General features: G+C 52.7%; 60 protein-coding genes and 2 pseudogenes (1 of these 62 cut by a window edge). 41 read left to right on the top strand and 21 right to left on the bottom strand.

Annotated elements, in window-relative coordinates:
• The 3 genes in view from OWK27_RS20490 to OWK27_RS20480 are tightly spaced (at most 7 nt apart) and all read left to right on the top strand, a layout consistent with a single transcriptional unit that may run on beyond the window.
• Positions 1 to 672, top strand: the 3' portion of a protein-coding gene (locus OWK27_RS20490; protein ID WP_267591101.1) for a PP2C family protein-serine/threonine phosphatase. Its footprint begins 543 nt before the window's first position; only the last 672 of its 1215 coding nucleotides appear in the window; its start codon lies off the left edge, out of view; its stop codon occupies positions 670 to 672.
• A complete protein-coding gene (locus tag OWK27_RS20485; RefSeq protein ID WP_148421458.1) occupies positions 662 to 1000 on the top strand; it encodes an STAS domain-containing protein in 339 nt (112 codons plus the stop codon). Before OWK27_RS20490 ends, OWK27_RS20485 begins: the two co-directional genes overlap by 11 nt.
• Before the next feature lie 7 nt (positions 1001 to 1007).
• Entirely contained in the window at positions 1008 to 1427 is a 420-nt protein-coding gene (locus OWK27_RS20480) for an ATP-binding protein (protein WP_267591100.1), read from the top strand.
• A gap of 90 nt (positions 1428 to 1517) precedes the next feature.
• On the opposite strand, the gene OWK27_RS20475 is transcribed toward OWK27_RS20480, so the two are convergent.
• The 6 genes from OWK27_RS20475 to OWK27_RS20450 form a co-directional block, all read right to left on the bottom strand.
• Positions 1518 to 2693 (bottom strand): cupin, encoded by a 1176-nt coding sequence (locus tag OWK27_RS20475; protein ID WP_267591099.1) that lies wholly within the window; start codon positions 2691 to 2693, stop codon positions 1518 to 1520.
• Positions 2694 to 2704: 11 nt separating this feature from the next.
• Positions 2705 to 3496, bottom strand: a complete 792-nt coding sequence (locus OWK27_RS20470; RefSeq protein WP_193356657.1) for an HpcH/HpaI aldolase family protein — start codon at positions 3494 to 3496, stop codon at positions 2705 to 2707.
• The gene (locus OWK27_RS20465) at positions 3478 to 4221 is read right to left on the bottom strand and encodes an alpha/beta fold hydrolase (RefSeq protein WP_267591098.1); all 744 of its coding nucleotides are present in this window, start codon (positions 4219 to 4221) and stop codon (positions 3478 to 3480) included. The genes OWK27_RS20470 and OWK27_RS20465 overlap by 19 nt, the downstream gene beginning before the upstream one ends.
• An 8-nt stretch (positions 4222 to 4229) precedes the next feature.
• Positions 4230 to 4994: an SDR family NAD(P)-dependent oxidoreductase gene (locus OWK27_RS20460; RefSeq protein WP_242171404.1), complete on the bottom strand. Its 765-nt coding sequence runs from the start codon at positions 4992 to 4994 to the stop codon at positions 4230 to 4232.
• A gap of 3 nt (positions 4995 to 4997) precedes the next feature.
• Complete coding sequence (gene hisD, locus OWK27_RS20455) at positions 4998 to 6320, bottom strand: histidinol dehydrogenase (RefSeq protein ID WP_267591097.1); 1323 nt, start codon at positions 6318 to 6320, stop codon at positions 4998 to 5000.
• 76 nt (positions 6321 to 6396) lie between these two features.
• Entirely contained in the window at positions 6397 to 7635 is a 1239-nt protein-coding gene (locus OWK27_RS20450; RefSeq protein WP_193356654.1) for an MFS transporter, read from the bottom strand.
• Positions 7636 to 7941: 306 nt separating this feature from the next.
• Here OWK27_RS20450 and OWK27_RS20445 point away from each other — a divergent pair, with 306 nt between their 5' ends.
• The 5 genes from OWK27_RS20445 to OWK27_RS20425 all read left to right on the top strand — a co-directional run bounded on the left by OWK27_RS20445 (position 7942) and on the right by OWK27_RS20425 (position 13894).
• Positions 7942 to 9012: a LacI family DNA-binding transcriptional regulator gene (locus tag OWK27_RS20445; protein ID WP_242171418.1), complete on the top strand. Its 1071-nt coding sequence runs from the start codon at positions 7942 to 7944 to the stop codon at positions 9010 to 9012.
• Complete coding sequence (locus OWK27_RS20440) at positions 9009 to 9980, top strand: nuclear transport factor 2 family protein (protein ID WP_148421474.1); 972 nt, start codon at positions 9009 to 9011, stop codon at positions 9978 to 9980. Before OWK27_RS20445 ends, OWK27_RS20440 begins: the two co-directional genes overlap by 4 nt.
• Positions 9981 to 10086: 106 nt before the next feature.
• On the top strand, positions 10087 to 11229 hold the full coding sequence (locus tag OWK27_RS20435; protein WP_148421476.1) for an ester cyclase: 1143 nt from the start codon (positions 10087 to 10089) through the stop codon (positions 11227 to 11229).
• Positions 11230 to 12525, top strand: a complete 1296-nt coding sequence (gene hisD, locus OWK27_RS20430; RefSeq protein WP_267591096.1) for a histidinol dehydrogenase — start codon at positions 11230 to 11232, stop codon at positions 12523 to 12525.
• 52 nt (positions 12526 to 12577) lie between these two features.
• A complete protein-coding gene (locus OWK27_RS20425) occupies positions 12578 to 13894 on the top strand; it encodes an amidase family protein (protein WP_267591095.1) in 1317 nt (438 codons plus the stop codon).
• Positions 13895 to 13957: 63 nt separating this feature from the next.
• Here OWK27_RS20425 and OWK27_RS20420 read toward each other — a convergent pair whose 3' ends face one another.
• From OWK27_RS20420 to OWK27_RS20410, 3 genes and pseudogenes are all read right to left on the bottom strand, one after another.
• Entirely contained in the window at positions 13958 to 14422 is a 465-nt protein-coding gene (locus tag OWK27_RS20420) for a hypothetical protein (protein ID WP_267591094.1), read from the bottom strand.
• Positions 14423 to 14424: 2 nt separating this feature from the next.
• On the bottom strand, positions 14425 to 15147 hold the full coding sequence (locus tag OWK27_RS20415) for a hypothetical protein (protein ID WP_267591093.1): 723 nt from the start codon (positions 15145 to 15147) through the stop codon (positions 14425 to 14427).
• A 389-nt stretch (positions 15148 to 15536) separates the two neighbouring features.
• Positions 15537 to 15886: pseudogene (locus tag OWK27_RS20410) on the bottom strand (transposase); the annotation flags it as partial.
• 416 nt (positions 15887 to 16302) lie between these two features.
• On the opposite strand from OWK27_RS20410, the gene OWK27_RS20405 reads away from it, so the two are divergent.
• The 3 genes from OWK27_RS20405 to OWK27_RS20395 are packed head-to-tail and all read left to right on the top strand — an operon-like array spanning position 16303 to position 22127.
• A complete protein-coding gene (locus tag OWK27_RS20405; RefSeq protein ID WP_267591092.1) occupies positions 16303 to 18612 on the top strand; it encodes a TerB N-terminal domain-containing protein in 2310 nt (769 codons plus the stop codon).
• Positions 18613 to 18615: 3 nt separating this feature from the next.
• A complete protein-coding gene (locus tag OWK27_RS20400) occupies positions 18616 to 19932 on the top strand; it encodes an ATP-binding protein (RefSeq protein ID WP_267591091.1) in 1317 nt (438 codons plus the stop codon).
• On the top strand, positions 19929 to 22127 hold the full coding sequence (locus OWK27_RS20395) for a DEAD/DEAH box helicase (RefSeq protein ID WP_267591090.1): 2199 nt from the start codon (positions 19929 to 19931) through the stop codon (positions 22125 to 22127). The genes OWK27_RS20400 and OWK27_RS20395 overlap by 4 nt, the downstream gene beginning before the upstream one ends.
• A gap of 177 nt (positions 22128 to 22304) precedes the next feature.
• On the opposite strand, the gene OWK27_RS20390 is transcribed toward OWK27_RS20395, so the two are convergent.
• The 7 genes and pseudogenes from OWK27_RS20390 to OWK27_RS20360 all read right to left on the bottom strand — a co-directional run bounded on the left by OWK27_RS20390 (position 22305) and on the right by OWK27_RS20360 (position 32293).
• Positions 22305 to 23354, bottom strand: a complete 1050-nt coding sequence (locus tag OWK27_RS20390; protein WP_267591089.1) for a hypothetical protein — start codon at positions 23352 to 23354, stop codon at positions 22305 to 22307.
• Between the two features lie 77 nt (positions 23355 to 23431).
• Positions 23432 to 24115: a hypothetical protein gene (locus OWK27_RS20385; protein ID WP_193356645.1), complete on the bottom strand. Its 684-nt coding sequence runs from the start codon at positions 24113 to 24115 to the stop codon at positions 23432 to 23434.
• Between the two features lie 70 nt (positions 24116 to 24185).
• Complete coding sequence (locus OWK27_RS20380) at positions 24186 to 27794, bottom strand: DEAD/DEAH box helicase (protein ID WP_267591088.1); 3609 nt, start codon at positions 27792 to 27794, stop codon at positions 24186 to 24188.
• A 138-nt stretch (positions 27795 to 27932) separates the two neighbouring features.
• Positions 27933 to 29138: pseudogene (locus OWK27_RS20375) on the bottom strand (integrase domain-containing protein).
• 323 nt (positions 29139 to 29461) lie between these two features.
• Complete coding sequence (locus OWK27_RS20370) at positions 29462 to 30643, bottom strand: hypothetical protein (protein WP_267591087.1); 1182 nt, start codon at positions 30641 to 30643, stop codon at positions 29462 to 29464.
• Complete coding sequence (locus OWK27_RS20365) at positions 30640 to 31659, bottom strand: site-specific integrase (RefSeq protein WP_222169178.1); 1020 nt, start codon at positions 31657 to 31659, stop codon at positions 30640 to 30642. The genes OWK27_RS20370 and OWK27_RS20365 overlap by 4 nt, the downstream gene beginning before the upstream one ends.
• Position 31660: 1 nt before the next feature.
• Positions 31661 to 32293, bottom strand: coding sequence for a phage repressor protein CI (locus tag OWK27_RS20360; protein WP_222169177.1), 633 nt, complete (start codon positions 32291 to 32293; stop codon positions 31661 to 31663).
• Positions 32294 to 32412: 119 nt separating this feature from the next.
• Here OWK27_RS20360 and OWK27_RS20355 point away from each other — a divergent pair, with 119 nt between their 5' ends.
• From OWK27_RS20355 to OWK27_RS20290, 13 genes are all read left to right on the top strand, one after another.
• Positions 32413 to 32655, top strand: a complete 243-nt coding sequence (locus OWK27_RS20355; RefSeq protein ID WP_029463825.1) for a hypothetical protein — start codon at positions 32413 to 32415, stop codon at positions 32653 to 32655.
• 32 nt (positions 32656 to 32687) lie between these two features.
• Positions 32688 to 33197, top strand: a complete 510-nt coding sequence (locus OWK27_RS20350; RefSeq protein WP_085017198.1) for a phage regulatory CII family protein — start codon at positions 32688 to 32690, stop codon at positions 33195 to 33197.
• 7 nt (positions 33198 to 33204) lie between these two features.
• The gene (locus OWK27_RS20345; RefSeq protein ID WP_267591086.1) at positions 33205 to 33405 is read left to right on the top strand and encodes a phage filamentation protein Fil family protein; all 201 of its coding nucleotides are present in this window, start codon (positions 33205 to 33207) and stop codon (positions 33403 to 33405) included.
• Positions 33369 to 33710 carry a DUF5347 family protein gene (locus OWK27_RS20340; protein ID WP_267591085.1) on the top strand — a complete coding sequence of 114 codons (342 nt, stop codon included), beginning with the start codon at positions 33369 to 33371 and terminating at the stop codon, positions 33708 to 33710. The genes OWK27_RS20345 and OWK27_RS20340 overlap by 37 nt, the downstream gene beginning before the upstream one ends.
• Positions 33711 to 33777: 67 nt before the next feature.
• Positions 33778 to 34005, top strand: a complete 228-nt coding sequence (locus OWK27_RS20335; RefSeq protein ID WP_029463822.1) for a DUF2732 family protein — start codon at positions 33778 to 33780, stop codon at positions 34003 to 34005.
• Entirely contained in the window at positions 34005 to 34232 is a 228-nt protein-coding gene (locus OWK27_RS20330) for a TraR/DksA family transcriptional regulator (RefSeq protein ID WP_048987514.1), read from the top strand. Before OWK27_RS20335 ends, OWK27_RS20330 begins: the two co-directional genes overlap by 1 nt.
• Positions 34229 to 35086: a DNA adenine methylase gene (locus OWK27_RS20325; protein WP_267591084.1), complete on the top strand. Its 858-nt coding sequence runs from the start codon at positions 34229 to 34231 to the stop codon at positions 35084 to 35086. The genes OWK27_RS20330 and OWK27_RS20325 overlap by 4 nt, the downstream gene beginning before the upstream one ends.
• Entirely contained in the window at positions 35083 to 36093 is a 1011-nt protein-coding gene (locus OWK27_RS20320; protein ID WP_222169174.1) for a phosphoadenosine phosphosulfate reductase family protein, read from the top strand. The genes OWK27_RS20325 and OWK27_RS20320 overlap by 4 nt, the downstream gene beginning before the upstream one ends.
• Complete coding sequence (locus OWK27_RS20315; protein ID WP_267591083.1) at positions 36090 to 38501, top strand: replication endonuclease; 2412 nt, start codon at positions 36090 to 36092, stop codon at positions 38499 to 38501. The genes OWK27_RS20320 and OWK27_RS20315 overlap by 4 nt, the downstream gene beginning before the upstream one ends.
• Before the next feature lie 156 nt (positions 38502 to 38657).
• Positions 38658 to 38846, top strand: coding sequence for a hypothetical protein (locus tag OWK27_RS20310; protein ID WP_054628681.1), 189 nt, complete (start codon positions 38658 to 38660; stop codon positions 38844 to 38846).
• A 9-nt stretch (positions 38847 to 38855) separates the two neighbouring features.
• Positions 38856 to 39089 (top strand): DinI-like family protein, encoded by a 234-nt coding sequence (locus tag OWK27_RS20305; protein ID WP_267591082.1) that lies wholly within the window; start codon positions 38856 to 38858, stop codon positions 39087 to 39089.
• Positions 39090 to 39538: 449 nt separating this feature from the next.
• Positions 39539 to 40267: a DUF2971 domain-containing protein gene (locus tag OWK27_RS20300; RefSeq protein ID WP_267591081.1), complete on the top strand. Its 729-nt coding sequence runs from the start codon at positions 39539 to 39541 to the stop codon at positions 40265 to 40267.
• 498 nt (positions 40268 to 40765) lie between these two features.
• On the top strand, positions 40766 to 41965 hold the full coding sequence (locus tag OWK27_RS20290; protein ID WP_267591080.1) for an ATP-binding protein: 1200 nt from the start codon (positions 40766 to 40768) through the stop codon (positions 41963 to 41965).
• A gap of 35 nt (positions 41966 to 42000) precedes the next feature.
• Here OWK27_RS20290 and OWK27_RS20285 read toward each other — a convergent pair whose 3' ends face one another.
• The 3 genes from OWK27_RS20285 to OWK27_RS20275 are packed head-to-tail and all read right to left on the bottom strand — an operon-like array spanning position 42001 to position 45508.
• Positions 42001 to 43038 (bottom strand): phage portal protein, encoded by a 1038-nt coding sequence (locus OWK27_RS20285; RefSeq protein WP_267591079.1) that lies wholly within the window; start codon positions 43036 to 43038, stop codon positions 42001 to 42003.
• Positions 43035 to 43742 (bottom strand): terminase large subunit domain-containing protein, encoded by a 708-nt coding sequence (locus OWK27_RS20280; RefSeq protein ID WP_267591078.1) that lies wholly within the window; start codon positions 43740 to 43742, stop codon positions 43035 to 43037. Before OWK27_RS20280 ends, OWK27_RS20285 begins: the two co-directional genes overlap by 4 nt.
• The gene (locus tag OWK27_RS20275) at positions 43742 to 45508 is read right to left on the bottom strand and encodes a terminase ATPase subunit family protein (protein ID WP_267591077.1); all 1767 of its coding nucleotides are present in this window, start codon (positions 45506 to 45508) and stop codon (positions 43742 to 43744) included. Before OWK27_RS20275 ends, OWK27_RS20280 begins: the two co-directional genes overlap by 1 nt.
• A 142-nt stretch (positions 45509 to 45650) precedes the next feature.
• Here OWK27_RS20275 and OWK27_RS20270 point away from each other — a divergent pair, with 142 nt between their 5' ends.
• The 17 genes from OWK27_RS20270 (at position 45651) to OWK27_RS20190 (ending at position 55274) form a co-directional block, all read left to right on the top strand.
• Positions 45651 to 46484: a GPO family capsid scaffolding protein gene (locus tag OWK27_RS20270; RefSeq protein WP_267591076.1), complete on the top strand. Its 834-nt coding sequence runs from the start codon at positions 45651 to 45653 to the stop codon at positions 46482 to 46484.
• 16 nt (positions 46485 to 46500) lie between these two features.
• The gene (locus OWK27_RS20265) at positions 46501 to 47562 is read left to right on the top strand and encodes a phage major capsid protein, P2 family (protein ID WP_045325544.1); all 1062 of its coding nucleotides are present in this window, start codon (positions 46501 to 46503) and stop codon (positions 47560 to 47562) included.
• Positions 47563 to 47565: 3 nt separating this feature from the next.
• Positions 47566 to 48216 carry a phage terminase small subunit gene (gene gpM, locus OWK27_RS20260; RefSeq protein ID WP_045325543.1) on the top strand — a complete coding sequence of 217 codons (651 nt, stop codon included), beginning with the start codon at positions 47566 to 47568 and terminating at the stop codon, positions 48214 to 48216.
• A gap of 93 nt (positions 48217 to 48309) precedes the next feature.
• Positions 48310 to 48774 carry a head completion/stabilization protein gene (locus tag OWK27_RS20255; protein ID WP_063160898.1) on the top strand — a complete coding sequence of 155 codons (465 nt, stop codon included), beginning with the start codon at positions 48310 to 48312 and terminating at the stop codon, positions 48772 to 48774.
• The gene (locus OWK27_RS20250) at positions 48774 to 48977 is read left to right on the top strand and encodes a tail protein X (protein WP_039029574.1); all 204 of its coding nucleotides are present in this window, start codon (positions 48774 to 48776) and stop codon (positions 48975 to 48977) included. The genes OWK27_RS20255 and OWK27_RS20250 overlap by 1 nt, the downstream gene beginning before the upstream one ends.
• Before the next feature lie 3 nt (positions 48978 to 48980).
• Positions 48981 to 49196, top strand: coding sequence for an HP1 family phage holin (locus OWK27_RS20245; RefSeq protein WP_039029573.1), 216 nt, complete (start codon positions 48981 to 48983; stop codon positions 49194 to 49196).
• On the top strand, positions 49177 to 49686 hold the full coding sequence (locus tag OWK27_RS20240) for a lysozyme (RefSeq protein ID WP_085036898.1): 510 nt from the start codon (positions 49177 to 49179) through the stop codon (positions 49684 to 49686). The genes OWK27_RS20245 and OWK27_RS20240 overlap by 20 nt, the downstream gene beginning before the upstream one ends.
• A gap of 4 nt (positions 49687 to 49690) precedes the next feature.
• A complete protein-coding gene (locus OWK27_RS20235) occupies positions 49691 to 50068 on the top strand; it encodes a DNZ54_00345 family protein (RefSeq protein WP_063945551.1) in 378 nt (125 codons plus the stop codon).
• Positions 50065 to 50493 carry an Rz-like lysis system protein LysB gene (lysB, locus tag OWK27_RS20230; RefSeq protein ID WP_267591119.1) on the top strand — a complete coding sequence of 143 codons (429 nt, stop codon included), beginning with the start codon at positions 50065 to 50067 and terminating at the stop codon, positions 50491 to 50493. The genes OWK27_RS20235 and lysB overlap by 4 nt, the downstream gene beginning before the upstream one ends.
• The gene (lysC, locus tag OWK27_RS20225; protein WP_229692540.1) at positions 50378 to 50626 is read left to right on the top strand and encodes an Rz1-like lysis system protein LysC; all 249 of its coding nucleotides are present in this window, start codon (positions 50378 to 50380) and stop codon (positions 50624 to 50626) included. Before lysB ends, lysC begins: the two co-directional genes overlap by 116 nt.
• Complete coding sequence (locus OWK27_RS20220; RefSeq protein ID WP_085036896.1) at positions 50589 to 51020, top strand: phage tail protein; 432 nt, start codon at positions 50589 to 50591, stop codon at positions 51018 to 51020. The genes lysC and OWK27_RS20220 overlap by 38 nt, the downstream gene beginning before the upstream one ends.
• On the top strand, positions 51013 to 51459 hold the full coding sequence (locus OWK27_RS20215) for a phage virion morphogenesis protein (RefSeq protein WP_267591075.1): 447 nt from the start codon (positions 51013 to 51015) through the stop codon (positions 51457 to 51459). Before OWK27_RS20220 ends, OWK27_RS20215 begins: the two co-directional genes overlap by 8 nt.
• A gap of 68 nt (positions 51460 to 51527) precedes the next feature.
• Positions 51528 to 52106 (top strand): phage baseplate assembly protein V, encoded by a 579-nt coding sequence (locus OWK27_RS20210; RefSeq protein ID WP_267591074.1) that lies wholly within the window; start codon positions 51528 to 51530, stop codon positions 52104 to 52106.
• Positions 52103 to 52462: a GPW/gp25 family protein gene (locus OWK27_RS20205; protein WP_267591073.1), complete on the top strand. Its 360-nt coding sequence runs from the start codon at positions 52103 to 52105 to the stop codon at positions 52460 to 52462. The genes OWK27_RS20210 and OWK27_RS20205 overlap by 4 nt, the downstream gene beginning before the upstream one ends.
• Positions 52449 to 53357 (top strand): baseplate assembly protein, encoded by a 909-nt coding sequence (locus OWK27_RS20200; RefSeq protein ID WP_105535776.1) that lies wholly within the window; start codon positions 52449 to 52451, stop codon positions 53355 to 53357. Before OWK27_RS20205 ends, OWK27_RS20200 begins: the two co-directional genes overlap by 14 nt.
• The gene (locus OWK27_RS20195; RefSeq protein ID WP_045325525.1) at positions 53350 to 53955 is read left to right on the top strand and encodes a phage tail protein I; all 606 of its coding nucleotides are present in this window, start codon (positions 53350 to 53352) and stop codon (positions 53953 to 53955) included. The genes OWK27_RS20200 and OWK27_RS20195 overlap by 8 nt, the downstream gene beginning before the upstream one ends.
• On the top strand, positions 53952 to 55274 hold the full coding sequence (locus tag OWK27_RS20190) for a phage tail protein (protein ID WP_267591072.1): 1323 nt from the start codon (positions 53952 to 53954) through the stop codon (positions 55272 to 55274). Before OWK27_RS20195 ends, OWK27_RS20190 begins: the two co-directional genes overlap by 4 nt.
• A gap of 27 nt (positions 55275 to 55301) precedes the next feature.
• On the opposite strand, the gene OWK27_RS20185 is transcribed toward OWK27_RS20190, so the two are convergent.
• Positions 55302 to 55775: a tail fiber assembly protein gene (locus tag OWK27_RS20185; RefSeq protein WP_047367118.1), complete on the bottom strand. Its 474-nt coding sequence runs from the start codon at positions 55773 to 55775 to the stop codon at positions 55302 to 55304.
• A 95-nt stretch (positions 55776 to 55870) separates the two neighbouring features.
• The coding region (locus tag OWK27_RS20180) for a gp53-like domain-containing protein (RefSeq protein WP_420713006.1) at positions 55871 to 56215 on the bottom strand (345 nt) is incomplete at its 5' end.

Raw genomic sequence — 56215 nt, 5'->3', positions numbered from 1 at the left:
TCGGGCGATATTTTCAATGTGTTCCCGCTGGACAACCATCTGGGATTCTACTGTGTTGATGTCTCAGGGCACGGCGTGGGGGCGGCGATGATGTCTCTTGCCGTAGCCCGTCAGTTTCTGCACGGCAGGGCGGTAGAGCGTTTCCTTTTTGCGGGCGAGAGCGATGTTGCGTCTCCCGCGGAAGTGGTTCGCATCCTAAACGGTCGCTTTTGCAGCGAAGAGGCCGAGATAGTGAGCTATTTCACTATGATCTACGGCGTTATCGACCTGGCGACGGGTGAAGGTAAGCTCTGTCAGGCCGGGCATCCTACCCCCTTCATTGTGAGCCCCGGCGGCGAGGTCAGGACGGTCGGTGAAGGCGGTGCGCCGGTAGGATTGATGCCGGATCTCTGCTGGACGGACGTGAGCTTCTCGCTGGCGGCGGGAGAGCGCCTCTGCCTGTTTAGCGATGGCATTACCGAGTGTGAAAATCCTGACAACGAACAGTTCGGTCAGGCTCGTTTGCAGCGTTGGCTCCAGAATGACGCCACGCTCGCGCTGGATCGGCTTTTACCGCAGTTTGCGCAGCATCTTATCCGCTGGCGCAGCGGAGAATGCCGTGAACAACAGGCCATGGCCGACGATGTTTCCTTATTAGTGATTGAGCGTACAGGAGTAAACGATGAACATTGATACAGACCGGCTGAGCGACGTAAACATTATGACGCCGTCGGTGCGCCGGCTGGACGCCTCGGTGGCGGCAGGGTTTAAGGAAGCCATTGCCAGGGAGATTGGGGAAGATCGTAAAGCCCTGATTGTCGATTTCAGCAAAATCGATTTTATCGACAGTAGCGGCCTTGGCGCGCTAGTTTCCCTGCTGAAGATGATGAACGGTAAAGGTGAAATGATGCTGTGCGCCCTGAACCCCGGCATACGCAACATGTTTACCCTGACCCGGATGGATAGAATATTTCGCATTTGCCCCGATCGTGCGGCGGCACTCGCGCAGCTGGGTCGGTGAGCTGACCGTGGCTAACGACATCTCGCTTCCGGCCACGTTAACGTCGGTCTCGCCGCTTGCGGCGTGGCTGGCGCATCAGATGGCGCCGCTGCCCGTCAGCGACGAATGGCGCTTTGCGTTCGATCTCGCCGCCTGTGAAACGGCAACCAACATTATTCGCCATGGGCTACGCGAGGATCCGAAACGTTGCTTCACCGTGGAGTTCATCGCTACCGCCACGGGCGCGACGCTGCGTTTTACCGACGACGGTGATGCCTTTCCCGCTGAACGCCTTGAGGCGGCACGTAACGACGCGTCGTTCGACGCCTGCCTTCTGGCTGAAAGCGGCAGAGGGCTGAAACTCATTTTGTTGTATGTGGATAATTTCACGGTGGAAAACGTTGCGGGAAGAAATATCACCGTTCTGGAGAAGGGGATGGCCGGATAATTTTTGACGTATGGGAAGGGACGGTGCGTGGATAACCACGGTGGCGCAGCCAGGCCTGCGCCACTATCGTGATTGCGGGCATAGGCCCGGTCAGGCATCCGCCTGCCATTTTTCCAGTATCGCACCGGCCCGACGGGCCGTGGCCGGCAGAATGTCGGCATCGGCCACGTAGCCATCAGGATCGAGACAGCGGTTATACTTTCTGGCCTGGTGCAGGATCTCCTCGTCCCAGTAAAGGCGCTTCCGCTGGTCACCGCGGGTGGTGAGAATAAATTCGGCGTCGCTGCCCGTCGCGCGATAGCGACGCCAGCTGTTTGCCGGAACAGAGATCACCGAGCGCTCCGGGGCGATGACGCTCACCTCTTCGCCCGCCTCGTTCCAGGTCACCTCCAGCTGGCCTTTAAAGACCATGATCACCTGAATATCCGGGCACAAGTGTCGGCCCACAACGTGATTATCGGCAAGGCGCAGCCATTCGACGGAAAAGCCGTGCGGGCTGGTGATGGCGGGAGCGGCATTCCGATCCTGTGAAATGCCGAAACCGATGACCGGCGCGATTTCGCCGCCGTGCCCGGGCAGCGCGGAGTCCAGCAGCCCGCGCGCTGACCAGCAGCGGTCTTCCCCGGTTACCGCCCGCTGGCGCATCTCCTTAACGCTGTAATCGCGAAGCCCGGCGACGTAGTCTGCTGACAGCGGCGTCAGCAGCGTGGCGGGTTCGGGCGGCGGGTCGCCTGCCTCCTGCGCAATCAGCATGTTATCTTTGCTCAAATACATACCGTACTCGCTGGCGGCCGCGAGCACTGAAGGGTGCCATATGATGCCGCCCGTGTTGTCCCCGCCGAGCACGGTAAACACCATTCCGCTGGTGTCTTCTTTACTGACGTTGGTGAAGCCGCGGAAGATCCAGGTCGGGATGGAGAGGATGGCAGGCGCGCTAAATTCCGCTTCATGTTCACCGCTGGCGCCCCAGCGAAAGCGCCACGTCCCTTCGTGGATCAAAAATACTTCCGCCGTAAAATGCAGATGCAGGTTATTGGTCACCCCTTTCGGCATCGCCGCCGCGCCGATGTTAAATCCGTGCGGCTCGGGAATATTCACCACCTGCTCGCTGGACTGCGTGACGCCGGGGCCGATGAACGAATAGTTCTGCTTGAGGTGCGAACCGGGCAGCCTGCAATCAATAAACGCAAGGTTGCAGGAAACCATATCCTCGGGGGCAATTAACCGGCTTCTCGCCTGGCTCTGGGTAAGCGTAATGGTTTTCATCTTTTCTCCTTTTAATAACCGGACGCGCCGGTGGCGGGGATAGCGTTGCCGCGCGCGAGGGCAATGGCCTCACGCGAGGCGCGGCCCAGCTGCATGACGTCGTTTGCGGGCGTGACAAACCGGAACCCCTGCGCAATACGCGCCGCGGCGGCGGTGCCGGAAGTACAGAAGATCCCGGCAATTTTTTGCTGCCGGCGGCAGCGGTCAACCACCCGCTCAACGGCGGCAACCATTTCAGGGTGCCGGGATTCAGCGCTGGCGCTGCCCGTCAGCGTCAGGGAGAGATCGTTGGGGCCAATAAACACGCCGTCCAGCCCGTCGGTGTCGAGGATCGCGTCAAGGTTTGCCAGCCCCTCGCGGGTTTCGATCATCGCCAGGGTCAGGATCTCGTCGTTGGCGTGCCGGGGATAATCGCTTCCGCCGTAAAGCAGCCCTCGCGCCGGGCCAAAAGAGCGAACGCCCAGCGGCGGATAGCGGCACGCGGCGACGAAGCGACGGGCCTCCTCGGCGCTGGAGATCATCGGGCAGATCACGCCGTAGGCTCCTGCGTCCAGCACGCGCATAATTTGCGCCGGATCGTTATCCGCAACGCGCACCAGCGGCACGGCTGGGGTGGCTGAAAGCGCCTGAAGCATCGTCAGCGCGCTGGCAAAATCGATCATGCCGTGCTGCAAATCGACGGTGACGGCGTCGTATCCCTGGTGGCCGATTATTTCCGCGCTATAGCCGGAGGGGATCGCCAGCCAGCCGTTAACGATCGGGATATTTTCCCGTACTGCGGTCTTTAGTCTGTTGTTGCGCACTGTATGCACTCCGTTATCCACTGACGCAGCGGCGGGGCGACCTCGTCCGGGGTTTCCAGCGGTATAAAATGCCCGCCGGTCTCCACCGTGTACCACGTCGCGTCCGCGTTGCCTGCCGCCAGTAACTGGTGATGTTGGGGCGTGCAGATCGCGTCCTGCGCCCCGTTGATAAGTAGGGTGGGGCAGGAGAGGGCGTTAAACGCTGCCCTGTTATCCTGCCGGTGAATGGCTATTTCCGTCTGCTGTGCGAAGGTGGCGATGCCGCACTCCTCCGCCATTCGGCAGATAACCTCCCGCAGAGCGCGGTCGTGCAGGCGTGACGGGGCGACGTAGCTTCGCCACAGGGACGACGCCAGCCAGTCAGCCACGCCCTGCGACCGGGCGGCGCGTACCGCTTCCCGCCGCCGCGCGGCATTTTCCGGCGGATCGGCGAGGGGATTGGCGGACATCAATGCCAGCCCCTTTAGCCTTTCTGGCGCGTCGGCGGCAATTTGCAGCGCGACAATCGCGCCGAGAGAAAACCCGGCCAGCAGGAAGCGCGGCGGCAGCACGGTTAACAGCCGCCGTGACGCCTGCCGCGCGGACTCTGCTCCCGTCAGCGTGACGCACAGCACCGCCGGAACGTTCAGCCGCTCAATGACGGGCTGCCAGAGGCGGGCGTTACAGAGCGTGCCGCCCAGCAGCACCAGCGGCAGGTCGGTGTTATCGAGAAGCGGAAGTGCCATCGTATCCCTCACGTTGCCGTCCAGCCGCCGTCAACCATCAGCGCGCTGCCGGTGATCAGCGCGGCGGCATCAGAGGCGAGAAAGACCACCGGGCCCATAATGTCCTCAAGCCTGCCCAGCCGGCGCAGCTTGATGTTCTCCAGCACGTAGTGGCGAAACGCCGGATCGGCCAGCGACGAACGGGAAAGGTCGGTTTCAATAAAGGTCGGGCAGAGCGTATTTACCCGAATCCCCGCCTCACCCAGCTCCAGCGCCATGGTTCGGGTTAGCCCTTCAAGGGCGAACTTGGAGGCGCAATACACGCTGCGCCCGGGGCCGCCCACGTGCCCCATTTGCGAAGAGACGTGAACGATCGACCCGCCTTTATTGCCCGCCCGCATTCGCCCGGCGACGCGCTGGCTGACAAAAAAGGTGGCGCGCAGATTGAGCGCCATCACCGCATCAAAATTTTCCTCGCTGACCTCAAGAAATGGCTGGTGACGCGCCAGCCCGGCGCTGTTCACCAGAATGTCGAGATCCGGCAGGTTTGCCAGCGCGCGCTCCACGTCATGGGGTTGGGTGATATCCAGCGCTACCGTCTGAAGCGTGAGCCGGTGTCCGGCGGCCAGGCCGGCGGCGCTCGCCAGCGCGTCACGATCCCGGGCGGCAATCCATACCTCTGCGCCCGCCTGCGCGAGCGCAACGGCGGCGGCAAAGCCAATTCCTCTGGAGCCGCCGGTGACCAGCGCGCGTTTGCCGTGCAGGTAAAAAGAAGGCGTTTGCGGTAGCGTCATGAATTACACCTTTTCCCGCACCGGGGCAGGCGTGGCGTAGGGCACCTCGGTCTGGCCGTAACGGCGCACGCGAATGTTGGCCTGCTCGGCATGACCGGCGAACCCTTCCAGCAGCGACAGGCGTGAGCAATAGCTGCCGATTTCGGCGGTCGCTTCGTCGCTAAGGACTTTCTGGAAGGTGCAGGTTTTCATGAACTTGCCGACCCACAGCCCCCCGGTGTAGCGCGCGGCTTTTTGCGTCGGCAGCGTGTGGTTGGTGCCGATCACCTTATCGCCATAGGCAACGTTGGTGCGCGGGCCGAGGAACAGCGCGCCGTAGTTGGTCAGGCTGGCAAGGAACCAGTCGTCCCGGTCGGTCATGACCTGAACGTGTTCGGAAGCAATACGATCCGCCTCCAGCAGCATCTCGTCGTAGCTCTCGCACACGATAATTTCGCCATAGTCCCGCCACGACTGGCGGGCGATGTCGGCGGTAGGGAGTTTTTCCAGCAGCCGTTCCACTTCGCCGAGCGTCTCTTTCGCAAGCTGAAGCGAGTTCGTCAGCAGGATGGCGGGCGTGGTGACGCCGTGTTCCGCCTGGCCCAGCAGGTCCGTGGCGCACATTTCCGCATCAACGGTTTCATCGGCGATCACCAGCGTTTCCGTGGGACCGGCAAACAGATCGATACCTACCCGGCCAAACAGCTGGCGCTTGGCCTCCGCGACGAAGGCGTTGCCGGGGCCGACCAGCATGTCGACCGGTGCCAGCGAGCCGGTGCCCAGCGCCATTGCGCCAATCGCCTGAATGCCCCCCAGGGCATAAATTTCCGTTGCTCCGGCCATTTTTTGTGCCGCGACGATGGCGGGAGCAGGCTCGCCGTTAAACGGCGGGGCACAGCTGACGATCCGTGAGCATCCCGCCACGCTGGCGGTGATGATCGACATGTGGGCGGAGGCGAGCAGAGGATATTTTCCGCCGGGCACATAGCACCCTACGGCGTTAATCGGAATATTTTTATGCCCGAGAATAACGCCGGGGCGCGTTTCAATTTCCAGATCCCGCAAACACGCTTTCTGCGCGCGGGCAAAATTCGCCACCTGCTGCTGGGCAAATTCAATATCCTGAATATCCTGGCGGCTTAGCTGCTTAATGCAGCGGTCAATCTCCGCTGGCGTCAGGCGATAATCCTGACGGTCATAGCGATCGAATTTAATTGATAATTCGCGGATGGCTTTATTCCCGCGCTTTTCTATATCTGCAAGTATGTGTTCAACCGTTTCTCTTATTTGCTGGCTGGCCTGCTGGCGTTCTTCGGTAGATTTACCGCTTTTTAATTTCCACGACACGCGTAACTCCTTACCTTTTTCAGATGACAGATGCCCTCCCGGCGAGCCGGGATAGGTTTTTTATATTCAGAATGCGTTATCGATCCGGTGCGGCTGCGTACGCGCCGTTTTTTAATAACCGGGACGATCTCTGTGCCTTGCGGGTATATACCCAGCGGGCGGACAGCGGGGTGGCAATGGCGGCAATAACGGAAAGGGCGGCAATTAATATATAACCGGACGACAGGTTTATATGCTGCATCATGACGCCCATCATCACCGGCCCGACAAACATGCCGCAGGAATAGATGGTCTGGAATAACCCCATCCGCGTGGATTGCTCGTCGGAGGTCGTATTCACCACGCTAAGCGACATAAAGGCGGCGAAGGCCATGCCGAACGAAAAGCCTGCCAGCGCCTGCCACAGGTAAATGACGTACATATTGCTGGTGAAGGGGATGCCGAAGGTGGAGACCACCTGTAAGACGATGCCGAGTACGGCGGTTTTAACCAGGCCAAGGCGCTGATAAAAGACCGAGCTGCACAGGGCGATAGCCAGCCCGTAAAACAGAAGGTGGATATTTCCGAGCACCGCGAGGATCCCCGCCCGGGCGCCGAGCTGTTCGGCGTAGACCGGCGTCAGCGTGTCGCGGGTGGCGAAGGGAACCAGAATCACGACGGTTGCAAGAATGCCGAGTAGCCAGACGGAACGGTCGGCCAGCTGCTGGCGCGCGCCGGTGATGCAGGCCTTAAGCGTGGGGGCCTGCACCGGGTCGTGCACGTCCTGGATACGGGTCGTCAGGATCAGCGCGACCAGGGCAGAAATGCAGGAGACGAAGAAGGCGATATTGTTCGCAAAGTAGTGAATCAGCACCGCGCCAATGCAGTTGCCGAGAAACACGCCGACGGGGCCGGCCAGCGCCAGCAGCGCGACGGCGGCAGGGGCTTCGTCGCGTTCGAAATAGCGCATAAACAGGATGTTGTACAGCACCCAGGTCGCCGCGGTGACGCCGTCGGCCGCTTTCGCTATATACAGCGTGATGGCGTTGGGCTCAAGCCATGCAATTGGCCAGGCGATAATCGGCAGCACCAGACCAATCTGGATAAATATCCTGCGGCTCTTTACCACGTCGGAAATAATGCCGAGCGGGAAGCGTATAAGCAGGGTTGCCAGCCCGGAGGCGCCCATGACGATCCCCATGATCTGTGGCTCTATACCCTGGTTGATCATCATGGGTGCCAGAAAGGCATCAATGCTGTGAATACAGATGAAGAACAGAATGCTGATAATGAAAAAGAGCCGGGCTTCCCGACGGCGTAACAGTGCTCGCAACATGGTTCTGAACCTCTTAAAAAGTAATGGGTTATCACCAGCCAAGTACGACGTTTACCGGTTCAGTCCTTTGGGCGACTCCTGTTCTCTCCGGTACCATGACGGTATGAAAACGCTTTGCATACGTATTCAAGAATTGAAGTTACGAGAAGGTTTCATTTTTGTAAAGTGATCTCGATCTTGTTGTGAGAATTTTAATTTTTTGTGTTGCATACGCATGCAAAGGTGGTGTAAGTATAAAAAACACCCACTCGCTGAGGCGTTTGAACAGGCCGGAAAGGGTGGGGCGTTGATAAGGAATCAGGGGTAATGAAACGTAAGACTTTTGCAGCAGTCACATCCCAGCAGGTCGCGCAGCTGGCGGGCGTATCGCAATCCGCAGTGTCGCGAACGTTTACGCCGGGAGCCAGTATTTCGCCGGCGACGCGTGAAAAAGTGCTGAAGGCGGCGCGGGAGCTAGGCTATCGCCCGAATGCGATAGCCCGTTCGCTCAATACGGCGCGTTCGCGCATTATCGGCGTGGTGATCTCCTACTTTGACAACCCCTTTTACTCGCAGGTGCTGGAGGCGCTGGCACAAAAACTGGACACGCTGAACTATCACCTGCTGCTGTTTGTCGGCGACCGTGAAGGCAACGTCGACCGTATTTTTGACCAGATCATGCAGTACCGGGTGGATGGCATTGTGCTGGCCTCGGTGACGCTGTCGCTGGAGCTGTCCGAAGAGTGTCTGGCTGCCGGAATACCGGTGGTGCTGTTTAACCGCAGCGAAGAGAGCGGAATGGCCTCCAGCGTAAACAGCAATAACGAAGCGGCGGCGCGGCAGATTGCCGAGTTTTTGCTGGCGGGGGAGCATCAGCGTTTTGCCTATGTGGGCGGCGTCGCGGATTCCCCGGTCAATATTGCCCGCCAGCGCGGGTTTATCACCACGCTGGAAGAACACGGCATTACCGACGTGCGGGTAGTGCACGGCAATTACGATGTCCAACAGACGACCCGCGCGGCCTACGCCCTGTTTTCGGCGTCGCCTGCGCCCGATGCCGTCTTCGTTGCTAACGACCATATGGCCGTCACGGTGATGGACGTGGCGCGCTATGAGTTTGGGCTGCGCGTTCCGGAGGAGGTCTCCGTTGTCGGATATGACGATATCGGCCCTTCCGGCTGGCCCTCCTATGCGCTCACCTCGGCATCACAGCCGGTAGGCGCGATGGTGGACGCCACGGTGGACCTGTTAATGAAGCAAATTGACAGCGGAACCATCGAGCCTGAACAGATTACGGTGCCCGGCACGCTGGTGATACGCCACTCGGCGCGCCGTCCGCGCAGCGGCGTTATCGAAACCAATGGGGTTACGCTTTACCAGTTAAAGGAGCGCAAATGACCAGATTGCGGGGCTTCAGCCCACAGTTCGACACTCTCCAGCAGTTCATTTTGACGCTCACGCATGTGGTGTGGGAGCAGAAGGATATCGGACAGCTGGCGGATTTTTACGCCACCCCGGTGGTCTTTACCACCCCTGAAAAACAGCTGCACGAGCTTTCCCAGTTTATGCGCCTTACGCTTGAGGCGATGCACAGCTTCCCGCAGCGCACGGTGCTGACCGAGGATATCCTGTGCAGTCAGAATCCGGGCGAGGAGCACTACGCCGCGCAGCGTACCGTTGCCCGGATCCAGCATCAGGGCGAGGGGTTTTTTGGCCCCCCGACCGGTAAAAACGTCTGGGTACGCACGTGGGCCGATCGCCTTTGCGTCGACGGGGCCGTGCGCCAGGAGTGGTTGCTCCAGGATCGCGCGGCAATCGTGGCGCAGCTGGGGCTGGATATCCGCGAGTTTGCCTTTAACCTCGCGAGCATGCGTCAGCAGCTTGGGGTGGAGTCGGTGTCTGCCGAGACGCTGGACGCCCGCTGGGCGGGCGGGCCTGACGGCGATGATGTGGAAGGGGCGCTGGCAGGCGTGGTGGAGCGCTATCTGACGATGTGGGCGGGCGGCAACAGCGGCGTGGTGCCCGGTTTATATCATCCTGCGGCGACGCTGTACGCGCCCGGCCACTGCATCTGTACCGGGGAACAGGACATTGGCGCACAGCTTTCCGGCTACCGCGCCTCATTTGCCGACAGCGAGACGCAGCTTCATCACCTGATCGTGCGTAAGGATCCCAACGAGCCAGTCCGGCTTTCCTTGCGCTGGTCGTTATTAACCTGGCATGACGGTTACGGCAAATTTGGCGCACCAACCCGTAAACCCGTTTCCGTAACCGGCATCAGCCAGCTTGAATTACGCGATGGATTAATTTTCCGGGAATATCTGGGTATTGATGAATTAGCGATTTGGTCGCAACTCTTTAATTAACAGGGGCGGCAGCGCCCTTATTCTGGCTGCCACTACTTTTCGCGTTTAATTCACCCACACTTACGGGTGCGGGTTTTTATTGTCTGAAAACAGAGCAGGAGTTTATATGTCTTCAACTGAAGCAACAAATAAAGCACCAGCCGTACCCGAAAAAAACAGTGTGAAAGCGTTAAAAGACGAGCCGGTATTACAGGTTGAACGTCGTGATTTTGTCGACCTGGTACCGGAAAAACGCCCGCGCGTACAGTCGTTACGCGGCTTTGATGACTGCTACACCGATATTGTCGATTATATCGTTCGCTGCACCCATAAAATATGGGACGAGCGCGACGTCGGCTTAATTTATTCCCACTATACCCATAACTGCGTGCTGTATAACGCGCTGGGCACATTATATAACCGCGAGCAGGTCGTTCAGGATACGCTGCAACGCTTAATTGCCTTCCCGGAGCGGCGCGGCATGGCCACCCAGGTTATCTGGAACGGGAATGATGTGGACGGTTTTTATACCTCGCACCTGGTGACGGGGAGCGGGCGGCATACCCAGCACAGCCATTTAGGCAAGCCGACAAACCGCACCTTCGTAACCCGTACCGTGGCGGATTGTATGATCCACGAAAACAAAATTTACCGGGAGTGGGTGGTCAGCGACAACATGTCGTTGATGAAGCAGCTCGGCCTGGATACCGATCGCATCGCGTTTGATATGGCGAAAGAGCAGTTCGATAAAGGCTTCCGCGTTATGGACATCGGCGAAAATGGCCGCATGCTGGGGCAGTATCCGCCAGAGATGGAGTGTGATGTTTCGCTTGCGCACACCGATACGGAAGAGCAGTGCCTGCGCTGGCTGCACGAAATTTATAATCGCCGCATGTTCGGCAAGATCAAAGAGGTTTACGCGCCGAACGTGCAGTGGCACGGGCCGCTGATGAAGGAGCTGTACGGTACGGCGGCGGTGACGCACCAGACGCTGGCGCTGGTGGGGATGATCCCTGACGGCGCGTGGCTGCCGCAGCATATCTGCTCTAACCCCTGCGACGAAGGCGGCGTGAAGGTGGCGGTTCGCTGGATTATCGAGGGCCATCATCTGGGCTACGGGGAGCTGGGCAAGCCTACCGGGGAACGCCTGTTCGTGATGGGCATGTCGCACTACCACATCGTTAACGGAAAAATTGTCGACGAGTGGATCGTTTATGACCACCTTGCGCTGCTGGCGCAAATCAAACTCGGCCAGATGGAGGACGCGTAGATGAGCAATCAGGTGAGCTGGATTAAGCGCCCGCAGGGGCAGGATGCACAGGCCGACCGTTCGCTGACCGATAAGGTCAGCGCCATTATCGAACGCGTCAAAACCGAGGGCGACGCGGCGCTGAGAGACTTTTCGCAGCAGTTTGATAACGTCGTGCCGGCGCAGTTTGAGGTGAGCGAGCGGGAGATCGCCGAAGCGCTGGAAGGGATGGATGACCGGACGCGTCGCGACAGCGAGTTCGCCATTAGTCAGGTGCGTCGTTTTGCACAGGCGCAGCTGGCGACCATGCAGCCGCTGGAGGTAGAGACGCTGCCCGGCGTGCATCTTGGTCACCGGATCATCCCGGTGCAGACGGTGGGCTGCTACGTGCCGGGGGGGCGTTATCCGATTCTCTCCGCGCCGGTGATGTCGATCGTTCCTGCGACGGTCGCGGGCTGCGAGCAGATTATCGCCTGCCTGCCGCCGGGCGCGCATCCGGCGATGATCGCGGTCTGCCACCTGGCGGGGGCGCATCGCATTTTCAAAGTGGGCGGCGCGCAGGCTATTGCGGCGATGGCCTGGGGAACGGACAGTATTCCGTCGGTGGACAAAATTGTTGGGCCCGGCAACGCCTTCGTTAACGAGGCGAAGCGCCAGGTGTTTGGTAAAGTCGGCATTGACGCGCTCGCCGGGCCGAGCGAGATTTTCACCATCGCTGACGACAGCGCCGACCCGCGTATTCTTGCCGCCGATATGCTGGCGCAGGCGGAGCACGATATTCACACCCGCGTTGGGCTGGCGACCACCAGCAGGGATATTGCAACGCACACCCTGGCGGAAGTTGAGCGTCAGCTCGCCAGCCTGCCAACGGCGGCAACGGCTGGCGAAGCGTGGCGCCGGCAGGGGGAGATTGTGCTTTGCGAAGATGAAGCGCAGCTGATTGCCTTTGCCGACCGGATGGCGACGGAGCATTTGCAGGTTCATACCCGCGATCCGCACGCCACGGCTGCGAAGATCCGCAACTATGGTTCGTTGTTTATCGGCCAGAACGCCAGCGTGGTGTTCTCCGATAAATGTTGCGGCACCAACCATACGCTACCGACGATGGCGGCGGCACGTTATACCGGCGGGCTGTGGGTGGGGGCGTACGTCAAAATCTGTACCCATCAGTGGATTGACGAGCAGGGCATCCCGGCGATTGCGGAGCCGGCGATCCGCCAGAGCCGTACGGAAGGCATGCAGGGGCACCGACGGGCGGCAGAAATCCGCCTGCGTCCGCAGGACATCGACGCCATTACCAGCGGCATGCGGGACTAAACGATACGCCGGGCAGCTTTCTGCCCGGTTTTAGCTGGGAGAACCTGAGGCTATGAAGCGCCTGCTACCGCCAGACGACGTTCCGGAAGAGATCGCCCGCCGTCTTGAAATCATCCAGCGACACCGTGCGCTCAACGCGATCCTCGGCGTTAACCCTGACGCCATCTCTCAGGCGCAACGGTATCAGCAGCTGCGTCGGCGCGGCGTGCAGGTTGGCCCTTTGCACGGCGTTCCGCTGATCGTTAAAGATAATATCGCCTGCGCGCCGATGCCGGTTACCCTTGGCTGCCGCGCGCTGGCCTCGCTCGGTGCGACATCGGATGCGCTTGTCGTACAGCGGCTTCGCCGGGCCGGGGCGATTATTCTCGCCAGGGCCAATATGTCCGAGTTTGCCTTTGACGTGCGATCGCGAAGCTCGCTGGGTGGAGACGTAGCGAATCCGCTTTGGCCGTCGGTGACGGCCGGAGGCTCCAGCGGAGGCTGTGCCGCCGCGGTCGCGGCCGGAATGGCCGATGGCGCGCTGGGCACCGATACCGGCGGCTCCATCCGCATTCCCTGTAGCTATACCGGGCTGGTAGGGCTTCGGCCCGCATTTCGCCGGGCGCAGCTAGACGGCGTTGCGCCGCTGTCGCCGAGCAAGGACACCGTCGGGCCAATGGTACATAGCGTTGAAGATGCCGCGTTGCTGCATGCGGTCATCCACGGATTTTCTCCGGTAACCCTTCCGGCGCGCCCGCTGAACGGCGCCCGGTTCGGTGTGGTTACCGCGCTACAGGGAGAGGATGAAGCACAGCTGGCGGTGTGGCAGGCGGCGCTTCACGCGCTGAGCCGCGCCGGGGCGACGCTGGTGGAGGTATCACTGCCTTTGCTGGACGACGTAAGGCAGGCGACGTGCCTGAGCCTGTATGAATTTCGCGTTGCGTTTGACCGCTGGCTCGCTAAACAGCCGGGTGCGCCATCAGGGCTCGCGGAAATTGTGGCCTCCGGCGCTTTCCTGCCCGAGTTCGCACCGTTTCTGAAGCAGATGCTGGCCTGCGATACGCTGAAAACCCCGCTCTGGCTGGCGGGACGGCGCCTTCAGCGCCTGTTGCGCCAGAGCCTGTGCCAGGTAGCGGCGGAGCAGCGCATCGATGGTTTTTTATATCCCACCGTACAGCGATTACCGGACAGCATGGCGAAGATGCCGCCCGGGTGTGCGCCGGAGCTTGCCGCCATCAGCGGTCTGCCCGCAATAACGTTGCCGTGCGGCGTGAACGGTAATGGGCTGCCGGTGGGGATGGAGATTCTATCGCCGCAGGAGGACGAGACGGCGCTGATGGTGCTGGCGCTGGCGTGCGAGCGGGCGTTTGGCAGAAAGGAGCTGATATAAAAAAGCCCGCAGGGCCTGTGCCAGTCGGGCTTTCGTGAGATCCCCTCATGGCTCAGGCCATCATCAATCGCTCGCTGGTACAGGAGTGGCCGAGATCGTTATGTATTTTTTTAGTCCTGCCTCTCGCTTTACACCTTTGGGATCTGATCCAAAAGGAAGCCTCAGGCGCGGTGTATCCGAGATTTTAATCTCCCACGCATAATCACCAATGAATCTGAATTTGATGCTGTCCGCCGTAACGGATAATCCCTCAAAGCTTCCCGTCGAGTACTCATTACCCAGACGAACGATCTCCTTAACGCCATCGTTAACATCGATAAGCGCAATAGTCAGTGATTCCTCAAAAATAACGTCATCCGTCAAAAAAAGGATATAGCGCCGGTCATTAACCTGAACTGCTGCTTCCAGTATTTGCCCTGGTACAATAATGCCTGTTCTGCTACCACCGAGCACAACCTCAGACTGAGCCTGAGATAAGCTGGTAGCATCGTGAACTTTTACCAGCGATAGTGAATTAACCTGTTGCATAATCAATTCCACAAACGTCCCATTTCCCATGCGGCAAGAGCACCGCCAACAAAACCTCCGATGAGTACGCAAACAGGTGCACCGGGCCCACACATCAACCCCGCCATCGCGCCACCTGCGGCAGCACCGGCAATACCAGCGCTATTTATCGCTATTTGCCGCCCAGATTCTGAGACCTTATCGTCTGCGGTATAAACTTCGTAGACAGAAATCGCAATCGAGAGAACGACGAGCCCTTTTCCTAAACGGGAGAGCTGCATCATTTTCATGTTCACTTGCGGATTAGATTTACCCGCGGATTCCACAATACCTGCATAAATTTGGTTTTTTTGTACTTCAGAGAGGCTATTAAAATTTGCCTGAGAGCCAAACAAGGATTTCGCTTTTTTAGCTACTAGCTCATTGAGCGTTTTCCCTTCTGATTTCAATTGTTCGGCCATTGCGCGGCCAAGCGGTGTACTGCGCGCTCTCACCATTTCCATTATCAAATTACGGGTTTGCTGAGCTTCCTGGGCAGCTTTTTCCCATGAAATCACACCAGCCGTCGCTTTTGCTCTTAAGTCTGCTGACATTTCTTTGATGCGCCGTGAGTATTCAAGGCGCAGGCGGGGATCGATAGTTAACCTTGCCGCTACCGCTGAAACATCGCCTTGCAGGGCATTTATTGCGCTATCAAATTTATCGTGTTCGCTGGCGTCTAACGCATTGAGTAACGTCGTATCCATATCCTCATTAGTCCTTTTATTATGAGTGGAAAGCGCTGCACAAATATCTAGCACATTTTTCTTAAAAGATCTCATTTACGGTTGGTGGGTATAGCGTTCACTGATTGCTGTTCACCCAGATGAAACAGGCATGCGGAAAAGTTGGCTGAGAAGGGCGGTACAAAGGTGGCGGTATAAGCATGTTTCATTGTTCGTTCTGCAAAAACAGGGCGCATTCAGCATGCTTCAATCCATAGGCGAGAGTAAGCGTTCACCGGTGTCTGAGCCGTTATCATTGTCTACCCTTAACCGTGCTCAGGCAGCCACCAGGAGACTTACGTGACGATATTGTGTCGACAGAAAAACTTTTGGGCCTGTAAGGTAAATCAATCAACCTGGCTATTATGCAGCAATAAAGGGTCATCACGCGTAATATTGGGACGACAATGATAAACCGTTTCGCTAATGTTAAGACTCCGGTAGGCGTGGGTGAACTTGAGTCCGAATGTCGTTATCGGATGAGTGAACAGCTCACGCTAAAAAGCTGGTTTTAAAGCTTTTTTATCAATAACGCCTTTCAGCGCCCGATTTTCCAGCTCAGGTCGGCAAACAACTGTTTTAGACGGCAGTTCTCGTCTTCAATATCCATGTCCTTTTTAAAATTAGAAGCTTCCATGCCGTCGTATCTGGACTTCATGTTGTAGCAGGTGGCTTCAGAGACACAGGCTTCCCGGCAGACGTCTTTTACGGTTCGTCCGATTTAAACAGATTTAATCCCGGCGATAATTTGATGCTTAGGAAAATGAGTTTTACACATAGCGATCTCCTTCATTGGTAGATTGATTATGCCGGACGATCTCTAAATGTTAATGGCACGATTATGCGGGATACTTACACTATTGGCAGATTCATACCTAATGGGTAAAGGAGGGTACTGCCGTTTGTTAACATGTCTGATGTACTTTTATAACAGTCACTAGTTCACTACATCTTGAATAACTTACTGGTAAAATATTTAACTAGCTGTTTTAAAAATTAAAACAGCTAGCAAGCTTTGGCTATGTTTTGGTTTTAGCCCTCGCAATATAGTTGTATTATTTTCAGATCAATCCCCTTCACTGTTTCCCATTGCCATCCTTTGGCGTGTGCGAAAAGTCATGTTTAAGGTTACTACCCATGGAGTTATGGATATTTTTAGCGGTGATTTATGTTGTTTATCTATTGTTTTTCAGAAAGAAAAAACATAGACCTCCAGTAATTTATTCACCAAAACCAGCTAAAGCTCCCCCCAAAGAATGGCTTGCTGACATCAGAAAACAAGAGGCTATTGTGCAAGATGATGAACGTGAAGATGACAATCTGGCCACTTTTACACTCAGCAGTGGCCAGGGGATCGAGGTCAGCATAACGCCTGCTGTATATCCGCAAACTTCAAAAAAGAACAGAACCGCAGCGCGATGGGTGCAGATGGGGGAGAAGATTGCTGTAGGAGGTGTAGATATTTTCGGTGGTCAATTCTACTTTGGTCAGCGTATGAAGCCCGCAGGCAATAATTTAAATGGCTATTATGACGATGGAAGTGAGGCATCATTAATTGATGACACATGTAAGATACAACCCACTTCGTATCTTTACGAAGACAGTTCATTAGGATACTGGCCCAGTTTTTCCTCTCTTTCCCCAGAAGCACGCGGTGCGTATGTCAGTTGGCTCGCCAGCGATAGGTCTGATCCATCGTGTCCTATCGGCTATGTTTTTATCTATCTCTACGGCCTGGAAAGAAAAGCGCTCGTAGATTCCACTGACCCAAAATCCCCTGATGCTGAGTTCCGTAATCTATTTAATGAAGTCGCTCGGTTGAGATCGGTATTCATCGAGAACCGCTCATTCCGTGGATATTCGACCCAATTACTCGAAGCCATGTCTATTCTGCGCCCGAACATGGGCTTAGCCACTGAGCTCGATAGCAATTCAGGTTTCAGCAACAGCATGCAATTTAAGCTGGCTCTGGCAAAAACTGTACATGAAGGAGTTCCTGTATCAGCTGAACTGGCGTTGAACTGGGTAATAAACCACACCGAGTATTCGCTGCGTACCCCGGCTCGCCGCTGTGCTAAAGAGTTTGCTGCGCTTTTCAAACGGCGTTACACCCTCAAATATGGTGAAGGGATGGTCGTTAAGGCGAATAAAACGCGCCTAAGGTTAGATTACACACCAGCAAGTCCTAGTTTGCGAGGTGTCCGACTTCCTGTTCCCGACCTGCCTGATCCAAGTGCATTGAAGGGGCCTGTCCAAAAAATTATGGCCCTTGCCGACATATGTACAGATGAACTTGATGCTTACAGTCGCTACCTTGGCCGGAAAGGTACGTCAGTCAATGATACGGCTGCAATTATGTTGCTCCCTTCAGAGATCGTTAATGAAAGCGCAGAAAAAATATTAAGCTCATTCAAACGCTGGGCTGATGAGGCGATCCTCGTCAAGGAGGGGTTAGTCTCAATTGCTGACTTTTGGGCACATATGAATGCCAGTTGCCCCAATAAGATCAATAAAAAAGAGGCCGATTTGATGCAGGCCTTTGCTCTGATGATGGGTTACGGTCTGGCTCCTGACCCGTATTATCACCATGTGAAGGCGGATGTTGATGGGACACTTGTTCTATTCCCTGCCGCCGAAGGTGGACGCTTTTCACCTTCTCCTGAATTTATCTCAGCAGTAATGACGCTCAGATTAGGGGCGATGGTCGCCTTGATTGACGATTCTCTTGATCAAGCTGAACAGAAAGTGCTTGAGAATGCCATCAACAACAATACTGGCTTCACCGATGATGAAAAGCGCTCTCTACACGCGTATTTAACGTGGCAGCTTCATACCCCAGCCAATATGACGGGAATGAAAAGCAGGATTGAAATGATGGGGGCTACGGAAAAAGCAGCAGTGGGTAAAGTTATCGTTAGCGTTGCCTGCTCGGATGGAATAATAGCGCCTGCCGAAATCAAACAGCTTGAGAAGATTTATTCAAGTTTGGGTCTGGATCCCTCCTCTGTCTCGAGCGATATCCATCAGCATTCCTCAACTGAACATGATCTCGTCTCGTCTGTACCAACTGATCAGCCAACGGCAGGGTTCACACTGGATGCTAATGTACTTGCACGGCACGAATCTGCCACGGATGATGTTCGTAAATTACTGAACACAATATTCACCGAAGAAGAACCGGAAGAACCAGAAAGCGCTCCAGCCGCATTAACGGAGGCGGGGGGCCTTGACTCCGCACATAGCCAGCTTTATCGCAGTTTGCTGGAGAAAGAACAGTGGTCCCGGAAAGAGGCGACAGAATTGTGCGGAAATTTGAATTTGATGCTCGGCGGTGCGATTGAGGTGATTAATGACTGGTCCTATGCGGTGGTTGATGCTCCAGTACTGGACGATGCCGATGATGATATTTGGGTTGACCTGGAAATTGCCAAAGAATTAGAGGGATAGTGAATGTCTGTAACACGTATAAGAGTTAAAGAACGCGACGCTATTATTCAGTCACTTAAGTCAGGTGTAACACCAAGGATAGGCATTCAGCATATCCAGGTTGGCCGCGTGAATGAGATCACCGCTCTCCACCAGGATATTGAGAGGATTGCTGACGGTGGTGCAAGCTTCAGACTTATCATCGGTGAATATGGTTCTGGTAAAACGTTCTTTCTGAGTGTTGTGCGCTCTATTGCGCTAGAGAAGAAGCTGGTGTCAGTCAGTGCAGACCTTTCTCCTGACAGACGCATTCACTCATCGGGAGGTCAGGCTCGTAATCTCTATTCTGAGCTTATGAAAAACATGTCCACCAGAAACAAGCCGGATGGTAATGCGTTACTTAGCGTTGTTGAAAGGTTCGTTACGGAGGCAAGAAAGGAAGCGGACACGGACGGCTCCGAGGTTTCATCAGTTATTCATAAACGCCTGGCAGCTCTGTCTGATATGGTGGGTGGATATGACTTTGCAAAGGTCATTGATGCATTCTGGCGCGGGCATGAGCAGGATAACGAAACGCTAAAATCCAATGCTATTCGCTGGTTGCGGGGAGAGTACACCACTAAAACTGATGCCCGTAACGATCTCGACGTTCGGACTATTATCTCAGACGCTTCATTCTATGATTCTCTGAAGCTGATGAGCCTTTTTGTCCGCCAGGCAGGCTATGCCGGTCTTTTGGTCAGCCTCGACGAAATGGTGAACCTCTTTAAGCTGAATAATACGCAAGCAAGAACAGCGAACTACGAACAGATTTTGCGGATCCTCAATGACTGCCTGCAAGGCTCAGCCGAGAACATCGGTTTTATCCTTGGGGGTACGCCAGAGTTTCTTTTCGATCCGCGTAAAGGTCTTTACAGCTATGAGGCGCTCCAGTCGCGTCTGGCGGAAAATCGGTTCGCGCAAAAAGCAGGAGTGATTGACTACTCATCCCCCACTATGCATCTTGCCAGCCTCACCCCTGAGGAACTGTATATTTTGCTGAGAAATCTTCGTCATGTTTATGCAGGTGGAGATCCAGAGAATTATCTGGTACCAGATGAGGCACTGACTGGATTCCTGCATCACTGCAGTAAAACCATTGGAGACGCTTACTTCCGTACCCCCCGTAATACCATAAAAGGTTTCCTGGACATGCTGGCCGTGCTGGAACAAAACAGAACGATGAACTGGCAAACACTAATCGAGGGTGTGGCGATTGAAGTGGACAGACCTAGCGATATGGATGACGCCATTATGGAGGAAAACGATGACGACGACGGACTGGCGAACTTCAAACTATGAGCAGTGCCTACGATAGCCTCGATCCCCGCGTCCGTAAGTGGGTTTACAAGCAGGGGTGGTCTACATTAAGGCCCTTGCAGGAGAGTTCTATCCCGGCAATTTTAGCCCGTGATCGAGACGTGCTAATCAGTGCAGGTACAGCAGCGGGTAAAACAGAGGCTTTCTTTCTTCCTGCCTGTTCGGCAGTTGCAGATCTCACGAATGGATTTGGCATCGTCTATATCAGTCCGTTGAAGGCATTGATTAACGATCAGTACCGTCGTCTTGGGAGCCTTGGAGATGCATTGGAAATGCCAGTGACTCCCTGGCACGGGGATGTACCACAAAGCAAAAAGAAGAAGGCTCGGACGAACCCTGCTGGCATTTTACTGATTACACCTGAGTCACTTGAGTCTTTGCTCATAAATTCAATGGGCTGGCTCAAACAGGCGTTTTCTTCAGTCGCATACATCGTTATTGATGAGTTTCACGCTTTTATTGGCTCAGAGCGTGGTGTACAGCTGCTTTCTCTGCTTAATAGAATTGACCATGTGCTAGGACGCCAGGTAAATCCAATCCCCCGCGTTGCGTTGAGTGCCACGCTGGGGGAACTGGAGAAAGTGCCAGAACTGTTGCGCCCGGACAAACGACTCCCCTGCGTAACTGTTACAGATAGTAATAGCAAGGCCACTCTTCAGGTACAGGTCAAAGGGTACCTGGAGCGAGTGATCCAAAAAGGGGAAGAACTTCGGAGTTCAGCTGAACATGACGTTTGCGCTGACATTTTTAGACTTTGCCGTGGCGATTCTCATTTGGTCTTTGCAAACAGCCGAAAGCGCACTGAAAGCATTGCGGCAACGCTGAGCGACATGTGTGAGGAACAAATTGTTCCGAATGAATTTTTCCCCCACCATGGTTCCCTTGCCAAGGAATTACGTGAGGCGCTTGAATCTCGTCTTCAGAAAGGAAATTTGCCCACAACAGCTGTTTGTACAATGACGCTCGAGTTGGGCATTGATATCGGTAAGGTTAAGTCGGTTATACAAGTTACGCCTCCGCATTCTGTTTCCAGTCTACGTCAGCGTATGGGACGTTCTGGGCGACGCGATTCCCCATCAGTTCTAAGAATGCTAATTACAGAAAATGAGCTTACTGTAACAAGCAGTATCGTTGACCACCTACGGCTGCAGTTGGTGCAGTCGATGGCAATGCTCAGGTTGATGATCTCTAAACAATGGTTTGAACCGGCTGATGCTCGACAGATGCATTACTCCACGCTCCTACACCAAATTCTTGCTATTACCGCACAATGGGGAGGAGTTCGTGCCGATCAGCTCTGGTCACGACTATGCCACACAGGGCCGTTCAGAAATGTTGATTTAAACGATTTCAAAATTCTGCTTAAACATATGGGAACGTGTGGCCTGCTCACTCAACTTGCTAGCGGCGAAATGGTTGTTGGGGCAGAAGGGGAGAAACTGACCAACCATTACACTTTTTATGCCGTGTTCAATACACCAGAAGAGTTCCGCATTGTCACCGGAAACAGAACCCTTGGAACAGTGCCTGTGGACTCCCCACTGCTACCAGACCAACACATCATCTTCGGTGGGCGGCGCTGGAAAGTGACAGAGATCGAGACAGAGAAAAAAGTTATCTATGTAGAGGCAACCAAAGGCGGTCAGCCACCACAATTTAGTGGGGGAGGAATGTCTGTTCATGATGCCGTTCGTCAGGAAATGCTCGCTATCTATAGGGAAGGTGATTACCGCATACCAATAGGTAACAAGAAAGTAGATTATGCCGATACTGCCGCCAGAAACCTATTTTCGGAAGGTTGTAGTAACTTTCAGCGTTATAACCTGCAAAGTGAGTATTTTATTTCGAGTGGGCAACACTGTTACGTAATTCCCTGGATGGGAGATAAAGTTGTGAATACGATTACAGCTTTGCTCATACGCTGTGGTTTTAAAGCTAATTCATTCGTAGGTGTTATAGAGATTGATGATGCAAGTGTCACAATGGTTCAACAGGCGCTTAAAAAAATGCTGTTGTCAGGCTTACCATCTGCATTTGATCTTGCCGAAGATGTTCCAGAAAAGTTCTTGGATAAATACGACGAGTATTTACCAGAGTCCCTGCTTGCGAAAGGATTTGGGGAAAAAGCGTATGACATTGAAGGCACGAGTATTTGGTTGAAGCAGCACCTTCAGTAAACTGGTTACATAATAAGGGGGAGATGCTCCCCCTAAGATTGAGGCCGATTGATGTTATCCATGTCCACTCTTGGGATCTGGCAGAAATCGAGGTCATAAGGTCTGCTTTGAGCGAGAAGCGGACACATGAGATTATAAAATCTCAATCGCCATCTGGCACATTAAACGCTCATAAGTTTAATTTCGGCTACCTTGATACTCGACAACATTAGCAAGTAAATGCGGATGCGCATCCTTCAATTCAAGCAGTTTTCCATAGAATTGATCTTCCTTTATATTTGGGAACATATAACTAGGTTCTCTTTTACCCTCATAGTCAAAATCTTTATCGAGATGTATTATAAAATCTAAATCAGTGATTGCAATATTACGTTCATAATCACTAAATAATGGTAAGGCACAATTTTGCCTTAGAATCCTCTCAGGTCTGTATGTTTTAAATAAATCAAATTTTTCAATTAGAAATTCAGTTTTTTTTACTGGAGGGTCTCTAAAACGAAATCCATAAATAACACCCTCATGTTCACCTTTTTTAATCTTGCTATGATATGCATTACCATGCGAATTAAAAAGAAGCTTATAGGTGGCAAAAAATATAGCTGTTTCAATATCAAATGATATGTCTAAACCAGCTGTTTGAGCGGCATAATGCTGTTCCACCCGCGTAATATCCTGTGAATAAGAACTATCAAAGAACACGTTCGGATTGTTGGGCTCGAGCTCTTGAAGGAAACTGAGGGAACTCCTTTGTTCATCTTGAATAAGATTGAAAGAGTACAGTTCCTCACTTTGTCTATATAAACTAGGAAATATAGATAGTTCTCTTCCGTTTTGATCAGCCCTTACTGGGTTCGGGATTTTTCGCTTATAAGTATATTGAGATACTTGACCACGAAATGAAAGTGTGCCTTCATTAATATAGTGCTGCCTTCTTGGTTCAGATAAAATTTCCTCTATATCCTTATAGTTTTTCGCTGTGACTTCAGTGAAGTTAGGTAATTTTTCGAAAACATTATCTCCTTGGATGTATTTAACAAAATCATCAATGTCAAATAAACTGGAATGCTGTTTGTTGCCATACATCTTATCACTAACACTCAACCATTTATAACCTGAGAATGGGTCATGAAATTTTCTGAGTATATAGCCTGAATCTATTACATCATTTATCAATTTTTCCGGGATTTTTTTATCTCGTAGTATTTCAATAAGTCCATCGCTTAGCATTTACTTCCCCCTTTTTATTGAAAATAGAATTCCACGCCTTAGTAAATAGATTTTATGGTCATTATTTACTCATAATATTAGTTTTTGTAAAAAACATTTCTTCTATACATTTTTATTGGTCTTGAACCAAAACGACCTCTGCCATGACCAAATATCATCGAAAAAACAACGAGTAATGACATGATTGTGCTTGTAACAACAAACCAGTTTACAGATTTAGTCTCTCCAAGAGAACGAATTAGGTTTTGGTCAAATAAATATTTTACGCCAAGAAGAAGCCAAATAAAAACAAAAACAAAACTTACAATTTCATTTATTTTAGAAACAGAGTATGTTATTTGGGAATGAACGGTTTTATACAATGGGCCTGTAAAGGCATCTTCAAGTAAATCAACATGAACCTCCCAATGCCTCTGCCACGACTTACTGCCTATATTAGTAAAATGCCAGGCTAACGAAAGCACAAAGCCAATACATATCAAAAAATACACTTCAACATGATTAAACCTATCATACTTGACGTAATTTTCTGATGAAATTAAAGCAAAGTAACCTACAAATATACTTGCAATGAATGCCCAAAAGTATGTTGCTCTTTTCCAATACATTTCAATTTCAAAATTTCTTGTTGCCCATGCCTTCTCGAAGGCTTTTTCTGCCTTATCGGGACATATATTCACTAACATGTCCATGTACTCTTTCTCGGTAAGTTCAGTCAGTCCAGATGTCTTACTGGAATAAATGTATTTAATAAAACTCATTTAAACACCTCATGCAGGTTGTAGATTATCCGCGATGCGCCCTCAGCAATGAGGGCCACCGCGGAGATTGTCAGGCTGAATGTGCCAATTGCCGCTGCAAGACCTGCAGACTAGTTCCCGCTCCTGCCCATGCAGCAGCCGAGCCGACTACATACAGGTTTTGCTTGGCGCGTGAGACGGCCACATTGATTATGTTTGGCGGGCTTGCCGCCCACTGACGCGCCCTTTGCTGACTCGCTTTCGGCGCACCCAGCAACAGGATTACCGTGTCCGCCTCTCGGCCCTGGAACGTGTGGATTGTGCCTACACGATCACGGCACCATTCATCCAACTTTACGCCGAACGTTCGCAGCAGGTCGGTTTCTCTGTCGAGACGCCGACGCATGTTCTGCTCTACGATCTTGAATGGTGTGATGATAAATACGTCCGGATTTGTAATGCCCGATGCTGCCAGCTCTTTGAGCATTCGCACAACCGCTTCGCCCTCGTCGGGACACCACTTCGTCTCAGTATCGCCATTGATATCCACCCAGTGAGATCTCCCCAAAGCCGAGCCGATAGATCCGGGTTTTTTAGGCCCGACAGCATGGACCATCTGCCCGGCATAGGCGATGGAGTTAGAAACATCAAACATTGGGTTCTGGCAACGCCTGTGAACGAGCAATGGCAGCCCGACTTCTCGATCACCTACGTCCATGACGAAGGTGGATTTGAAGCGCGATGCCTGATCAGCAAGGGTCTGCGTAGATGCTGCGGGGGCAGACCATTCGACTTGGTCAATGTCAAAGAACTTGCAGATTTCGGCGTTCAGCTTTTCAGGAAGTGAAACTACAGGTGGGATTTGCAACGGGTCACCTACCACGATGGAGCGCTTTGCCCGCATGATAGCTCCAACTGCTGCCTGAGGAACGGCTTGGCCCGCTTCATCTACCAGAAGCCAGCCAATGCTCTCTGGTGGCAGATCCCCGAACATCGTCCGAACAGAGGCGAATGTCGTGGACACGGTCGGCACAACCATGAAAAGGCTCGACCAAAGGTCGGGGAGAAGTTCACGGTGAGCGGAAGACTGGAAGGCACCAGCCACCATGCCCGACATCAATAGCCCAAGATTGTGTTGCAAGCGGCTGGCCGAAGCATCGATGAACGTTTTATGCACAGTCAGGGCAGCGGCGAAAAGATCCTCCCGCAGGCGATGAACCTCATCGGGAAGCCATGGCGCAGTCAGGTGGATAGCCTCGTGCTCGCGCTCGAAGAATCTCTCATCAACGACCCTGTCTCCCATGCGGTTTCGTGCCTCTGCCTCGGTTGCCTTCAACTTCGAGACAGCCTGACGTTTGCTGGAAATTTCCTGGTCGAGGTGCTGTAACTGGGACTCAGTATTTCTCCACTCTGTCCTTGCAAGCTCCAGGGCGCCGTCTGTCTCCTGCGCCCGTAAGACTGATTGCTGCAGGGTTGCCGAGAGCTTCTGCAGTGTCGATCTCCATGACTTCCAGGCCGCAGTCGTGAACAAACGGGAGAAGAAACCTGGACGGCAAGCAAGATGGCTGTCGAGCATGATCTTGTCCTGCTCGATCTGCGATTTTGCCTTCTCATGCTCCCGTTGGCAGGATTCAGCAGTCTGGTGTGCCTCTTCGACGGCTTCATTCAGACTCGGACGACGCTGTTCCACCCTTTGAAGTTCGGTGGTCGCTCCCTTGAGCGCCTGGATATCCCGTCGCATTTCTTCGATGCTGGCGATTTCGGCGTCTACCGTCTCCTTGAGTTTAAGGAAAACGGTTCGTGCTTTCTGCCAGGCCGCTAAAGCGTCCGCTTCGTTGGTGCTGGGCCGCTCATTGACGACCACGCTGGGCATCACGCGATCGATGATTTCGCCAGTTTGTTCGTCCTTGATCTCACGCAAGACGTTTAAGCCGCGAGCTGCTTTCAGGTAGGTAAGGAAACCACCGTCTTCATTCCACCAGAAACTTTGCTGGAAAGCGCCTCGGTTGCTGCTCTTGCCGAGAGCCGCAGCGATCAATCCCCAGGTTTCGACAGGATCGGAGGGGATGCCCCCCTCGGCCTCGGCTTCGAAATAACCCGCGCGTTTGGGATTCGCAATCAGGTCGCTGATGGACCGGAAGTAGGCGATCTGTTCATGGCGACCATTGGCTTCCTTGAGAGGAAGCTCTTTACTGACGTTTTCGACCGCTTTGTTATTGGAGGAGGCTACGACGATCTCATGGCCCCTCAAGGATGCATGTAACTTGTAGAAGTGCAGGAATGCATTGGAACCGAATGCCAGCTTCTCGCCTGTTGTGGAAAAGGCATCCTGCGGTTTATTGAAGCCGCACATCGCCGTGGCCCGATCAAGAATGCACCCAACGACAATATCTCGCAGAAGAGTGGTCTTTCCAGTACCCGGTGGCCCATTGACACCTATGATACCTGGAGCATCATTCAGCTCAGCACGCGCCGCATTCACGGCAGCCTGTTGAAGCAGTACCAATGGATGGCCGCCTTTCGAAGGCCAACGAGCCTGCGGTATGAGCGACGGTGCGACGAAAGGCTCAACTGCGGAAATGGGCGATAGCACGTCGATTTTTTGGTCAGGCCTGCCAATTCCCATATAGCGGCGCAAACCGGTTCCGGCTTTGCCCGTCTCGAGCAATTTGGTCGCTTCTCCGAGATCTTCGAGATAGAAGGAATTCAGTAACGAAGGTTCAGGCTGCGCCTTAGCCTTGAAATGATGAAACACCTTAATCGCAAATGTGGGTGGCTCAACCAAATGCTCGGGTACATCGAACTGAGACACAAGCCATTTATAAGTGTTGAGAACGACATCCAAATCGATCGGTATGGGTTCTCCATCCTCGTTGTGGCGGCGAACCATTCGATCCAGATGCTCGATAATGCGCGGCTCAATATTCGGCCAATTCCCTAAGCTTCCAAGCTTCAGCTCGAGAGCCGGTTTGAGTGCCCAGGCAAAACTGGAAACGGCGACGCCTTTATCCTCGAGCACATAACCTTCCTTGTCGATCAGGATAGAGCCGATGGCTGCTTTCTTACCGTCCGGGCGTGAACGCTCCTCATCCTCGCCAAAAATCTTGACCAGCTCGTCCGTCGCCTTATCGAGAGCGATGGCGCCAAGGATGACCTCGAAATAAAGCTTATAACTGGGCTTGCTGCGGGCATTTGGACCCCATGGAACACCTCGCTCCAATAGAGCAACACGGGAGCGATCGCCGGTTGCCATATCCTCTGGGCGTTTATAACCTTGAGGCGACAGTGCTTCGAGGGCTGTCCATGCTGCCAGTATTGCTCGCGCATCATTTGCCTTATTTGGCGGAGAAAAAGACGGGTGCGGACCTGGATCGATTTGGTCTTTATCGAATTGCTCTCGCATGGCAGAGTCTGGGATGGCCTTCGGTTGCAGTTTCTCTTCCGCTGCAGGCGAATTGTGGGACGACACCAAATCGGGATGGCCTGTTGATGGGCTGGAAGCCGACATGGCGACCACGCTGTTGCCGCTAAGTGCAAATAGAGATTGCTCGATTTTAGCCGTCAGCGTCCGAGCCCTGGCAGTGTTGCGAAAGGTCAGCTCGCTCAACAACTGTTCAAGTTCACTAACATTGTTGTTGGACTGCTCGAAGATTGCTTCCAGATCGAAGATTGATTTTTGCGCATACTGCCGTGTCTTCATTTATTTCTGCGGCTCCATATCCCTTCAATTGAGAGATATTATGCTAATTAGCTTGATTTCTAAAACTATTAACTTCCGCTTGAAATATAAAATCTCATTCGGCCCACTCCTAAAGTTGGAGCCGTCATTAATTATCCGTCACCCCGCTAACCGCATTCCTTTCATGCCACCCTCAATGGTACTTCCGCGATCCGCTGCAATGACAAAATCAGCCCACCATTGCATCATAGGTCGTCGCTGTTCAAGATAATCACTGCGATTATAAGCGCGACGTGCCTCATTTTTGTCTACATGTTCAATGACATCAGGAGGAAATCCTTCCTCATTGAGTGTGGTACTAGCTATAGAACGTAAACCGTGTGATACGAGAACGACTCCTAAGCTAGCACGCCTAAGGTCTGCATTCACTGTACGGCTGTTCATAGGCTGGACAGGCTTAATTCGGCTGGGAAAGATAAATTCTCGGCCACCACTGAGTGACTTCATCATTTCCATAATAGAAAAAGCCTCATCGGAGAGTGGAATCGTATGGTCCCGGTTCATCTTCATTCGGGCAGCAGGGATATTCCATTCGCTAGCATCAAAATCGATCTCATTCCATCGAGCTTCAGCGGCTTCGGCAGGGCGGGTGATGGTGAGAAGCTTCCACATGGACAGACACCGCGTGGACACACTGATGCTTGCCGTACGCATTGTTTGCATTAGCTGCGGAAGTTGATCCGGCCGGATGCTTGGCATGTTTTTCTTCTGCGGTTTCTCGAAAGCTTTTCCGATGTTTACACTAGGAGCAGCATCAATCAGGCCTTAGTTAATACGCTGACAAAGGCGGCGAACTGTCTCTAATGCATCTCTGGCCTGAACCGGCTGAACGGCTTTAACTAATGTATGAGCCTTAATCTCAGTGACGCTTATATCACCGATTGCTGGGAAAACATCTCTCTTAAGCGAGCGCCAGATATCGTCGGCATAGTCCTCTGTTACGCTGGCTTTCTTCATATTCCACCAACGCTCGGCAACTAACAGGAAAGTGTTGGTTTTAGGCACTTGAGAATTTCTCACCTGTTCTTACTGATGCTCCTAAAGATCAATGTCTTTCGCCAATAAAAATTTAGATTCGGCTCTGAGTTTATGTGCATCAGAAAGTGAGACGGCAGGGTAGGCATCGAAGCTCTTTCTGGTTCGCTGCTTGGTCCGAGGCCGATAGTAACGGAATTGCCAGAGCTTACTACCGCTGGACTTGATTAACAGAGTAAGCCCGTCGCCGTCATACTGCTGGTAATCGGCCTCTTTAGGTTTGGCGGCTTTGATTTCCGCATCGGTTAACGGCTTGGTTTTTCTTGCCATGGGGAATCTCCATGCGTTTAGCCCCAACGAAAACAATAGAGCTTTTCGTTGGGGCTATCAATGGGCCTAAAAGGTTCGGATTTAATTAGTTCAGTTAGGACTTCGCGGGACAAATTGAGGGCACAAAAAAGCCCGCAGGGCTTGCGCCGTGCGGGCTTTCAGGACTTCATCGGATGACTCTGGTAATCACCGATGGAGAATTTTGGTGGAGCTGGCGGGAGTTGAACCCGCGTCCGAAATTTCTACATACCTTTTATAATAGTGTAAAAACAGTACTTTGCATTTAAAAACAACACGTTAATTTTACTTGGTGTTTGCCAGTTTTAGGGGGTTTCAGCATTCTGCCGCCGAATTGCCGCCATTGAATGAATAAACCTCAACGAGCCCGAGCTTCTAGAAATTCTGCTTGGAGCCTCGCCAGCTAAAATTCGCTCACTCATAAAATGTGACCAATCATGTATTGCTCCGGGGCCGTAGATGAAAAGTTTTCTTTTAGCCGAAAAATATTCCTCTACATTTTCGTCTCTAATTATATCAAATATTTTTAATGATAATTTTTCAATTGATTTTATAGATTTGTATAGTGTTCTTTGATTATAAAATGGAATCCAGATTTGATACACATCGTCCTTATCTTCTGAGATAAAAGATATTTGTGGTCGATAGTTCCCTAATTCTAATGTATTGCAAAGAGTTTCATAGGCATCGCACGTTTCATAATATATTTTACATTTTGCTGCTCTGAATTTTCCATGGCTATTTACCGAATGAAGGAATTTATCATAGTTGTTTAGTCGTCTAAAACACTGATTGAGATATTTCCAGTCGTTCTTGATTTTGTTTAGAAATTTAGGGTTGGTTTGTAAGTTGTTTTTATGGGTAGTATTGTTGCTGATGAACAGTTTTTTATATAAAGAACTAGGGTACTGAACAATAGGAGTGAACTTAAACTCTATTTCAGAATCTTCATCTCCTGTACTAGATTTTACTTTGTAAGTCTCTGTTATTTCTTCAGATTCTATTTTTTGGAAAAGTTCGGTGTAATATTTAATGTGATTTATAGATATGTCAAAATTATTTTTTCGTTCTGACTCGAATATTTGCCTCTCAGTTTGGATTGTTCTATGAATATTGTTTATTATTGATGCGAAGGGTACTGATAAAGCTAGTATCAGCAAAGGTAATTTGCTATTTGTTATAAAATTTAAGTAACCTTCTGAAGAGAGTGTTACCTGCGGATCTTTCCATACCCATAAACCAAACATAAGTGCATAATATAGAGGCAGTAATATTGATATTAGGAATAGAGGTTGGTTGAAAAGATTTTTTTCATTTAGCTTAACCCAACCAAAACGCCATAATAATAAGAGCATGCTTAATATGCTAGGTATCAAAAATAATAAAAAATATGATTGTTGGTTGAAATGTAAGAAGTAAAGGTTTGCTGATGATATCGCTATCATTAGTGTAGTTACAATTACTGCTTTTGTTTTTTTGTTTTTCATATGTTTAATGTATGTAGTGGGTTTTTAATTACTGCATCTTCTAAGTGGTCTGGGGAAAAATGCGAATAAACCATCGTCATTTTTATATCTGAATGACCTAGAATCTCACGCAGTACCAGTATGTTTCCGCCATTCATCATAAAGTGACTGGCGAATGTATGGCGCAGCACATGTGTGCACTGGCCTTCAGGTAAGTCAATGCCGGCTCTTTTTACTGCACGCTCAAAAGCTTTTCTGCATGGTGTGAATAGCTTCCCTCTGTTTTTGGGGAGTTCTTCGTACAGATCCTGCGATATCGGTACTGTTCGGTTTTTCTTGCCTTTGGTTTTCGTATAGGTGACGCGGTATTTAGATAACTGATGGCCTTGCAGGTTTTCGGCTTCACTCCATCGCGCGCCAGTTGCTAGGCATACTTTTACGATCATCAACAGGCTGGGGCTTTGAGAATCAGCGCAGGCATCAAGCAGGCGTTTGATTTCGTCCCGGGCCAAGAACGCCAGTTCCCCCTCTGCGATTTTGAATGTTGGTAGCCCGGAAAGTGGGTTAGGCGGTGACCAGTGGCCCAGCTTTTTCAGGGTGCCAAAAACGGATGATAAATTACGCTGCTCCAAGTTTACCGTGCGGGGCTTTACTGGCGACATCAGCGCTCCGTCTTCGTTACGCACCTCACCTTTTAATCGTGCTTCACGATATTTGGTAAAATCACCGGCTGTTAACTCAGAAGCGACGGGATCGCCCAGTCCATTGCAGATAATGTTCAATTTCGCCATTAGGCGCTTAGGGTCTGCGAGCGTCTGGCCATAAAGGGAGTGCCACTGCTCAATCAATTCTGACAAATGTCGCCGATCTTCCTTTTCACCCAGCCACGGCTTTTTGTTCACTTCATCCATGGTGAAGTTTTCGAATGCTACAGCCTCGCCTTTAGTCGCAAATTGCTTACGCACACGCTTGCCGTCACGCCCGTTCGGGTAGCACTCGCACAACCATTTTCCATTCGGCTGCTTTCTGATCGTCATATCAAAGACTCTTAATGATTTTCAATGCGCGGCCAACTACCTCGATATCATCCAGGTTGCATTCAAACGACGAGTCATCTTGATGCACAACTAATCTGTTTCCCGGAAGACGAGTTAACTTAACAATGCTTTTTATCCCGTCGATATCGACCAACCACATCCCATTCACTGGTGGTGCCTGGGTACGGTCAACTAAATATGAATCGCCAGCGGTATTTACTAGAAGTAGCTCGCGTGAGTCAGATGGAAGCAGACTGCTATCAATGATGGCTTTCCCGGCTTCAACCAGCGAACCTCCCATGAGATTAACCTTGTCGATCTCTGGAGATACAAGTTCAGAAAGAGGTTTTACCTTGCTGGAGTTCACGAAATTGATACTTTTTTTATCATCAATTTTTGCACCGGGTTCACCTTGACCTGTGGTAAGCCAGAGTAAAGAAACGCCCGTTTCAAGAGCACATTGGATCACCCATTCTGCAGGGAAACTGTCTCTTAAGTATCTGTTAGCCATAGTGCTTTTAGATGCGCCTAGGTGATCGCATAGCTGCTGCCTGGATTTAAAATCATAGGCAGCCATTAACCTATGGATAGCCTCTCTACCCCCTGTATTCTCGCCAGCTTTCACCTGTATCATTTCTTAATCCTATTGACGTATCAAATATTGGATCGTAGTATCTCGATTGTTCAAGTATTGAATCGTGTAAAACAAGATAAAACGACATAAACCAAACCTTAACTGAGAGATACTGCACTATGAGCACCGATATTTCAATTCGTGTACCAAAAGAGATGGCTACACCTGCAGAGTTCGCGGAATGGGAAGGCATTTCTCGCGGCTCTGTTTATCAAAAAATCCACCATGGCCAATTGGCTAAATACATGGTTAAAAAGGAGAAAAATAAGGGTCGCGTATGTCTTCGTTACTTGATGTACAAAACCGATCAGGTTCGTGAGTCCCTTGGTCATTCCAACTTCCGCGTTGTTGTTGGTCAGTAAGTTCAATTATGAGAACTTTCTAAGAGGCTCACATGTTTGATTATAAGATTTCCAAACATCCACACTTTGATGAGGCCTGCCGCGCTTTCGCACTGCGGCACAACATGGCGAAGCTTGCAGATCGAGCAGGCATGAATGTCCAGACACTGCGCAACAAACTGAACCCGGAACAACCGCATCAACTTACGGCGCCGGAAATTTGGCTGCTGACGGATATCACAGAGGACTCCACGCTGGTTGACGGGTTCTTGGCTCAAATCCATTGCCTGCCATGTGTGCCGCTGAACGAAGTAGCCAGCGAGAAAATGCCTCATTACGTTTTAAATGCTACAGCAGAGATCGGTCGCGTTGCAGCAAGCGCTGTTTCTGGCGAACACCAGACAACAACGGAACGCCGCCAGGTTATCGAAAGCATCAATTCTGTTACTCGTTTGATGGCACTAACAGCTGTTTCCCTGCACGCGCGCCTACAGTACAACCCGGCAATGGCAAGTGCTGTTGATACAGTGACGGGCCTCAGCGCTTCGTTTGGTCTGATCTGAGGTGCTCATGCTTAATAAAGAACCCTCATTCGCATCGCTTTTGGTTAAACAAAGTCAGGGTATGCATAGCGGCCATGGCTGGATTATCGGGAAAGATGGCAAGCGCTGGCACCCGTCCCGCTCTCAGGAAGAACTACTGGCAGGGCTGACCACTACCAAACAGGTGAAACCATGGCTATTGAAGGCACTTCTGCGACTGTTCCACTAAGCCCGGGTCAACGGCTTGAAGGTCTGAACCGTATAGCTGAATTAAGGGCGAGTGTGTTTGGTCTGAATATTGAGCCAGAGCTTGAAAGGTTCATTAAAGATATGCGTGACCGTCGCGATATAAACCATAAGCAAAATAAGCGCGCACTGGCAGCAATATTCTTTATGGCAAAAATTCCGGCAGAACGTCACGGCGTCAATATTAGTGATCTGACTACTGACGAAAAGCGGGAATTGGTTAAAGCAATGAATCATTTTCGTGCAGTGGTGAGCTTATTTCCCAAACGGCTAACCATGCCGAATTAACCCACAACAGAAATTAATGGCGTAAACCCGCCGGGCATTCTTTTGCCCAAATTCAGGAGAAAGAACAATGCAGAAAGAATTACGAAAAATGTTTGTAGCCGAAACCGACTCGCTTATGGCGGTGATCGATATTGCCAAACGTGAGGAGCGCAAAGGCCGCGCGCTCGCAGTTTCAATCCGCCTTGAAGCGCTGGCAACCCATATCACCAACAAAGGGTTAAACGGTATTGAGGCGGCTGAGTTACTGCGTTGCGAAGCAACCCGCTACGAAAACGAATCTCAGGAGCTGCACTAATGGCTGATTCTATGGATCTCGTACAGCAGCGCGTTGAAGAAGAACGCCAGCGCCACATCCACACTGCCCGCAACAGAGCGCCGGGCGTTTCCCGTGTGCTTTGCATCGAATGCGATGCACCGATCCCTCCAGCTCGCCGCCGCGCTATTCCGGGTGTGCAGTGCTGTGTGACCTGTCAGGAAATCGCAGAGCTTAAAGGCAAGCACTACAACGGAGGCGTTGTATGAGCACGATCCTGAAATGGGCGGGAAACAAAACCGCCATCATGCCCGAACTGAAAAAACACCTCCCAGCTGGCCCGCGATTGGTTGAACCTTTCGCGGGTTCCTGTGCTGTCATGATGGCAACAGACTATCCTCATTATCTTGTCGCGGATATTAACGCTGACCTTATTAATTTGTATAAGAAAGCGGCCTACCATCCTGAGGAATTAATACAGGTTGCATGGGTATTATTCAGCGAAGATAACAGTGCTGAAAAGTATTATGAAAATCGTCTGCGTTTTAACGAAGATACATCCCTGACCACGCTGGAGCGCGCCGCATTATTCCTGTATTTAAATCGCCATTGTTATCGTGGGTTGTGTCGTTATAACCAACGCGGGAAATTTAATGTTCCCTACGGTAATTATAAAAATCCATATTTCCCTCATGCAGAAATCCTGACCTTTGCTGAAAAGGCAGTGCGTGCCACGTTCATCTGCGCCAGCTATGACGAAACGCTGGCAATGCTGACGGCGGGTGATGTTGTTTACTGCGATCCGCCTTATGACGGTACTTTTAGCGGTTATCACACTGCCGGGTTCTCTGATGATGACCAGTATGATTTGGCATCTATTCTGGTGCGCCGGTCATCAGAGGGGCACCCGATCGTCGTGTCAAATAGCGACACCCGCCTGATTCGTTCGTTTTACCGAAATTTCACCCTTCACCGTATCAGCACAAAACGCAGCATAGGAGTTGCTGCAGGAGAAGGGAAAACCGCAGGCGAACTTATTGCTGTACTGAAACCAAAAGTTTGGACTGGCGTTGATCTGGCTGGCGGCCCTGATTACTCGGTTGTGCGTGAGGTGCGCGTATGAATCCCATCGATCCGCGCTGCTTTGCTGCCAGCACCATCAACATCACCAGTATTTCAGGCGGCAAGGATAGTCTTGCCCAGTGGCTGCGGGCCATTGAAAACGATGTTCCTCATATTTCTGTCTTCGCTGATACGGGCCATGAACACCCCCAGACGATGGAATATCTGGACTATCTGGAATCAAAGCTGGGCAAGGTTATCCGTGTTAAAGCTGATTTCACTCGCCAGATCGAAGGCAAACGGAAATTCATTACAGAGAAATGGCCCGTTTCTCTGGTTCAGGAATGCGGTATGTCTGCCGATGAGGCGGCAGAACGTGTGCACCGTGCCCTGGAAATATTGAAGCCCACCGGCATTCCTTTTCTGGACCTGTGCATGTGGAAAGGCCGGTTTCCTTCCACAAAAGCCCGTTTCTGCACCTTTGACCTCAAGCATGAGCCTGTCAGGACTCAGGTTGTCGTTCCTGCCCTGGAAGAGTATGACGAGGTTATCAGCTGGCAGGGGGTCAGGGCTCAGGAATCGCCTGCACGCGCATTGCTGCCGGACTGGGAGGAAGATGCAGACAATACGCCGGGCCTGCACGTCTATCGTCCGATCCTTAACTGGCTGCATGAGGATGTCTTTGCAATTGCAAAGCGCCATGGCATTAAGCCTAACCCGTTATATCTGCAGGGCTGCAGCCGTGTCGGTTGTATGCCCTGCATTCACGCCCGTAAATCTGAACTTGCTGAAATTTTCCAGCGCTGGCCAGAAGAGGTTCGCCGGGTTGCTGAATGGGAAAGAATGGTTGCGGACTGTTCACGCCGCGGTAATTCAACTTTCTTTCCCTCCACGCATGATCCACGCCGGGCTGAAAAGCGTATTGAGGTCATCACTGTTGATGCTTATGGCATTGAGACCTATCGCGACTGGGCACTGACGACACGGGGCGGCGCGCAGTTTGATTTGCTGGCGAGTGCAAATGACAGCGCGGTTTGCAGCAGTGTTTACGCAGGAGTTTGCGAGTGACGGATACCAGCTCAGGCCGTCCCGTCGCGCCTCTTGTATCAGAACTCCCCGGTAAAGCTACCGGGGCGTATCCCTGGACCGCGCCTAAAAAGGCAATTAACCCCTATCTGGAAACGGCGGAAGTAGCGCCGGAGTCAGCGCTATCAAACCTGATTACTCTCTATGCTGCCGATAACGAGCATGAACAGCTGCGCCGCGATGCCTTGAGTAATGAGGTCTGGGATCGCTATTTCTTCAATGAATCCCGTGATCCTGTTCAGCGAGAAATGGAGCAGGACCTGCTGTTAAGCCGCGCCAGAATGGCCCGCGAACAGCAGCAATTCAACCCCGACCTGGTTATCGTTGCTGACGTGAGCGCTCAGCCAGCGCATATCAATAAGCCGCTGCTTGAGCGGATTAAATATTTCGAGGGCCTGGGTAAACCGAAGGCATATTCCCGCTATCTGCGTGAAACCATCAGACCGTGCCTTGAACGCCTGGAGCGCGTGCGTACCAGCCAGATTTCTGCTTCATTCCGTTTTATGGCGAGCCATGAGGGGCTGGAGGGCTTACTGGTTCTGCCAGAAATGAACCAGGAGCAGGTCAAGCGGTTATCTACCCTGGTGGCGGCACACATGAGCATGTGTCTGGATGCTGCCTGCGGTGAGCTGTTTACGGATGAAGACGTTACGCCGGAAGAGATCCGCCGGTCATGGGAAAGGGTGGCCGCTGAGGCTATGCGCCTTGATGTTATCCCGCCTGCTTTCGAGCAACTGCGCCGGAAAAAGCGCCGCCGTAACCCGGTCCCCTACGAGCTTATTCCGGGCTCGCTTGCCCGTATGCTTTGCGCGGACTGGTGGTATCGCAAGCTGTGGCAGATGCGATGTGAATGGCGGGAAGAACAGCTGCGCGCTGTCTGCCTGGTTAACAAAAAGGCGTCCCCGTATGTCAGTTATGAAGCCGTGATCCACAAACGCGAACAGCGCCGCAAATCACTGGAGTTTTTCCGCTCGCATGAGCTGGTTAACGCCGAAGGTGACACGCTGGATATGGAAGAAGTGGTAAACGCCAGCAGCAGCAATCCGGCACACCGGCGCAACGAAATGATGGCCTGCGTTAAGGGGCTGGAGCTGATCGCAGAAATGCGTGGTGAATGCGCCGTGTTCTATACCATTACCTGCCCGTCACGCTTTCACGCGACGCTTAATAACGGCAGGCCAAACCCGAAATGGACCAGTGCCACGGTCCGCCAGAGCAGCGATTACCTGGTGAATATGTTCGCTGCCTTCCGTAAGGCGATGCACAAAGCCGGGCTGCGCTGGTATGGCGTCCGCGTTGCCGAACCACACCATGACGGCACCGTGCACTGGCACCTGCTTTGCTTCATGCGTAAAAAAGACCGCAAATCCATTACCGCGCTACTGCGTAAATTCGCCATTCGTGAGGACCGGGAGGAGCTGGGCACCAATACCGGGCCTCGATTCAAGTCTGAGCTTATCAACCCGCGCAAGGGTACACCGACCAGCTATATCGCCAAATACATCAGCAAGAATATCGACGGGCGCGGGCTGGCGCAGGAAGTCAGCAAAGAAACAGGCAGATCACTGCGCGATAACGCTGAGAACGTAAACGCCTGGGCTTCGCTGCACCGTGTCCAGCAATTCCGCTTCTTTGGTATTCCTGGCCGCCAGGCGTACCGCGAGCTGCGCCTGCTGGCCGGTCAGGCTGCCAGGGCTCAGGGTGATAAGAAGGCAGGCGCGCCGGTACTGGAAAACCCGCGTCTGGATGCTGTGCTGGCCGCAGCTGATGCTGGCTGTTTTGCCACCTACATCATGAAGCAGGGCGGCGTCCTGGTCCCCCGTAAACATCACCTTGTCAGGACTGCCTACGAGCTCAACGAGGAGCCGAGCGCCTACGGCGATCATGGTGTCCGTATTTATGGCATCTGGTCCCCGATCATTGAGGGCCGGATCTGCACTCATGCAGTGAAGTGGAAAATGGTTCGTAAAGCCGTTGACCTTCAGGAGGCGACAGCCGACCAGGGCGCTGGCGCCCCTTGGACTCGTGGCAATAACTGTCCCCCTGTTGAAAATTTGAACCAATCAGGGGTTGAAGTACCGGATATTTCTTCCATGGGTGAAAAGGCGCTGCAGGATTACCTGCATGGAATGGGAAAAAAGGAACGGCGGGAGTTGGTTGCTAGGCTCAGGCTGGTAAAACCGAAGCGAAAAAAGGGTTACAAGCAGGATATTTCTGAGCAGCAGCGCCTGCAACTGGAGTGTGAGCTGCATTCAAGAGGCTTCAATGGTAGTGAGTATGAGGTGAATTTACTCCTACGCGGCAGCAGCCTTCCGTCTGGGGGAGGGCTGCGCATATTTTACCAGAACGGGCGGCTGCGTGAGGATGACAAATGGCGTCAGTATTACTGACACGTCGGAATTTTTTTCTCTTGTTGACTCATATCAGGTCTTTCTTATTGAAGGCCAAAAAAGCGTTTTACATTTAGAAATTGGTACTATACTGTATATATAAACAGTGTATATACATACAGTTATGTGGTGTAAGTGGTCGTAAAAGGAGGGAAAATGCAGGATTATCTTTTGGAGTCATTGAAACTTCAGCGCATTGATTTTTTCTTAAAACTGGTGGCGGCAAGCGATTGCAGCGACGAAGAAAAGCGGCTAGCAATCCAGTGGGTTTCAGAGCTGACTGACGAGTTGATGGCAAAAATACATAGTCATGAGTACAGCCGCACAATGGACGCTACCAGTTAGGGGGAATCTATGCGCATTGAAATAATGATCGATAAAGAGCAGAAGGTAAGCCAAGCAACACTGGAAGCTCTTGAATCCGAGCTTTACCGAAATTTGCGCCCTCTCTATCCAAAAACGGCAATTCGCATACGTAAGGGAAGCGCTAACGGCCTGGGGCTGAGCGGCTTAAAACGGGACGAAGATAAAAAGCGCGTAATGGAGATTTTGCAGCAGGTCTGGGAAGACGACAGATGGCAACATTAGGAAACCTTGCAGGCACCAGGACTTAATTCTGACGCCTGCAAGGTTGAAGAACGAGTGAAGCGAGGCGTTAGATGTGGCGGCCATTTGAAAAATGGTCGTCCGTTTTGTGACAGGAGCAGACATTGCTTAGGTTTTGAACTGCTACTTATTTGGCTTTAGGTCAATCCGGTTCGGACTGGGTAAGAATAACTATACAGAATAGTATTGAAGTTGATGATGTATTGAAGTTATCTTAGTTAATTGAAATCTTTGCTTGTATTGGTTTGACTGTGGCAGTTAATCGGTGTTTGGACACAAAAGACTCCATACTAACTCCAAGTTATTGTACATTATTGAGCCGATTATTACTGCTGATATCATAATATGTGTCAACTAAATCAAACATAGACTGGTAGAAAGTGATTAATTATGTGGGATATAGCGCTCGCCTCAACTTTAAAGGATGTTAAATGCTCTATAAATATATCGGTAATGATGATGCAGGAAATGTATTAAAGAATCTTAAACGCTTCGTGGAAGATGGCACTATTTCTTCCACTAAACCTGTAGAATTTAATGACCCCTCGGAATTTAAAGTTTCCATTAAGGTTATGGGTACGCAAAACCAGCTTAAAAGCTGCTATGATAAATTTGGAAATGTCAAATTCTCATATGATCAGTGGTTATCAATAGTTCCTGATGTAACAAAAAAAATGGAGGAAGATCTTAGAAGTTCCGCAATGGAACAATTTGGCGTTATCTGTCTTGCTCCTGTCTCGGACAGTATCCTAATGTGGTCGCATTATTCTGCATCCCATAAAGGATTTTGTATAGGTTTTGATGATGAGTTCATTAAAACAGTCCAAGACTACCATGATTTTGATTATATCAGGTATATGGGGAGTGCTCCTGTATTCAACTACGCTCTTGAGGATATGCATGCTCTTTTTCAAAAAGTATTTTTCTATAAGGACAGTTGCTGGCATTACGAGAATGAAAGAAGGATTATTACAAAATCATCAGGCGTAAAAACCTTTGACAAAGGATTAATTAGGGAGGTCTGTCTCGGGCATAATGTAGACCCACTGGTTGAAGATGCTGCCAAAAAAATGGCTGCGAAATATCCTGATATTAATTTTTATAAAATGTCTACTGAAAAAGATAGCTATCAGCTCATAAAAAGAACATTAGATTTTTAGGTTTTATTGTTCTGAGGTTGTGTAAGCACAACCTCAGAATTGTTAATTAAAGTATGATTGATTTCCTATAACCAGGCGTTCAGAGCTTAATGCTGACAAAACTCAACCTAGGATAGCTACTCTTCTTTTGATGTGTTAAACAACTCCCTCTTCGCTCACAGCGGACCTTCATTATTTTTCGTTCATCTGCGTTGTTTCAGAAGATCATTCGGATACACGCATTCGTTTCTCTCATCAGTGCATGGCTATGCTGCATGAAAACGCATGATCGTTCGAAGATCTTTTTGACTTAAGCCCGTCAGTAATGGCGGGCTTTTACGTATGTTGTGCACCTGCATGAGAACCACTCCCTAAAGCGGCCAGGCGTGGCGGGGCTACGAGCGCGCGCAACAGGTATTAGATGGGAAGAATGTCTATGTCTCATTCACCTCTATTGGTAGTTGCAAATTTTAAATTGTCAAGGTAGTTTGTTGCTTTAAATCAAAAAGGAATTCAGAGATGAATATATTTGCTACATACGCACAAGAGTTTTTAAAAAAAGAAGATGTGAATAAATACTATACACCTTCTACCCCCATTTCTAACCCTGAATATTTAAAAGGTAGGGATGTTGAGGTTAAGAGTATTTTAGATAATTTAACAGTGCCTGGGCGGCACTGTATGATTTATGGTGATAGAGGCATTGGTAAAAGCTCCTTAGCAAATGCAACTGTTATTGGAGGAAGACAGTATAGTGTACTTTTAGGTGAGTACTTTAATGTAAAATGTGATACCAATACTAAATTTAAAGATATAGTTTCTGAGTGTGCTATTTTTATTTCACAAAATCCGGAAAAATTCAAAGAAGAAAAAGTAATAAAGGCAGGACTGTCTGCAAAGTTTTTCAGTTTTTTTACGGGGAATGTGGGATATGAGGAAAAAATCACTATAGAACGAGATGAGATTACTCCACGCAAGGCAGCTACGACGGTTGGTATTGTTGAGGGGATTCTCGTTGTGGATGAATTTGATGTTTTAGAAGACAACACAAAAAAGGCTGTTGCTGAGTTCATTAAACAATTAAGTGACATAAATTCTAAATTAAAAGTTTTACTAGTAGGTATATCAAAGGATGGTAAAAGCCTTACTGCAGGCCATGAGTCCGTTAATAGATGTTTGCATGAGGTATACTTGGGCGGGGTTGATGAAAAACATTTGTTGGAAGTCATTAGCTTGGGGGAAAAAGGTTTAGGATTAACGTTTAATCAAGACATAAAAAAACAAATAGTTGATATAAGTAATGGTTTCCCTTATTTTACCCATTTGCTTTGTAAAGAGGCTGCAGAGGCAGCTATAGCGGAATCTGTCAAGACAATCGATTCTCGTATTTTCGCGAAATCAGTTGAGAAGTCCGTTCAAAATGCAGAAGGGAGATTAAGAAGAGAGTATGAAGATGCTATACGTTCTTCTAAAACGGATGTGTATAAAAAAATCCTTTACTCTGCATCAAAATTCAAAAATGAAGAGTTTGGAGTTAAAGACTGGATTAACCAGATACATAAAGATACTGGGACGCGATATAACAATCAAAGTATGAGTAACTATACTGGTCGACTAATCAAGAAAGACTATGGTGCGACAATTAAAAGATTAAGCAGGGGGGTCTATAAATTTAATGATCCGAGAATGCCAAGTTTTATTCGATTAGCTAATATGTAAAGAAAAAGGCCGTATTTAACGGCCTTTTATTTATGCTAGGTAATGTTTAAATCGTAAATTTCAAAGCGTATCACCTCTTCACCCAGCCATTCATTAAGCTCCTGAAGGCGTTTCTGCAGCGGCATTAATTCGTTACGGACAAACACGCGGCTGGCTTTTTCCACATCACCAAAGCCGCCTGTATTGTTGGGAATTATGCCCATCATCTGTGGCGGCACACGGTGCGCAGCCATCATGTCATCGCGGCTCACGTTCTTGATATTCAGAAACTCATCCTTTGCCGCAACTTCCGACAGCGGGATGATTTGAATCCCGTCTTTTTTGCCGTTGGGCGAGTACATGAATAAGTTGCGGAAGTTACCCGGGCCCTTGGAACTTTTCATGGCCTGGCGGATGTTGTTCACGTCCTCCTGATTCTGCGCAGCGTCGGTCATGTACATGATAAAGCCCGCATGGCTGCCGTTAATGTAATACTTGCGGCGGAAAAGCGTGGCGGACTCGTTGAGCAGGGCGGACGGAATGGCTGAGAGGTAGCCGGGTAGCCCGTAGATTTCCTGGTTAATATCAGGTTCAAGAAGATGGAAAATGCTCCCCGGCGTGAATTCGTAGGGCTGCGTTGCGAATCCGTATTGCACAAACCAGTAGGTGTCCAGGTCAACGCCGCGGCGGGTATATTTCGCCAGGGCTGGCTCCAGCGAGAGAACGCCGCCGAGCCGGTTGGTGCGTTTCTCAAGGTAGGCGTTGCCGAATACCAGATAGTCCTGCACGAAACGGGAAAAGGCCTGCTGGCTTAGCAGGCGGTGCGGAATATAGGTGCTGCTGAGAATGTCACGCTTAACGGCAATCGGTGAGCTATGATGCACGGCGGCGCGGTAGGTTCGCGCCAGCCCGTCAAAACTCACCGGCGGTTCATACCAGCGGTCCATCTGCACGCACTCCACATAATCTAGCAGTTCCCGGCGGTCCAGTACCGGGATTGGATCGCCAAAGCTGAATGCTTCAGCTGAAGCGCCGCCCGTTTTTGCACTGTGATTTGCAGCTGTGCGGTTATTTTTGTTTTTACGTTTGCTCATGCCAGTTGCTCCTTATCAGCCTGGGGCCATTGGCACATAAACAGCATTTTCCAGTCCTCTGCTGAAAATTCTTTTTTCATACTATTTAGCCATTCATCATCAAAGAGCGCGGCCCCGGATGCTGCAGCGTCATCAGCGGTAAACGTCATGCTGGTTGTGCTGCTGCGGGCGGTCAGTTTTTTGTATTCCCGCCATGCCTCCGGGCTGGGGCTTGGGGTGGTGTAGTAGGTTGCATGGTAACGCGCGTGCATGGACAGACCCCTAGCAAGCGCGATTATGTTTTTCGGGGAATCCGCCCAGGCATATTCAGACACGTATACGTTTCCATGGAGCGCGGCGCAGTGGCTTTCCGGGTCGATGAAGTAGATGTGTGCGCCATTGGTGAGTACCAGACAGTAATCTGTCATGCTCGCTACATGATTTTGCAGCTGCGGCACGGCCTGATTGAGTAGCGCATTGATATAGGCGCGGTTAGCCTGAGAGTGGGCACTGCCGCACCCCAGGAAAATCTGGTTTCGGCCTGTTGCCAGTGCATCAGACAAAGCCTCGAGGGAGAAAAACCAGTCAGCACCGCACTGGCGCATTTTTGTTAGGACTCGCACACTGCCGCGAGAGGCAGAAATCCAGTTCTTTTGATAACTAAATGGGTGGGCACCGGTTTTAAAGCAGGCCGCTGAAAGTAAATTTATGAGGGTAGGTTGCATCAAAAAATCTCCACAATGTTGCTGGTATTGGCGGCTTCGCCCTGCAGCGGTTCGTTAAACAGTGCGTGCATCGTTGCCCAGGCCAGGTCTGCATGGCTGGCTTCTTCGCTGCGGCTGGCTTCGTAGGTGGGGCGGTTCCCGCTGGCGGTGGTTGCACGGCGGATTGCCATAAAGGACTGCGCAATGTCGGTGTGCCCGGCGTCAAACTCCAGGCGTCGGTGGCTGATAATGTCGTATGCCTTGAGCACCAGGGCGTTTTTGACGTTGGGGTTGTAAACAAACTCCCGGACCGCCGGGAAGAACGCTTTCACGTTCTCATAGACGCCGTGGCCGACGCCGGTAGAGTCGATGCCGATATAGGTCACGTTGTACTGCTGGGTCAGCTTTTTAATGGCGTCAGCCTGGGCGCGGAAGTCCATCCCGCGCCACTGGTGCCGCTCCAGAATGCGGAACTTGCCGCCCGGCACCGTGGGTGGTGCCACCACCACGCATCCGGCGCTGTCGCCATTCTGCGTACCCTTCGCCGGGTCATAGCCGATCCAGACTTCACGCCAGCCAAACGGGCGCAGCGCCAGCGCCTGAAAGTCGGACCAGACTTCCCAGCTGTCCACCATGCACGCCTGCAGCTCGCTCAGCGGGAATACTGACGCCAGATCGTCAATGAATTCGCACATAAGCAGGTTCTGGTATTCGTCCGGGCTGTACTCCATGCGCAGCTGGTCCAGGTCGAACAGGTTACAGCCGCCGCGCACCGCATCCTCCACGGTGACGATCTGGCGGTACTGACCGTCCGGGCAAAGCAGGCCCGGGGCCAGATTGCCGTGGGTCAGGTCAATATCCACCTTGTCCGCTTTGGCGCGGCCCCGGTTGAACAGCGCGCCGGACCAGAACGGATAGGCGCTGTGGGTCAGGCTGGACGGGGTTGAAAAGTAGGTCTGCCGCCATTTTTTGTGAATGGCCATACCGGAGGCTACCTTGCGCAGCTCCTGGAATTTCGGTATCCAGAAATATTCATCCAGGTAAAGATTGCCGTGATAGCTCTGCGCCGTGCGGGCGTTGGTGCCGAGGAAGTACAGGCACGCGCCGTTGCTGAGCGTCATCGGATCGCCTTTCAGCTCTACATCCACTTCTTTTGCAAAGTCGATGATGTACTGCTTGAAAACATGCGCCTGTGCCTTGCTGGCTGAGAGAAAAATCTGGTTGCGGCCGGTGGTGATGGCGTCAATCAGCGCCTCCCGGGCAAAAAAGAAGGTCGCTCCGATCTGGCGCGATTTCAGCAGGTTGCGGATACGGTGGCGGTTGCCTGCCTCGTACCAGTGGCGCTGGTAGGCGAACATCGAGCCGTGGAAAACCTCCTGCAGCTTCTCGATCTGTTCGTCGGTGAAAACATTCTTTTCGGGCTGGCGGCGCGGGCCTTTGTTGCGGTTGGCAACCTTCGGATTTAAATCAGCCTCATTGCCGCCATCGTTAAATTTACCGATCCGGGCGTGGCGCTCTGACTGGCGCGCCAGCAGGTCAATTTCCTTGAAGTCTTTCCCTTCTTTCTGCTCCTTCATAATGAGCTGGCAGTAGCGCGCGGCGGTGGTGAGCTGCATCTGATCCAGCGGCCCATACTCGCCCCACTTGTCGCGTTTCTTCCAGCTGTGAACGGTTGCAACTTTCTCGCCCAGCATTTCTGCAATGCGGGCTATGCGGTATCCCTGAAAGTACAGCAGCATGGCCTGCCGACGGGGATCGAGGTCTGCGGGGGTCATTGTCGTGTTCATGGCCCAAACATACGGCCTTGCCCGGCGGCTTTCCCCGGCTGCGGTTTGTGTGGCTGACCGTACAAGCGCCGCGCGTTGTTTCACTCCCCCCATCACCGCAAACATAAGGCTCCAGTAAGTTTTTTCTAACGGAGCACGGCTCATGACAGTGAAAGCAAAGCGTTTCCGCATCGGGGTGGAAGGTGCCACCACCGACGGGCGAGAAATCCAGCGCGAATGGCTGGTACAAATGGCTGCCAGCTACAACCCTGCGGTGTATACGGCGCAAATTAACCTTGAGCACATTAAAGGCTATTCGCCGGATGGCACGTTTAAGCGTTATGGGCATGTCACCAGCTTAACTGCCGAAGAAATCACGGAAGGGCCATTAAAAGGGAAAATGGGGCTATACGCCGAGATTAACCCATCGCCTGATCTGATTAGTCTGATTAAGCAGTGGCAAAAGCAATTCACCTCTATGGAAGTCAGCCCGAAATTTGCCGACACCGGCAAAGCCTATCTCGTCGGCCTGGCCGCCACTGACGATCCGGCTAGCCTTGGCACCGAGATGCTGGCTTTCAGTGCCACCGCCAAACAGAACCCGCTGGCTAACCGCAAGCAGAGTCCTGAAAACCTGTTTACCGCCGCCGAAGAAACGCTGATCGAACTGGAAGAAACCCAGGACGAAAAGCCGTCCCTCTTTGCCCGCGTCACCGCCCTGTTCACCAAAAAAGAGCAGACCGATGATGCGCGTTTCTCAGACGTGCACAAAGCCGTTGAGCTGGTCGCCAACGAGCAGCAGAACCTGAGCGAGCGCACTGATAAATCCCTGTCCGACCAGGACGCGCGCATTTCTGAGCTTGAATCCTCGCTGCAGGAGCAGCAGGCCGCCTTTGCCGAGCTTCAGCAGCAGCTGAGCCGTGAAGACAGCCGTAAAGATTACCGCCAGCGCGCGCCGGGCGGTGACGCACCGGCAGGCACCCTGACCAATTGCTGATGGAGCATAAAACCCGATGAAAAAGAATACCCGCTTTGCCTTTAACGCCTACCTGCAGCAGCTGGCACGCCTGAACAACGTGGAAGTGGAAGAACTTTCCAGCAAGTTCACCGTGGACCCGTCCGTGCAGCAGACGCTGGAAGACCAGATCCAGCAGTCCGCCGCTTTTCTGACGCTGATTAACATCACGCCGGTTGCGGAACAGTCCGGCCAGCTGCTTGGCCTGGGCGTTGGCTCCACCATTGCCGGAACCACCGACACCAACACCAAAGAGCGCGAACCTACCGATCCCATGCTGATGGAGGACGTGGAATATAAATGCGAACAGACCAACTTTGACACGGTGCTGACCTACGCAAAGCTGGACCTGTGGGCGAAATTTCAGGACTTCCAGGTGCGTATCCGTAACGCCATCGTCAAGCGCCAGGCGCTGGACCGCATCATGATCGGCTTTAACGGTGTGAAGCGCGCCAAAACCTCCAACCGCGCAGAAAACCCGCTGCTGCAGGACGTGAATAAGGGCTGGCTGCAGAAAATCCGCGAAGACGCGCCGGACCACGTTATGGGCAGCACCACCCAGGACGGCACCACCACTGCAGGCGCGGTAAAGGTGGGCAAGGGTGGCGACTATGCCAACCTGGACGCCGTGGTGATGGATGCGGTTAACGAGCTGATCGACGTGGTGTATCAGGATGATGACGAGCTGGTTGTTATCTGCGGCCGCGAGTTGCTGTCTGACAAGTATTTCCCGCTGGTTAACAAAGAGCAGGAAAACAGCGAGAAAATCGCCGCCGATCTGATTATCAGCCAGAAACGCATGGGCGGCCTGCAGGCGGTGCGTGCGCCGTTCTTCCCGGCCAATGCCCTGCTGATCACCCGTCTGGATAACCTGTCCATTTACTGGCAGGAGGACACCCGCCGCCGTTCTGTTATCGACAACCCGAAACGTGACCGGATTGAAAACTTCGAATCCGTCAACGAAGCGTACGTGATTGAAGACTACCGCTGCGCGGCCCTGGTCGAAAATATCGAAATCGGTGATTTCAGCGCGCCAGCTGCGCCGGAAGGTGGGGAGTAACGCATGAGCCTGAGTCCCGCACGGCAGCACCGCCTGCGCATTCAGGCCGAACAGGCCGCCCGGGAGGGCGGCAGTGTTCGCCATGCGTCCGGCTATGACCTGATGCTGCTGCAGCTGGCAGAAGACCGCCGCCGCCTTAAGGGTATCCAGTCCACCGTGAAAAAGGCGGCAATCAAGGTGGAGCTTCTGCCGAAGTATGCCGCCTGGGCGGAGGGCGTGCTGGCTGCCGGAGGTGCGCAGCAGGATGACGTGCTGATGTACGTGATGCTGTGGCGTATCGATGCCGGTGATTATGCCGGTGCGCTGGAGATCGGGCGTCATGCGCTGCGCCATGGCTGGGTGATGCCGCTGGGCAACCGCAACGTGCAGACCGTTCTGGCGGAAGAAATGGCGGACGCCGCACAAGGCGCCCTGCTGGCCGCCGCCGGTTTTGATGCCGATCTGCTCCTGCAGACGCTGGAACTGACTACCGATCTGGATATGCCGGACCAGTCCCGGGCACGCCTGCATAAAGCCATCGGCGCGGTACTGACCGAAAGCAACCCGGCTTCTGCCCTGAATCACCTTACCCATGCGCTGCAGCTCGATCCCCGCTGCGGCGTGAAAAAAGAAAAGCAGCAGCTGGAGCGCAGATTGCGCAGTGACAGCCGCTAACGAACGTGCCCCGCGCACGGGCGGCACGGGGTGGCGAAAGGCACTGCCACATCAAAACCCCGTCCACCGCCCACTATTTCAGGAGAAAGCCGCATGCAGTTTATTGCGCCAGAACAGGCACCGGAACAGGCGGACGTTATTAAAAATACGCCGTTCTGGCCTGATGTGGACCTGTCGGAATTTCGCAGTGTGATGCGCACTGACGGCACGGTGACGCAGCCCCGTCTGAGGCAGGTTGCGCTGACAGCCATTTCCGAAGTTAACGCTGAGCTGTACGACTTCCGCAACCGTCAGCAGATGCTGGGCTACCGGGATCTGGCTGACGTGCCGGCGGAAATGCTGGACGGCAAAAGCGAGCGCATTCAGCACTACCTCAACGCCGTGTATTGCTGGGCGCGCGCCGTGCTCAATGAGCGTTACCAGGATTATGACGCCACGGCGTCCGGGGTAAAGCGAGGGGAGGAACTGGCGGAGGCCAGCGGCGATCTGTGGCGTGATGCCCGCTGGGCTATCAGCCGGGTGCAGGATGCACCGCACTGTACGGTGGAGCTTATCTGATGAAAGTGCGTGCGCACCAGTATGACACGGTGGACGCGCTTTGCTGGCGTCATTACGGGCGCACGCAGGGTGTCACCGAGCAGGTTCTGCAGGCAAATCCGGGGCTGGCTGAGTATGGCCCTTTTTTACCGCACGGACTGCAGGTGGAGCTGCCGGATATTCCGGCGACAACCACGGCGCAGACCGTCCAGCTATGGGACTGAATTATGACGCTTGAACGAATCAGCGCCTTTATCACGTACTGCATCGCTGTTTTGCTGGCATGGCTGGGCGATCTGTCGCTTAAGGATGCTTCAACGGTTGGCGGCGTGCTGATTGGTGTGCTGATGCTGGCTATCAACTGGTACTACAAGCACAAAACCTACCAGCTGCTGCGCGACGGGCAAATCACGCGGGGGGAATATGAATCCTTCAATCGTTAAACGCTGCCTTGTCGGGGTGGTGCTGGCTATCGCCGCCACGCTGCCCGGTTTCCAGTCGCTCAACACCTCCGTCGAGGGGCTGAAGCTGTTGGCCGATTTTGAGGGGTGCCGCCTGCAGCCTTACCAGTGCAGCGCGGGTGTCTGGACTGACGGGATCGGCAATACGTCCGGTGTAGTGCCCGGTAAAACCATCACGGAACGGCAGGCGGCGCAGGGGTTAATCAGCAATGTGTTGCTGACGGAAAAAAGGCTGGATGCGTGCCTTAAGGTCAGGCCCCCGCAGCATGTTTACGATGCGCTGGTAAGCATCGGCTTCAACGTGGGCACCGGCGCAATATGCCGATCCACCATGGTGTCCTACATCAACCGCCAGCAGTGGTGGCAGGCATGTAACGAGCTGCCGCGCTGGGTTTACGTCAACGGTAAGAAAAATAAAGGGCTGGAGAACCGCCGCGCGCGGGAGCTGGCCTGGTGCTTAAAAGGAGCGTAACGGAATGAAAAAGAAAGTTATCAGCGTTTTTTTCCAGCTGGCATGGGCCGCACTGTTGGTCATCAGTTTGTTTTATCCGCGCAGCGGCGCGCCTGTTCTGGTTGGCGCGTCTGTCTGGGTGTCCTGCATCCTCGCCTGGCTGCTTGCGGCACTGTGCGCTGTGGGGTGGTTCGCCGGAGATCGGGCGCGCGATGAAGTCAGGGCGGCATTGCTGAAGTTCAGGGAGCACCCCGTAAAACCCGTGCGTACATGGGCCATCAGGCTGTTGATTGTTCTTTGCCTGGCGTTTTCGGGATGGGTGATCACCCTGGTGTTTTACCTGCTGACGCTGGTTCTTTACCAGATTGCCCGCGTGCAGCTTCATGAGCCGACGGCAGCCTGATGCGGGCGCTGGCGGTAGTGCTGGCGCTGACGCTCGCAGCGCTGGGCTGGCAGTCGTGGCGGCTTAACAATGCCAGCCACACCATCGAGACGCAGGGCGCGGTGCTGAAAAGCAAAGCGCAGGAACTGACGAAGAAAAACAGCCAGCTGATCGGCCTGTCCATTCTGACTGAAACCAACAGCCGGGAGCAGATGCGGCTTTATGCGGTTGCGGAGCAGAACTCCGCGCTGCTGCGCAGCCGTCAGCACCGGATAGAGGAACTGAAACGTGAAAATGAGGATTTGCGGCGCTGGGCTGACACTCCTTTGCCTGCTGACATTATCCGGCTGCGGGAACGTCCGTCCCTCGCCGGAGGTGCAGCTTACCGTGAGTGGCTGTCCCAGAGTGACGCAGTGCCGCCTGGAAAGGTCAGCGCCGCGCAGTAACGGCGATCTGAATGCGGTGCTGGATGAAACGGAGGCCGCCTGGGCGGCGTGTGCTGACAAAGTGGACACGATAATTGCGTGTCAGGAGCGAGACAGTGAACAAGCCGCAGTCTTTACGCAGCGCCCTGAATAAGGCGGTGCCGTATGTCCGCAGTAACCCGGACAAACTACACCTGTTTGTGGATAACGGCTCACTGGTGGCTACCGGGGCCAGCTCCATGTCATGGGAGTACCGCTACACCCTGAACGTGGTAATCGAGGATTTCAGCGGGGACCAGAATCTGCTGATGGCTCCCGTTCTGCTCTGGCTCACGGACAATCAGCCGGATGCAATTAATAACCCTGAACTGCGCGAAAAGCTGTTCACCTTTGACGTAGATATTCTGCGCAATGATGTGTGCGATATCAGCCTGAATCTGCAGCTGACGGAGCGCGTGCTGGTCAGCACTGACGGGGGCGTTTCGAGCGTTGAAGCGGTGCCGGAACCGGACGTACCGGAGGAAATGTGGACGGTGAAGCATGGATGATCTGCAGAGGGTGGATGACTGGCTGGCAGCGTTGCTGGCAAATCTGGAGCCCGCCGCGCGCAGCCGCATGATGCGTCAGCTGGCGCAGGAATTGCGCCGCAGGCAGCAGCAGAATATCAGGCTGCAGCGAAACCCGGACGGGAGCGGCTATGAGCCGCGCCGGGTAACGGCCCGCAGTAAAAAGGGCCGCATTAAGCGCCAGATGTTTGCAAAGCTTCGCACCACCAAATACCTGAAAACCGCTGCCAGTGCAGATTCTGCCAGCGTGCAGTTTGACGGCTCAGTACAGCGTATTGCCCGTGTTCACCATTACGGCCTGCGTGATCGCGTCAGCCGCAAAGGGCCGGAGGTTCGCTACTCGCAGCGCCGCCTGCTGGGCGTGAATGATGAAGTAGAAGACGTAACCCGTGACACCCTGCTGCGCTGGCTGGCGCAGTGATCTTTGTATCAGGCATGGCACAAGTGCCCGCACTGCCCCCTGCTTCCCTCTGATGGCAACCTTTCGTTATGAACGCACAACTGACCGAAATCATGCGCCTTATCACCAACCTGATCCGCACCGGCACCGTGACCGAAGTGGACCGGGAAAACTGGCTGTGCCGGGTAAAGATTGGCGAGCTTGAAACCAACTGGATTAACTGGCTTACGCTGCGGGCCGGGGGCGGCCGCACCTGGTGGTGCCCGTCGCCGGATGAACAGGCGGTGGTGCTTAGCATGGGCGGGAACCTTGAAACCGCCTTTGCGCTGCCTGCCATTTACTCCAATCAGTTTGCGCCGCCGTCGGATTCTGTGGACGGCTGCGTGACGGAATACCCGGACGGGGGCTGGTTTGAGTACGAGCCCGCCACCGGACGCTGGCACGTAAAAGGTATCAAATCCATGGTGATCGAGGCGGCTGACAATATCACCCTGAAAACCAGTGAGTTTGTGGTGGAGGCTGATAATACCCGCATTAACAGCGAAGTCGTGATTAACGGCGGCGTCACCCAGGGCGGCGGCGCTATGAGTTCTAACGGGATCGTGGTGGATAAACACGGTCACACCGGCGTTAAGTCCGGCGGCGATACGTCAGGAGGTCCGGTATGACGCTGTATAGCGGTATGAGCCAGGGCAACGGCAGGACCATTACCGATACGGACCACCTGCGCCAGTCGGTCCGGGATATTCTGCTGACCCCGCAGGGGAGCCGCATTGCCCGGCGGGAATATGGCTCCCTTCTGTCCGAACTGATAGACCAGCCACAAAACCCGGCGCTGCGCCTGCAGGTCATGTCTGCGGTCTATGTGGCCCTGAGCCGCTGGGAGCCACGGCTTACGCTGGATTCCATCACCATCAGCAGCAGCTTTGACGGCTCCATGGTGGTTGAGCTAACCGGAAGGCGCAATAACGGCGCGCCGGTGTCCCTTTCGGTATCAACAGGAGCAGACAATGGCAGTAATTGACCTTTCCCAGCTCCCCGCGCCGCAAATCGTTAAGGTGCCGGACTTTGAATCATTGCTGGCTGAACGTAAGGCCGCGTTTGTGGCCCTGTATCCGGCAGATGAACAGGACGCGGTGCGGCGCACGCTTGAGCTGGAATCTGAACCCGTCACCAAACTGCTGCAGGAAAACACCTACCGCGAGATTTTGTTACTGCAGCGTGTCAATGAGGCCGCGCAGGCGGTCATGGTGGCGTATGCCATAGGGGGCGATCTCGATCAGATGGCGGCCAACTATAACGTGAAGCGCCTGACGGTAACGCCTGCCGACAACGACGCGGTGCCGCCGGTCGCAGCGGTGATGGAAAGTGACGAGGCGCTGCGCCTGCGTGTTCCTGCTGCATTTGAGGGGCTGTCCGTTGCGGGCCCGACGGCGGCCTATGAGTTTCACGCTAAAAGCGCGGACGGGCGCGTGGCGGATGCCAGCGCAACCAGCCCGGCCCCGGCGGAGGTGGTGCTGACCGTACTGAGCCGGGAGGGCGACGGCACTGCAGGCGCCGATCTGCTGGCGGTGGTGGAGCAGGCGCTTAACAGTGAGAACGTGCGGCCGGTGGCGGACCGCCTGACGGTGCGTAGCGCCGAAATTATCCCGTACCGCGTTGATGCAACGATTTTCCTTTATCCCGGCCCGGAAGCTGAGCCGGTGATGGCAGAGGCTAAAGCCAGCCTGCAGAAGTACATTGCCAGCCAGACGCGGCTGGGACGTGATATCCGGCGCAGCGCCATTTATGCCGCGCTGCACGTTGAGGGCGTCCAGCGCGTGGAACTGGCCTCCCCGCTGGATGATGTGGTGCTCGATAAGACGCAGGCCGCGTCCTGTACGGAATGGAGCGTAACCAACGGGGGCACGGATGAATAGCCTGCTGCCGCCCGGTTCGTCACCGCTTGAGCGCCGCCTGGCGCAGACCTGCAGCGGGATATCCGATCTGCAGGTGCCGCTGCGTGATTTATGGAATCCGGCGACGTGTCCCGTTGCTTTTCTCCCGTATCTGGCCTGGGCTTTTTCCGTTGACCGCTGGGACGAAAGCTGGACCGAAAGCGTGAAGCGCCGGGTGGTGCAGGACGCTTTCTATATCCATCAGCACAAAGGAACAACCAGCGCTGTGCGGCGCGTCGTGGAGCCGTTCGGCTTCCTGATCCGCATCATTGAGTGGTGGCAGACCGGTGAAACCCCGGGCACGTTTCGCCTGGATATTGGTGTGCAGGACCAGGGCATTACGGAAGAAACCTATCTGGAGCTGGAGCGGCTGATTAGTGACGCCAAACCGTGCAGCCGTCACCTGGTGGGCATGTCCATAAACCTGCAGACCAGCGGCGATCTGTGGGTAGGTGCTGCCACCTATACCGGCGAAGAAATCACGATTTATCCGTACATCAACGAAACCATTATTTCCGGCGGCACCGCTTACGAGGGCGGCGCGGTCCATGTTATTGACACTGTGAGAGTGAACCCATGAGCGCAAAATTTTATACCCTCCTGACGGAGATCGGCGCGGCAAAACTGGCAAGCGCAGCCGCGCTTGGTGTCCCGCTGAAAATTACTAAGATGGCTGTGGGCGATGGCGGCGGGGTGCTGCCGACCCCTGACGCAAAGCAGACGGCTCTGGTTAACGAAAAACGCCGGGCTGACCTCAACATGCTGTATATCGATCCGCAGAACAGCAGCCAGATTATTGCTGAGCAGGTTATCCCGGAAACGGAGGGCGGTTGGTGGATTCGTGAGGTCGGGCTGTTTGACGATACCGGCGCGCTGATTGCGATCGGTAACTGCCCGGAGAGTTATAAGCCGCAGCTCGCAGAGGGAAGCGGCCGCACGCAGACGGTGCGCATGGTACTGATTACCAGCAGTACCGAAAACATCACCCTGAAAATTGACCCCGCAGTGGTGCTGGCAACCCGCAAATACGTGGATGACAAGGTGCTGGAGCTGAAGGTGTATGTGGATGACCTGATGGCAAAACACCTTGCCGCAGCGGACCCCCACACTCAGTACGCGCCCAAAGAGAGCCCGACGTTAACCGGCACGCCGAAAACGCCAACGGCGCCGACGGGGAATAACTCCACGCAGATTGCCAACACGGCATTTGTGCAGGCGATTGCGACGGCATTAAACAATGCGCTGGCGCTTAAGGCCCCGCTCGCAAGCCCTGGCCTGACCGGAACACCGACGGCACCGACAGCTGCGCAGACGGCCAATAACACCCAGATTGCAACCACTGCATTTGTAAAAGCAGCGCTCGCCGGGCTGGTTGGTTCATCGCCCGCGGCTCTCGATACACTCAATGAACTGGCTGCTGCGCTTGGCAATGATCCGAATTTCGCCACCACCATGACAAATGCCCTTGCAGGTAAGCAGCCCCTTGATAGCACCCTGACCAGTTTGTCAGGAAAAACGGCTGACGGGATTATTGAATACCTTCGTTTGGGAGAAGCGGCAAAAAGGACGGTTGGAAATAGCGCCAATCAACTACCTGACATGGCTTATTTCGCTAATAGCATTGCAGGCAACGGCTATGCAAAATTACCTAGTGGTTTAATTATTCAGTGGGGAAGTTTTGCAGTTACTACAACTAATGGTGTTGTAAACAGCTTGTCGGTTACTTTACCTGTTGCCTTTCCTTCCTCGCTTCTGATAGTTAATGCAATGTTCAGTACGCAAGATCCCTCGACTCGTTTTGTTGGCTTTGATACGGCAAAATCCTCTCGCGGGGTGATAAATTTCACTTACGTCACGCCCACTACTAATACAATTTACTGGATTGTTTTGGGTTATTAAAAAAATAAAGCCCTTGCGGGCTTTATTTCACTCAGGCCAATTCTTGACTATGTAACCGTTGTTTACTGCCTCAATAAGAATCCATTGGGGTATCTCAGGAAGTTCAACCTTAGGCCAACCCTCGCTCTCAGGCCAAACTTTAAACTTTTGCCTCACGTCCAAAAGTTCCGCCTGCTGTTCTGCGGTCAATGGAATATTGTTAATAGTGAAATCAGAAACAAGCATTCTATCCGTGCTGACTATGAATTCATCACGTAAAACGCGGGCGCGTGCCTTGATTTGTTCCGGGCTTTCTTCCACAACGGGAATATCTACCCAGATCGGCAGGCCGCTGTCCCCTACACCACGCATTTTTCCGTCCGGCGGAGTCGCGGAAAATTCATTGAAAATAGTGTCTTCAACTTCAATTAAGTCATTAGGTAGGCTCCCGGCATTTACATAAGACTCCTTTAAGGCTACAGGGTAAAAGGCATTGTTTGCAGGGCTAAACCAATAGTTCATAACGCACTCCTTAGTTTGAAATTCAGATCGTAAGTGCGGTTTCGTAAAAAACTTATCTGGCTACTTTGTGTGAGTAATAACACAATATTTTGACGTCAGTAGCCGACAGCGAACCAGTAAACGCTACGTTCAAAAGGTTGCTGCACGCCGTTCACTGTTCTGGCGCACAAAGCAAACGCGCTGGTTTTGTCCCTGATGAATCCATTAGTCATAGTTACCATGCTCACATCAGCGGAATCAGTTGTATGGGCCATAGCAACCAGGCATAAACCACCTACGGGAAATGCAATTGGGAATTTAAAAGAATAATTACTCGCACCGGTTAAAAGCCCCCACTGCAGCAGCATTTTTTTGCCGCCAGTAACGGGAATATATATCCAGCCATTAGCACCGATCTGTGCGGTGGCCGCCTCCATTTTTGCCGCTTCTCCCAAACGAAG

This window comes from Enterobacter cloacae complex sp. 2022EL-00788 (assembly GCF_026627565.1).
GTDB lineage: Bacteria > Pseudomonadota > Gammaproteobacteria > Enterobacterales > Enterobacteriaceae > Enterobacter > Enterobacter pasteurii.
The sequence above is the reverse complement of the archived record's forward strand: the minus strand, read 5'-3'. Positions and strand labels throughout refer to the sequence as shown.

Excerpts from the sequence above, each read along its gene's own strand:
- OWK27_RS20280 (WP_267591078.1), bottom strand. The coding sequence starts at position 43,742 with ATGCAACCTACCCTCATAAATTTACTTTCAGCGGCCTGCTTTAAAACC.
- OWK27_RS20415 (WP_267591093.1), bottom strand. The coding sequence starts at position 15,147 with ATGGATACGACGTTACTCAATGCGTTAGACGCCAGCGAACACGATAAA.
- OWK27_RS20240 (WP_085036898.1), top strand. The coding sequence starts at position 49,177 with ATGAATCCTTCAATCGTTAAACGCTGCCTTGTCGGGGTGGTGCTGGCT.
- gpM (WP_045325543.1), top strand. The coding sequence starts at position 47,566 with ATGAGCCTGAGTCCCGCACGGCAGCACCGCCTGCGCATTCAGGCCGAA.
- OWK27_RS20440 (WP_148421474.1), top strand. The coding sequence starts at position 9,009 with ATGACCAGATTGCGGGGCTTCAGCCCACAGTTCGACACTCTCCAGCAG.
- OWK27_RS20380 (WP_267591088.1), bottom strand. The coding sequence starts at position 27,794 with ATGAAGACACGGCAGTATGCGCAAAAATCAATCTTCGATCTGGAAGCA.
- OWK27_RS20385 (WP_193356645.1), bottom strand. The coding sequence starts at position 24,115 with ATGAGTTTTATTAAATACATTTATTCCAGTAAGACATCTGGACTGACT.
- OWK27_RS20395 (WP_267591090.1), top strand. The coding sequence starts at position 19,929 with ATGAGCAGTGCCTACGATAGCCTCGATCCCCGCGTCCGTAAGTGGGTT.
- OWK27_RS20190 (WP_267591072.1), top strand. The coding sequence starts at position 53,952 with ATGAGCGCAAAATTTTATACCCTCCTGACGGAGATCGGCGCGGCAAAA.
- hisD (WP_267591096.1), top strand. The coding sequence starts at position 11,230 with ATGAGCAATCAGGTGAGCTGGATTAAGCGCCCGCAGGGGCAGGATGCA.
- OWK27_RS20205 (WP_267591073.1), top strand. The coding sequence starts at position 52,103 with ATGACGCTGTATAGCGGTATGAGCCAGGGCAACGGCAGGACCATTACC.
- OWK27_RS20405 (WP_267591092.1), top strand. The coding sequence starts at position 16,303 with ATGGAGTTATGGATATTTTTAGCGGTGATTTATGTTGTTTATCTATTG.
- OWK27_RS20200 (WP_105535776.1), top strand. The coding sequence starts at position 52,449 with ATGGCAGTAATTGACCTTTCCCAGCTCCCCGCGCCGCAAATCGTTAAG.
- OWK27_RS20195 (WP_045325525.1), top strand. The coding sequence starts at position 53,350 with ATGAATAGCCTGCTGCCGCCCGGTTCGTCACCGCTTGAGCGCCGCCTG.
- OWK27_RS20445 (WP_242171418.1), top strand. The coding sequence starts at position 7,942 with ATGAAACGTAAGACTTTTGCAGCAGTCACATCCCAGCAGGTCGCGCAG.
- OWK27_RS20460 (WP_242171404.1), bottom strand. The coding sequence starts at position 4,994 with ATGACGCTACCGCAAACGCCTTCTTTTTACCTGCACGGCAAACGCGCG.
- OWK27_RS20365 (WP_222169178.1), bottom strand. The coding sequence starts at position 31,659 with ATGACGATCAGAAAGCAGCCGAATGGAAAATGGTTGTGCGAGTGCTAC.
- OWK27_RS20425 (WP_267591095.1), top strand. The coding sequence starts at position 12,578 with ATGAAGCGCCTGCTACCGCCAGACGACGTTCCGGAAGAGATCGCCCGC.
- OWK27_RS20340 (WP_267591085.1), top strand. The coding sequence starts at position 33,369 with ATGGCTATTGAAGGCACTTCTGCGACTGTTCCACTAAGCCCGGGTCAA.
- OWK27_RS20215 (WP_267591075.1), top strand. The coding sequence starts at position 51,013 with ATGGATGATCTGCAGAGGGTGGATGACTGGCTGGCAGCGTTGCTGGCA.
- OWK27_RS20435 (WP_148421476.1), top strand. The coding sequence starts at position 10,087 with ATGTCTTCAACTGAAGCAACAAATAAAGCACCAGCCGTACCCGAAAAA.
- OWK27_RS20400 (WP_267591091.1), top strand. The coding sequence starts at position 18,616 with ATGTCTGTAACACGTATAAGAGTTAAAGAACGCGACGCTATTATTCAG.
- OWK27_RS20285 (WP_267591079.1), bottom strand. The coding sequence starts at position 43,038 with ATGAGCAAACGTAAAAACAAAAATAACCGCACAGCTGCAAATCACAGT.
- OWK27_RS20345 (WP_267591086.1), top strand. The coding sequence starts at position 33,205 with ATGCTTAATAAAGAACCCTCATTCGCATCGCTTTTGGTTAAACAAAGT.
- OWK27_RS20265 (WP_045325544.1), top strand. The coding sequence starts at position 46,501 with ATGAAAAAGAATACCCGCTTTGCCTTTAACGCCTACCTGCAGCAGCTG.
- OWK27_RS20355 (WP_029463825.1), top strand. The coding sequence starts at position 32,413 with ATGAGCACCGATATTTCAATTCGTGTACCAAAAGAGATGGCTACACCT.
- OWK27_RS20305 (WP_267591082.1), top strand. The coding sequence starts at position 38,856 with ATGCGCATTGAAATAATGATCGATAAAGAGCAGAAGGTAAGCCAAGCA.
- OWK27_RS20250 (WP_039029574.1), top strand. The coding sequence starts at position 48,774 with ATGAAAGTGCGTGCGCACCAGTATGACACGGTGGACGCGCTTTGCTGG.
- OWK27_RS20255 (WP_063160898.1), top strand. The coding sequence starts at position 48,310 with ATGCAGTTTATTGCGCCAGAACAGGCACCGGAACAGGCGGACGTTATT.
- OWK27_RS20270 (WP_267591076.1), top strand. The coding sequence starts at position 45,651 with ATGACAGTGAAAGCAAAGCGTTTCCGCATCGGGGTGGAAGGTGCCACC.
- OWK27_RS20235 (WP_063945551.1), top strand. The coding sequence starts at position 49,691 with ATGAAAAAGAAAGTTATCAGCGTTTTTTTCCAGCTGGCATGGGCCGCA.
- OWK27_RS20275 (WP_267591077.1), bottom strand. The coding sequence starts at position 45,508 with ATGAACACGACAATGACCCCCGCAGACCTCGATCCCCGTCGGCAGGCC.
- OWK27_RS20420 (WP_267591094.1), bottom strand. The coding sequence starts at position 14,422 with ATGCAACAGGTTAATTCACTATCGCTGGTAAAAGTTCACGATGCTACC.
- OWK27_RS20465 (WP_267591098.1), bottom strand. The coding sequence starts at position 4,221 with ATGGCACTTCCGCTTCTCGATAACACCGACCTGCCGCTGGTGCTGCTG.
- OWK27_RS20185 (WP_047367118.1), bottom strand. The coding sequence starts at position 55,775 with ATGAACTATTGGTTTAGCCCTGCAAACAATGCCTTTTACCCTGTAGCC.
- OWK27_RS20485 (WP_148421458.1), top strand. The coding sequence starts at position 662 with ATGAACATTGATACAGACCGGCTGAGCGACGTAAACATTATGACGCCG.
- OWK27_RS20310 (WP_054628681.1), top strand. The coding sequence starts at position 38,658 with ATGCAGGATTATCTTTTGGAGTCATTGAAACTTCAGCGCATTGATTTT.
- OWK27_RS20330 (WP_048987514.1), top strand. The coding sequence starts at position 34,005 with ATGGCTGATTCTATGGATCTCGTACAGCAGCGCGTTGAAGAAGAACGC.
- OWK27_RS20390 (WP_267591089.1), bottom strand. The coding sequence starts at position 23,354 with ATGCTAAGCGATGGACTTATTGAAATACTACGAGATAAAAAAATCCCG.
- OWK27_RS20475 (WP_267591099.1), bottom strand. The coding sequence starts at position 2,693 with ATGAAAACCATTACGCTTACCCAGAGCCAGGCGAGAAGCCGGTTAATT.
- OWK27_RS20370 (WP_267591087.1), bottom strand. The coding sequence starts at position 30,643 with ATGAAAAACAAAAAAACAAAAGCAGTAATTGTAACTACACTAATGATA.
- OWK27_RS20335 (WP_029463822.1), top strand. The coding sequence starts at position 33,778 with ATGCAGAAAGAATTACGAAAAATGTTTGTAGCCGAAACCGACTCGCTT.
- OWK27_RS20450 (WP_193356654.1), bottom strand. The coding sequence starts at position 7,635 with ATGTTGCGAGCACTGTTACGCCGTCGGGAAGCCCGGCTCTTTTTCATT.
- OWK27_RS20210 (WP_267591074.1), top strand. The coding sequence starts at position 51,528 with ATGAACGCACAACTGACCGAAATCATGCGCCTTATCACCAACCTGATC.
- OWK27_RS20325 (WP_267591084.1), top strand. The coding sequence starts at position 34,229 with ATGAGCACGATCCTGAAATGGGCGGGAAACAAAACCGCCATCATGCCC.
- OWK27_RS20320 (WP_222169174.1), top strand. The coding sequence starts at position 35,083 with ATGAATCCCATCGATCCGCGCTGCTTTGCTGCCAGCACCATCAACATC.
- OWK27_RS20360 (WP_222169177.1), bottom strand. The coding sequence starts at position 32,293 with ATGATACAGGTGAAAGCTGGCGAGAATACAGGGGGTAGAGAGGCTATC.
- OWK27_RS20290 (WP_267591080.1), top strand. The coding sequence starts at position 40,766 with ATGAATATATTTGCTACATACGCACAAGAGTTTTTAAAAAAAGAAGAT.
- OWK27_RS20245 (WP_039029573.1), top strand. The coding sequence starts at position 48,981 with ATGACGCTTGAACGAATCAGCGCCTTTATCACGTACTGCATCGCTGTT.
- OWK27_RS20300 (WP_267591081.1), top strand. The coding sequence starts at position 39,539 with ATGCTCTATAAATATATCGGTAATGATGATGCAGGAAATGTATTAAAG.
- OWK27_RS20350 (WP_085017198.1), top strand. The coding sequence starts at position 32,688 with ATGTTTGATTATAAGATTTCCAAACATCCACACTTTGATGAGGCCTGC.